Source organism: Plantibacter sp. Leaf314, assembly GCF_001423185.1.
Classification (GTDB): Bacteria; Actinomycetota; Actinomycetes; order Actinomycetales; family Microbacteriaceae; genus Plantibacter.
Window position 1 is genome coordinate 1,026,242 of the sequence record NZ_LMOB01000001.1, and the last position, 56,968, is coordinate 1,083,209.

Genomic DNA, 56,968 nt, shown 5'->3' on the forward strand with positions numbered 1-56,968 from the left:
CGGAACAGAGCGACGGACGCGGTCGATCGCGGTCGACGACGGCGACTATTCGACGAGCTCGGACAGCTCCAGCCAGCGCACCTCGAGGTCGGCGATCTCGCCGTACATGGCCTGGATCTTGGCGCCGAGCGCCGTGATCCCGGCGAAGTCGTTCTGGTCGTGGACCGCGACCTTCTCGTGAGCCTGCTCGATCTGGCCGTTGAGCTTGTGGAGCTTGCGGTCGATCGCCTTGATCTCCTGCTGCGCGTTCCGCAGCTCCGCACCGCTCAACTTCGGCGTCTTCTTCGTCGGACCGCCGCCCGAGGCCGTCGGGCGGTCGTGCTCCTGCGAGCGGCTGCCGGCGGTCCCGGCGTTGAGCTTCAGGTACTGGTCGATGCCACCGGGGAGGTGGCGGAAGTGGCCGTCCATGATCGCGTACTGCTGGTCCGTCACGCGCTCGAGGAAGTACCGGTCGTGCGAGACGACGAGCAGGGTGCCGGGCCACGAGTCGAGGAGGTCCTCCATGGCCGCGAGCATGTCCGTGTCGAGGTCGTTGGTGGGCTCGTCGAGGACGAGGACGTTCGGCTCGTCGAGCAGGATGAGCAGCAGTTGCAGACGTCGACGCTGGCCACCCGAGAGGTCCTTCACCGGGGTCGACAGCTGGGCGCTCGTGAAGCCAAGGCGTTCGAGCAGCTGCCCGGGGGTCATCTCCTTGCCACCGGCGACGTAGCTCGTGCGCTTGCGTCCGATGACGTCGCTCACGCGGTCCTGCTCGTACTCGGCGAGCTCGTCGAGCTGCTGCGTCAGCGTGGCGACCTGCACGGTCTTGCCGCGCTTGACACGCCCCTCGGTGGCCTCGACCTCGCCGGTGACGAGTCCGAGGAGCGTCGACTTGCCGGCGCCGTTGACGCCGAGGATGCCGGTGCGCTCACCCGGGGCGATGCGCCACTCGACGTCCTTGATGATCGTGCGGTCGCCGTAGGACACGGTGACGTCGAGGATGTCGACGACGTCCTTCCCGAGTCGGGCGGTCGCCATACCGGCGAGCTCGACCGCGTTCCGCACCGGGGGTTCGTCGGCGATGAGCGCGTTGGCCGCTTCGATGCGGAACTTGGGCTTGGCCGTCCGTGCAGGAGCGCCGCGGCGCAACCACGCCAGCTCCTTCTTCATGAGGTTCTGACGCTTCGCCTCGGACACGGCTGCCGAGCGGTCGCGCTCGACGCGCTGGAGCACGTACGCCGCGTACCCGCCCTCGAAGGGCTCGACGATGCGGTCGTGCACCTCCCAGGTGGCGGTGCAGATCGCGTCGAGGAACCACCGGTCGTGGGTCACGACGAGCAGGCCGCCCGAGTTCCTGGACCACCGACGGTTCAGGTGTTCGGCGAGCCAGGTGATGCCCTCGACGTCGAGGTGGTTGGTCGGCTCGTCGAGGAAGAGGATGTCGTGGTCGCCGACGAGGAGCGCCGCGAGCGCCACCCGACGACGCTGACCACCGCTGAGATCGGCGACGAGGGCGTCCCAGGCGATGTCGGAGGCGAGGCCGGAGATGACGTCGCGGACCTTCGGGTCGCCCGCCCACTCGTGCTCGTAGAACCCGCCGACGATCGTCTGGCCGACGGTCTTGTCGTGATCGAGGGTGTCGGACTGGTCGAGCACGCCGACCGTGACGCCGTTGCGCACGGTGACCCGACCGGAGTCGGGCTCCTTGCGGCCCGCGAGGAGACCGAGGAGCGTGGACTTGCCGTCGCCGTTGCGGCCGACGATGCCGATGCGGTCGCCCTCGTTCACCCCGATCGTGATGCCGTCGAAGACGACTTTGGTCGGGTACTCGAGGTGGAGCGCTTCAGCGCCGAGAAGGTGTGCCATATCCGGTCTACGATACCGGCTCCGGCGACGCGCGGCCTCCGTGCACCCTAGGCTGCACAGGTGGCTCTGTTCTCCCGTTCCCGCCGGCTCCCGCTCGACCAGCGCGACGCGCGGCTCACCCTCCTCGACAAGCGCATGCAGCGTTACGAACTCTCCGTCGACGACATCCCGCAGTCGGTCGTGTCACTCACCGACCCGCGCTCGCTCGAGTACCCCTACATCCGGCACATCGCCCGCGTGATCGACGCGGAGGGCCCGGCCGGTGAGCCGCTCATCACCGTGCATCTCGGGGCCGGGGCGCTGACGCTCCCCCGCTACGTGCAGGCGACCCGACCGGGCTCTCCGCAGCTCGTCGTCGAATTCGAGCCGGAGCTGTACGCCGCGATGCTCGAAGCGCTCCCGCTGCCGGAGGGTTCGCGCGTGGAGGTCCGGTTCGGCGACGCCCGAGCCGTGGCGGACGAGCCGGTCGACGACATCGCGGCCACCGCCGCGGACGGCACGGTGTGGCGGGACGCCAAGGTGACCGTCGTCGACCTCTGGGATGCGGCGGTGATCCACCGTCGGGTCGCGAGCCTCGAGTTCTACCGTCGGGTCGCAGCGCGGTCCGCAGCCGACGGTGTGATCGCGGTCAACCTGCTCGACGGCAGCCCCTTCGACTACGCCAGGCGCCAGGCGGCGACCCTCCGGACCGTGTTCGCGCATGTGGCCGTCGTCCTCGACTTCGACCCGGTCGACGACGAGGGGCCGCTCGGCAACGTCGTCGTCTTCGCGAGCGACGCACCACTCGCTGCCGTGACGCACCCGCAGCTCTTCGGCGCGCCGGCCCCCGAGCAGCTGCACGGTGACGCACTGACGGCGTGGATCGACGGCGCGGCGGTCATGACCGACGCCGACGGCGAGGACTCCCCCGACCCCGACGACCCACGCTGGGACTGACGGCCGTCCTTTGCACCCCCATCCGATTGCGCTACGGTGGGCGTAGCGCAATCGACCGATCCACCCGGAATCGGCTCTCGCGCGGAGGAGGTTGGTCGGTGCCGGTCTCCCGACGCGTCTCCCGAGCGCAGCAGATGAGCGACCGCATCCTCGACGCAGCCCTCGACCTCATGCGCTCGCGCGGCTCGGTCGCCGTCAACATCGAGGCGGTCGCCGAGACCACCGGTGTCGCCAAGACGACGATCTACCGGCGGTACCGCAACCGCTCCGAACTGCTCACGGCGGCCGTCGCCCGCGCCATGGAGACCCCGGTCGAGATCCCCGAGGACCTGCCGACGTACGAGACGTTCACCTGGCTGCTCCACGAAGCGCGCGCGATGATCGAGGACGTGGTCGGCCGTGGCACGATCGCGTCGATCCTGCTCCAGGACGATCCCGAGTTCTCCACCCTGCTCCGGGACCTCACCCGCAACCGTGCTCGTGCCCTGTCGAACCTCGTCGACGAGCGGATCTCCACAGGAGATCTCAAGCCCGGTCTCGACGGCCGGCTCGTCGCGACCCTCCTGCTCGGCGCCGTCCTCGGTCAACTCGTCCGCGGCGCCGACATGGACGACGACTGGGCGGACCAGGTCCTCTCCGTGCTCTGGCCGGCACTCGCGGCATGAACCCTCGCAGCGCCAGACCGCACGCCGCGGTCGTCTACAACCCGACGCGCGTCCAGCTCGAGCGTCTCCGCCGCCTCGTCGACGACGCCGCGGACGACGCCGGCTGGGGCCCGACGACCTGGATCCCGACCCGCGAGCGGTCCGCCGCCGTCGAACAGGTCGCCGAGGCCCTCGACGGTGGCGCCGCACTCGTGATCGCAGCGGGCGGCGACGGGACCGTCCGCGAGGTCGCCGGAGCCATGCGTCACACGCGGACACCGTTCGCCGTGGTCCCGCTCGGCACGGCGAACCTCTTCGCGCGGAACGCGGGCATCCCCATCGACACGGCCGCAGCCGTCCGAGCGGCCTTCACCGGGGAGGAACGCCGCATCGACGTCGGGTCGATCGAGTACCGACGCGTCGACGGCGTCCAGCGGAGCACCCCGTTCCTCGTGATGACCGGCTTCGGGGTGGACGCCGACATGGTCGCCTACGCCGATCCCGTCCTCAAGCGCCGGTTCGGCTGGGTCGCCTACGTCGGCCCGATCGTCCGGGGACTCTTCCGTCGGGACCGGCCGCGCTTGTCCTGGAAGGTCGACGGCGGATCGATGCGCAGCGCGCGGACCCACACGATGTTCGTCGGGAACTGCGGGACCGTCTCGGCCGGACTCGACGTCCTGCCCGACGCATTGATCGACGACGGCGTCCTCGACGTCCTCATGGTGCGCTCGCTCGAGGGATGGGACGGGGTCCGGGTGACCCGCTGGCTGCATCGCGCGAACAACCCCGTCGCCCGGTTGACGAGGTCGAAGCTCGCGCGGCCACGCCCGCGGCCGAGCGCCGTCGAGACGGCCGGTTCCGCGGGCGGCGCGGTCCGCTACCTGCGGGCGGAACGGCTGGACGTCACGGTGTCACCACCCGCGGCGTTCCAGGCCGACGGCGACGGCATCGGCCTGGTGGCCGCGGCACGCGTGACCGTCGACGCCGGCGCACTGCTCGTGCGCCTGCCGGTGACGACCTCGCGTTCCACCCGCCTCGGGTCCTGAGCCGCCCTTCGACAGGCTCAGGGACCGGAGGCGGCTCAGGGACCGGAGGCGGCTCAGGGACCGGAGCGCGGTCCCGGACCGAGCTCAGTCGGCGAGGATCTTGCCGGGGTTGAAGTTCGATCCCGGGTCGGCGCTCTCGAAGAGGCCACGCATGATCGCGACGCCCTCGCTCGAGATGTCCTGTTCCATCCACGGAGCGTGCTCGACACCGACCGCGTGGTGGTGCGACAGGGTCCCGCCGTGGTCGACGAAGGCCTGCTGGATGGCCGACTTGACCTGCTCGTACTCACCGATGGGGTCGTCGCCCGTGATGAACGCGAAGGTGAAGTACAGGCAGGCACCCGAGTGGTACGAGTGCGAGAGGTGGCACATGATCCAGCCGTGCACGCCGAGCTTGTCGTAGGCGGCGTTGGCGGCGTCGTTCGCGGCGTCGTAGACCTCCTGCAACCGCGACCACGGTGCGGCCGTCTCCGAGACGTCTGCCGCCGCGCCACGGTCGAGCAGGAAGTCGCGGAGGTAGGGGGTGTCGAACTTCTTCTGGTCGTACAGGGCACCGGGGCCCTTGCCGACGCCCATGCCGCCGTGCTTCCGGACGATCGAGCCGACGAGGCCCTTCTCGTACCGGACGTGCGAGGCGCTGCCCTCGTAGCCGATGAAGGAGAGGCACAGCTGCTCCAGGTCCCAGCCGCGGGCCGTGAGGACCTTCATGAGGCCCTTGGTCACCTGCGCCGAGACGCCGGTGCTGGCCTTGCGGGTCGCGAGCGAGAAGCCGCTCTCCCGGGCGTTCGACACGCGCGTGACGGACGGGCTGGCGTCGCTCTCCGCGATCTCGTGCATCGCGGCGAGTCCGGCCTCCCAGGTGGGGAAGAAGTAGCCGAGGACCTCGCGGACCGCCGGCGTGCGGTGGACCTGCACCGTGACCTCGGTGATGATGCCGAGGCGGCCCTCGCTGCCGATGATCATCTCGCGGACGCTCGGTCCGGTGGAGGCGCTCGGAACCGGACGGATCGCGACGATCCCGTTCGGCCGGACCATGCGCAGGCCCTTGGTGATGTCGGCGATGTCGCCGTACTTGTCGGACTGCATGCCCGAGGAGCGCGTCGCCACCCAACCGCCGAGGGTCGAGTGCGTGAAGCTGTCGGGGAAGTGGCCCATCGTCCAGCCCTTGGCGCCGAGCTGTTCCTCGATCGACGGCCCCTGCGCACCCGCCTGGATGGTGGCGAGGCCGGAGCCCTCGTCGATCGACAGCACGCGGTCGAGGCGGCCGAGGTCGAGGGAGATGATGACCCGCTCCTCCGTCGGCTGCGGGTCGAGCGAGCCGGCGATGTTGGTTCCGCCGCCGAACGGGATGATGACGGCGTCCGCGGCGACGGCCGCCGCGACCACGGACGCGACCTCGGCCTCATCGGCCGGGTACACGACGAGGTCGGGCGTCCGCGGAAGGTCGTTCGCACGGATCCGGAGCAGGTCGCGGATGCTCTTGCCGTAGGTGTGGACGACACGTTCCTCGTCGTCGGCCGTGACGTGGCCCTGCCCGACGAGCAGCGAGAGCTCGGCGATGAACTCCTCGGTCGCGCGCGAGGCCGGGACGGTGAGCTCGTCGAAGCTGAGGTGCGACTGCGCCGGCTTCCTCAGGTCGAGGCCGACGGCCTGCTTCACGAACGGCGCGAAGTCCGGCTTGTTGCTGTGCTCGAAGGCGACACCCTCGACACCCCAGCCCCACCACTTCATGTGCTCCACAGACGTCATCCGGCTTCCTTTCGTGGTGTGTCGATCGACAGGTGTGCTTCCGGCTCGACCGAGGCACGCAGGGCCACGATCTCGGCGACGACGCGGTCCATGAGCTGGACGGGCGTCTCGTTCGGTTGCGGGTGGATCGGTCGCCCGAAGACGACGCTGACGGGCGGCCGTCCGGGGACGGGCCAGTTCCGGCCCTTGGGCATCGCGGCGTGGGTGCCGAGCACGGCGACCGGGAGGCAGGGGATGCCCTGACGGGTCGCGAGGGCCGCGGCGCCGGGCTTGAACCGGCCGAGCTCTCCCGTCCGGGACCTGCCGCCCTCGGGGAAGATGAGGATCGGGACGCCGCTCTCGAGCAGCTCCCTCGACACACCGGCCCGCTTGCGGTCGCCCGAACGGTCGACCGGGAAGGCGTTGAAGAACAGGGCCGCGAACAGTCGGCGGGCGGGGACGTCGAAGAAGTAGTCGGCCGCGACACCCGCGGCGAGGAAGCGCGAGAGTCGTCGTGGCATGGCACCGACGACGAGCGGCGCGTCGAGGTGGGACTGGTGGTTCGCGACGACGATGAACGGACCGTCCACCCCGGTGAGACGCTCGCGGCCTGTGACGCGGACGCGAGTCAACGACCAGACGAGCGGCTTCAGGAGGAGGCGCTGGGCGACAAAGCGCGCGTTCGCGTGCAGGGATGAGGTGAACCGCGGCTCTGCGGTCATCGGTGGGCTCCTGACTGGGCGGCGTTCGCGGCACGACGACTCGACGACATCCGGCCCGAGATCCACCGGATCGAGGATCGGGGCGCGAACTTGACGAGGGCCATGAGCGATTTGAATCGGAGGCTCGGGATCGACACGACGACGCCACGACCGGCGTCGCGGAGGGCGTCGTCGACGAGTCGGTCGACGTCGACCCAGAGACCGGACGGGATCGAACGGGTGCTGATGCCGGCGCGGTCGTGGAACTCGGTGCGGACCCAGCCCGGGCAGAGTGCCGTGACGTGCACGCCGGTGCCGGCGAGTTCGACCGCGAGCGCCTCGGTGTAGGTCGTGACGAATGCCTTGACCGCCGAGTACCCGCCCGTGGTGATGAACCCGGCGGTGCTCGACACGTTGAGGATGGTGCCGCCGCCGCGTTCCCGCATGGCTCGGGCTGCGGCGCCCGAGAGCACGGCGACACTGCGGCACATGACCTCGATCGCGTTGTCGAGCTCGCTCGTGTCGGGATCCGTCAGCCGCGCGTGCACCCCGAAGCCGGCGTTGTTGACGACGACGTCGATCGGCGCTGCGGCGTCCTCGATGCGGGCGGCGAGTCGTGCGACGTCGGCGCGGTCGGAGAGGTCGGCGGAGATCACCTCGACCGTGCGTCCGGTCGCGCTGAGCCGTTCGGCCGACGCCTCCAGACGCTGTGCATCGCGGGCCACGAGCACCAGGTCGAAGCCCCGCCCGGCGAGCGCCGTGGCGAACGCGGCACCGATGCCGGAGGTCCCACCGGTGACGAGAGCTGTAGCCATGTGGATCAGAATACGCTACGCGTTGCGTATCGTTGCAAGCTACAGTGATGAGGTCGGATCGTCACGGAACGGAGACGCCATGGTGAACCGGGAATCGCCGCGCCCAGCAGCACCCGCCGCCCTCGACGACGTCGAGCAGGAGAGCGCCATGCTGCGCCCCGCCCACGGGTTCAGCGTCCGCGACTACGCCACCTCGGCGGTCGGTAGTCGTCGCAAGGAGATCGAGGCGGAGGACTTCTCCTCCACGCCACTCTCCCCCGAGACGGTCGCGCTGCTCCGGGCCCTCTCCGACATCGAGCGCGCGACGATGCAGTACCTGCGCGGTGTGCTCGTGACGCCGACCCACAAGGACGCCAGGGTGACCGCGTTCCTCATCACCTGGGCGTACGAGAAGTACTGGATCACCGACACCATCGACACGGTGCTCAAGGCGAACGGCACACCGCGGGTCAAGGTCCGCGCGACCGGGCTCCGCCGCACCCTCAGGGGTGTGAGCGACCGGTTCACCCCGATCGGTCAGGCCCTCATCGCGAACGTCCTCGGTGAGGACATCATCGCGTGGCACATGACGATCGGGACGATCGACGACCTCATCACCGCTGCGGCCTACCGGGCCGTCCGCGAGCGCGCCGCCCACCCCGGCCTCGACCGCCTCATCGACGAGATCCTCGAGACCAAGGCACGCCACCTGGAGTTCTTCAGCGCCCAGGCCGGCGACCGGCTCGCCGCGTCGCCCCGCGCGCAGGGCATCACCCGCCGCCGCATCCGCTCCGCCGTCTGGCCGACCGGATCCGACGTGACGGGTGCCCGGCAGACCGCTCGGTTCGCCGCACTCGTGTTCCGCAGTACCGCCACCTGGAGCGACCCGGCGGTGATCGGGATCGACGCGGCCATCGACGCGCTCCCCGGTCAGTCGGGCCTCCATCTCGCCGCCAAGCTCGCCCACCGTGGACGCCACGGAAGCACCGAGGAGAACCGATGACCGACGCCACCACCCCCGACGAGGCTCCGCAGCCGGAGCCGACCGCGAGCACGGCACCGTCCGTCTCGCCCAGCGCCCTCGACGGCGCCCACGTCCTCGTCACGGGCGGCACCGGCTTCCTCGGGCAGGCCGTGCTCGAGCGCCTGCTGGCCGACCACCCCACCACCCGGGTCAGTCTGCTGATCCGCAAGAAGGGGTCCGTCCGCGGGAGCGATCGACTGCAGACCCTCCTCCGGAAGCCGGTGTTCAAGGCCTGGCGCGAGCGCGTCGGTGCCGAGGCGGCCTCGGCCATCGTCGCCGAGCGGGTGAACGTCATCGAGGGCGGACTCGACGAGATGGCGCTCCCGTCCGACCTCGACGTCGTGATCCACAGCGCGTCCACCGTCTCCTTCGACCCGCCGATCGACGAGGCCTTCGCCACGAACGTCGGGGGCGCGACCACCCTCTACGCGGCGCTCGCCAAGAGCGGCGCGACCCCGCACGTCGTCCACGTGTCCACGGCCTACGTCGGTGGGACCCGCAAGGGCATCCAGCCGGAGCGGAGCCTCGTGCACGACGTGGACTGGCGGGCCGAGGCCGAGGCGGCACGCTCCGCCCGGGTCCGCGCCGAGGAGTCCTCCCGCCGGCCCGAGGTCCTGCGGAAGCTCATGCAGACCGCTCGCCGGGATCACGGCAAGGCCGGCCCGCAGGCGGTCTCGACCGCCGCGGAGGCCGCACGGATCGCCTGGGTCGACGCCCGGCTCGTCGCCCACGGTCGTGCCAGGGCGGAGAGCCTCGGCTGGACGGACGTCTACACCTTCACGAAGGCAATGGCGGAACGCGTCGCCGAGGAGCGTTGGGCCGGCACCGGCAACCGACTGTCCTTCGTCCGCCCCTCCATCATCGAGAGCGCCCTCGCGCACCCGTTCCCCGGCTGGATCGACGGCTACAAGGTGGCGGATCCGCTGATCATCGCCTACGGCCGAGGCCAGTTGCCCGACTTCCCCGGCCTGCCGGACAGCGTCCTCGACATCATCCCCGTCGACTTCGTCGTGAACGCCATCCTCGCCGCGGCCGAGACCCCTCCGGAGCCCGCCGCCCCGCGCTACTTCCAGGTGAGCTCCGGCGCGAGCAACCCGCTGCCGTTCCACAAGATGTACGCGAACGTGCACAGCTACTTCACGGAGCACCCGATCCCCGCCGACGCCGGCGACATCAGCGTGCCGACCTGGAACTTCCCCGGCGGCCGCGCCATCGAGCGCTCCATCGACCGCCGGCAGAAGGCGACGAGCGCCGCGGCGCGGATCGTGTCGCACCTCCCGGCCAACGCACGGACCCGCGGCTGGCAGGACCGCATCCGCAAGGCGTCGAGCGACCTCGGGTCGCTCCGCGACTTCACGGGGCTCTACCGCTCGTACGTCCAGAGCGAGATCGTGTTCGACGACCGTCGCACCCGCGAGCTCCACGCCTCGCTCACCCCTGAGCAGCAGGCGGACCGCGGCTTCGACGTCACGACGATCGACTGGGACGACTACTTCCAGCGGATCCACTTCCCGGCCGTCACCACGCTGACCCGCGCGTTCGCGAACCGCAAGGCCGGCGCGGCGAAGCAGCAGAAGATCCTCCCCGTGCGGGACGACGTCCTCGCGGTGTTCGACCTCGAGGGCACGGTGCTCGCCTGGAACCTCATCGAGCAGTACCTGTGGTTGCGGCTCGCCGCGACCTCGCGCTCGCGGTGGCCCATCGAGATCGCCGCGCTCGGCGCGTCGATGCCCGGCTACATCGGTGCCGAGCTCCGCGATCGCGGCGAATTCATCCGCACCTTCATGCGTCGCTACGAGGGCGTCGACGTGGCGCAGCTCGAGCAGCTCGTCCGAGGCGGGTTCGGCAAGGCGGTCCGCTCGCGACTGCTCCCCCAGGCGCTCGAACAGATCGCCGCGCACCGCGCCGCCGGTCACCGGACGATCCTCGTGACGGGCACGATCGACCTCATGGCCGCTCCCCTCGCACCATTCTTCGACGAGGTCGTCGCCGGTGCGATGCACGCCGAGAACGGTCGCCTCACGGGGTACCTCGACAGCCCGCCGCTCGTCGACGAGGCCCGCGGCGCCTGGCTCACGCAGTATGCGGAGCAGCACGGGATGGACCTCGCCCACTCCTACGGGTACGGCGACTCCCACGCCGACGCCGCCTGGCTCCAGCTGGTCGGCAATCCCGTCGCCGTGAACCCCGACCACACCCTCTACCAGCTGGCGCAGGCCGGCCGGTGGACGGTGCGAGAATGGGCACGAACCACCGGGGGCGTCCGCTCCGAAGACGAACTGACCCGCGCACCGCGCCCCGCACAGCCGAGAGGAGAGCGGACGGCCGAGGACACGATCCCCGACCGCCCCAACGCACATGGCGTTTGACATCGACAAGTTCACCGAGACGAGCGTCTCGGTGAACTGGAGCGACCTCGACTTCGACGAGTTCAAGACGAATCCGCTCCCCGCTTCCACCCTCCGCAGCCTGCGGTACATGTGCGACATCGAGTACCACACGGTCTGCTACCTCCGCGACATGCTCATGACGCCGTCCCACGAGGACGACGAGGTCGGCGCGTTCATGACGATGTGGAACCGTGAGGAGTTCTGGCACGGTGAGGCACTCGCCGCCGTCCTGGCCGCCCACGACATCACCGTCGACTTCGACGAGCTCAAGGCGACGCGTCTGAAGCTCGGCTGGAAGGACCGCCTCGACCCGATCAAGCAGTCGATCCTCGGCAACCTCGTCGGCACCGACTTCATCGCCGTGCACATGAGCTGGGGTGCGGCCAACGAGTGGTCCGCCACGGCCGCGTACACCCGCCTCGCGCAGCTGGAGCGGCACCCCGTGCTCTCCGTGCTCCTCAAGCGCATCGCGAAGCAGGAGACCCGCCACGTGGCGTTCTACGCGAGCCAGGCCAGGGCCCGCCTCGAGTCGTCGAAGAGCGCCCGCCGCCTCACCCGCTTCCTGCTCCGCAAGGTGTGGGGCCCTGTGGGCTCCGGCGTCATGCCCGACTCCGAGGTCACCCACGTCATGGGGCACCTGTTCGGCGACGAGGACGGTCTGGCGGAGGTGCGCCGCATCGACGGTCACATCGCGAAGCTGCCCGGCATGGAGGGGCTCACGATCATCGAGAACTCCCTCCGCGTGCGAGGCGTCGCGGCCTGAGCCCGTACGACGGAACCCCGGTCGGATCACCGACCGGGGTTCCGTCGTCCGCGGAGGTATGCCTCAGCTCTGCGAGACGATGCGGGCGCCGTGGACCGGCCCGTGTGCCCGGATGGTCTTCAGCCCGGACGAGGCGAGCGTGACCTGCAGTTCCAGGGCGTCGTCGGTGTCCGCGGCGAGGAAGGCGATGGTGGGACCGGAGCCCGACACGAGGCTGCCGAGCGCACCCTGCGAATCACCGAACTCGAGGACCTCGCCGAGCACGGGCCGCAGTTGCAACGCGGCGGCCTGCAGGTCGTTGTAGAGGACGTCGCCGAGCAGGTGGGCATCGCCGGCCCGAAGCGCCTGGAGCACCGCCGCGTCGACGGTCGGCTGGCGACCGGACGGCGAGATGTCGAGGATGTGGCGGGCGCGGTGCGCGTCGAGCTCCTGGTAGACCAGCGGCGTCGACATCCCGAAGTCGGCGAGCGCGAGGACCCACTCGAACTGCCCCTTGGCGAGCGCGCTGCTCAGCTGGTCGCCGCGACCGGTGCCGACGGCCGTCCCGCCGAGCAACGCGAACGGCACGTCAGCGCCGAGACGCGCGGCCAGGGCCAGGAGCTCGTCCCGGCTGCGCTCGGTGCCCCAGAGGGCGTCGCAGGCGAGCAGGGTGGCTGCGGCGTCCGCCGAGCCACCGCCCATCCCCCCGGCGACCGGGACGTGCTTCTCGATCTCGAGGCGCACGCCGCCACGGAACCCCGTCCGCCTCGCGAGCGCCTTCGCGGCGCGGATGGCCAGGTTGCTCGTGTCGGTCGGCACCCCGGAGACGTCGACGGACCCCGAGAACGAGACGCTGAAGTCATCGGCCGGGTACGCGTGCACGTCCTCGTACAGGGAGATCGCCTGGTAGGCGGTCGCGACGTCGTGGTAGCCGTCGTCCATCACGTCGCCGACCTTCAAGAAGACATTGATCTTCCCCGGTGCGCGCACGTGCACGTGCTTGAGGATGGCCTCGGTGGTCATTGTTCCAAGTTAGTCGATCCGGGAACCGCCCCGGACCGCCCTACTTGTCCGAGGAGTCCGCCCAGATGTTGACGTCCGCGCCCTCGGCGAGCCGGTCGATCTCCTCGAGCTCCTCGGTCGTGAACGCCGGCCCGTCGAGCGCGGCGAGGTTCTCGTCGAGCTGCTCCGGCCGGGAGGCGCCGATGACCGCGGAGGTGATCGCCGGGTTGTTCAGCACCCAGGCGAGGGACATCTGCGCGAGCGTCTGGCCACGCTCGGTCGCGATGTCGTTGAGGGACCGCAACCGTGTCGCCATCTCCTCGCTGACCTGACGGTCCGGCAGTGACGGACGGTTCGTGGCGCGCTCCGCCGGGCCGTCCCCGAGGTACTTGTCGGTGAGGAGGCCCTGCGCGAGCGGCACGAAGGCGATCGCGCCCAGCCCGGTCTCGGTGAGCACCTCGGTGAGTCCGTCCTCCACCCAGCGGTTGAGGATCGAGTACGACGGCTGGTGGATCACGAGGGGGGTCCCCAGCTCACGGGCGACGGCGTGCGCGGCCGCGGTCCGTTCGGCCGAGTACGACGAGATGCCGACGTACAGCGCCTTCCCCGAGCGCACGATCGCGTCGAGCGCACCGACCGTCTCCTCGATGGGCGTCACCTCGTCGACCCGGTGGGAGTAGAAGATGTCGACGTAGTCGAGGCCCATACGCTCCAGGGACTCGTCGAGGCTCGCGGTCAAGTACTTCTTCGAACCGAAGTTGCCGTACGGGCCTGGCCAGAAGTCGTATCCGGCCTTCGAGGAGATGATGAGCTCGTTGCGGTACGGGCCGAAGTCCTCGCGCATCATGCGGCCGAAGTTCGTCTCCGCCGAGCCGTAGGGCGGCCCGTAGTTGTTCGCGAGGTCGAAGTGGGTGATGCCGTGGTCGAACGCGTGCCGGAGGAGGGCACGTTGTCCGTCGAACGGCCGGTTGTCGCCGAAGTTGTACCAGAGGCCGAGCGAGATCGGGGGCAGGAAGAGCCCGGAGGTACCCACCTGGCGGTAGTCGTTCCGCGCGTAGCGGTCGTCCGCCGCGGCGTACGGGCGGTGGATGTCGGGGACGTTCAGCGGGAAACGAGCATCAGCGGTCATGCACCAACGCTATCGCCCTGCGCGGACGATCGACAGGAAGTCGTGGACGGTGAGTTCCTCACCGCGCGCGGTCGGCTTGACCCCGGCGGCCTCCATGCGCTCCGTGGCCGCCTGCGAGCTGCCGAGGACGTTGCCGAGCGCCTGGCGGAGCATCTTCCGGCGCTGCTGGAAGGCGGCGTCGATGAGCGCGAAGGTCTCGACCCGCTCCTGCTCGGTGCCGATCACGTCGCTCCGTCGTTCGAAGCCCACCAGCACGGAGTCCACGTTCGGGATCGGCCAGAACACCTGGCGGCTGACCTGTCCGGCGATGCGCCACGCCCCGTACCAGGCGGCCTTCGCGCTCGGCGCGCCGTAGACCTTGCTCCCGGGGACCGCGGCCAGTCGGTACCCGACCTCCGCCTGCACCATGACCACGCCGGCGGTGAGCGAGGTGAAGTGTTCGAGGAAGTGCAGCAGGACCGGCACGGAGATGTTGTACGGCAGGTTGGCGACGAGCCGGTTCGGCGACGCTGGCAGTTCCTCGATGCGGAGGGCGTCCTCGTGGACGACCGACAGCCGGTCGATCATGCCCGGCGCCATCTCCCCCACCGTGATCGGGAGCTGCTTCGCGAGGCGACCGTCGATCTCGACGGCGACGACACTCGCGTCGGCTTCGAGGAGGCCCAGCGTGAGCGATCCGAGTCCCGGACCGATCTCGACCACCACGTCGCCCGGCGCGACATGGGCGACCGAGACGATCTTGCGGACGGTGTTCGCGTCGATGACGAAGTTCTGACCGAGCTTCTTCGTCGGCGTCACGTCGAGCAGGGTGGCGAGGTCTCGGATCTCGGCGGGGCCGAGCAGTGCGACGGAAGCGGTCATCCCCCCAGTATCCCCGATCGCCGGTGGCCCCGATCGCGGCGCGGCTCCAGGCCGCCCAACGGTCAGTCGGACCAGGGGCCGTAGACCCGCTCCGTGTTCGTGGCGAGCTGCGTCGCGAACCCCTCGAGGTCTGCACCGAGGTGCGCGGCCATGCCACGGACCGTGTGGGGCAGCAGATAGGGGGCGTTGGGCCGACCGCGGAACGGCGCCGGTGTGAGGTACGGCGCGTCGGTCTCGACCATGACGAGCTCGCGGGGCATGACCTCGAGCGCCTCGCGCAACGGGGCGGCGTTCTTGAACGTCACGGTGCCTGCGAACGAGGCGTACCAGCCGTGCTCGGCACAGAGCGCTGCGAGTTCGCGGCCCCCGGAGAAGCAGTGGAAGACGGTGCGCTCCGGAGCCCCGACGCGCAACAGGGTCTCGACGACCTCGTCGTGGGCGTCGCGGTCGTGGATCTGCAGGGCGATGCCGTGCCGCTTCGCGATCGCGATGTGCGCCTCGAAGGAGGCGAACTGCGCGGCTCGGCCATCGTCCTCGGTGCGGAAGAAGTCGAGGCCGGTCTCGCCGACGGCCCGGACGCGGGGCTGGGCCGCCAGGCGGTCGATCTCGGCCAGCGCGTCGTCGAGCGTTCCCGCGCGGTCGAGGTCCGGAGCGTCGTTCGGGTGGATCGCCACGGCCGCGAGGACGCGCGGGTCGCTTGCCGCGAGCGCCGCCGACCAGCGCGAGGTCTCGACGTCGGTGCCGACCTGCACGATCCCGCGGACACCGACGGCGAGCGCGCGGTCGAGGTGCTCGGTCGGCGTCAGCGGCGCTTCGCCGTCGGCGTGCTCGAGGTGCGTGTGGTTGTCGTACACGGCCACCGGCAGCGGCTCGGGGCTCTCCGGGTAGCTCAACTGCTTGCGCTCCCCCGCCTCCCGCTGCCGCAGATGCGGAGTGGCGGCTGGATCCGGTGCGACGGCCCCGCTCATTCCGCGACGGCCTCGATCCGCGGGAAGAGCGGCTCGAGCCCGGCCACCGTGGTGCCGGCGGGGACCTGAGCCCAGGTGCCGACCTCGCTGATGCGCTGCGCGCCGAGCTGACCCAGGGCGTCCTCGACCCCGAGTGCGGTCCAGAGCTTGGTGGTCGCCTTCGGGACGAAGGGGTGCAGCAGGACCGACAGGGCGCGGAGCCCTTCGACCGCCGTGGCGAGGACGGTGCCGAGGCGTTCGCGCTTGGCCTCGTCCTTCGCGAGCGCCCACGGCTCCTGCTCGGTGATGTAGCCGTTCAGCTCGTCGACGATCCGCCAGATGGCGGCGAGCGCGTCCTGGATGGCGAGTCGCTCGATGGCGGCGTCGGCGTCCGTAGCGGCGCGGGCGACCGTCTGCTGGATCGCGACGTCGGCAGGCTCGGCGGGGCCGCTCGGCGGCACGACACCCTCGAAGTAGCGGGTGACCATCGCCAGCACGCGCGAGGCCAGGTTGCCGAAGCCGTTCGCGAGTTCGGCCTGGTAGCGCGCCGAGAGGTCCTCCCAGCTGAAGGAGCCGTCCTGGCCGAAGGCGATGGCGCGCATGAAGTAGTAGCGGAACGCGTCGGAGCCGAAGGTGTCGGTGATCTCGCTCGGGGCGATCCCGGTGAGCTTCGACTTCGACATCTTCTCACCGCCGACGAGCAACCAACCGTGACCGAAGACACGCTTCGGCACCTCGAGTCCGGCGGCCATGAGCATGGCCGGCCAGATGACGGCGTGGAACCGCAGGATGTCCTTGCCGACGATCTGCGTGGCCGGCCAGCGCTCGGCGAACGCCTCCTCGTCGGAGCCGTAGCCGGCTGCGGTGATGTAGTTGAGCAGGGCGTCGAACCACACGTAGACGACGTGGCTCTCGTCCCACGGGACCTTGATGCCCCAGTCGAAGGTGGAGCGTGAGATGGAGAGGTCCTTCAGGCCCTGGCGGACGAACTGGATGACCTCGTTGCGTGCCGATTCCGGCTGCACGAACTCCGGTCGCTCCTCGTAGAGGGCGAGCAGTCGCTCGGCGAAGTCACTCATGCGGAAGAAGTAGTTGCTCTCCTGCAGCAGCTCGACGGGCTTGGAGTGGATCGCGCAGACGAGCTGGCCGACGTACTCGCCGGTGCCCTGGACGAGGTCGCTCTCCTGCTTGTACTCCTCGCACCCGACGCAGTAGTAGCCCTCGAACTCGCCCGTGTAGATGTACCCGGCGTCGTACAGACGCTGCAGGAAGAGCTGGACGTTCTGCTCGTGGCGCTCGTCGGTCGTGCGGATGAAGTCGTCGTTCGAGATGTCGATCGTGTCGAGCAGCGGGTACCAGGACTCGCTGACGAGGCGGTCCGCCCACTCCTTCGGCGTCACGCCGTTCGCGGTCGCCGTGCGCAGGATCTTCTGGCCGTGCTCATCCGTCCCGGTGAGGAACCAGGTGCGATCGCCGGCCTGACGGTGCCAGCGCGCGAGGACGTCGGCGGCCACCTCCGTGTACGCGTGCCCGATGTGCGGAGCATCGTTGACGTAGAAGATGGGCGTGGTGATGTAGAACGAGGTGCCGTCGGCCATGGGGTCAATCCTAGGACGAGCGGGCACCGCGCTCGTGCCTGTTACGACGTGGGGCGCCGCTCCGAGCCCGGTGCCGTCTTCGGCGGGCGTGCAGCCAGGGCCGCCTGGTAGAGGTCGCGCTTCGACAGGCCCGTGGCCTCGGCGACCTCGTTCGAGGCGTCCTTCAGGCGCATACCTGCGGCCACGAGAGCGAGCACCTGCTCGAGCGCGGTGTCGGGATCGGCCTCGACGGCCTCGGCACCGGCGATGACGACGCAGATCTCGCCCTTCACCCCGCCCGAGGCCCAGACGGCGAGCTCGGCGGCCGTTCCGCGCTTGACCTCTTCGAACAGCTTCGTGAGCTCCCGACAGACGGCGACCCGGCGGTCGCCGCCGAGGACCGCCGCGACGTCCTCGAGCGAGGAGGCCAGGCGGTTGGGCGATTCGAAGAACACCATCGTGCGTGGTTCCGTCGCGAGGGCGCGGAGGGCGCTCCGACGGTCGCCCGGCTTCCGCGGCAGGAAGCCCTCGAAGGTGAACCGGTCCGTCGCGAGCCCGGAGACGGCGAGCGCCGTGACGACCGCGGACGGTCCGGGGATCGCTGTGACCTGGACGTCCGCCGTGGCGGCCGCGTCCACGAGGTGGAACCCGGGATCGGACACGGTCGGCATGCCGGCGTCGCTCAGGACGAGCACGTCGGTCTCGCGGGCGAGCTCGACGATCTCGGCGGCACGCTCCCGCTCGTTGTGGTCGTGCATGGCGATGAGTCGGGGGCGCGACTCCACGCCGAGCGCCCGCAGGAGGTGGATCGCCGTCCGGGTGTCTTCGGCGACGATGACCTCCGCGGTGGCCAACGCCTCGCGGAGTCGGGGCGACGCGTCGCCGAGGTTGCCGATGGGGGTCGCGCCGAGGATGATCACCGGACCAGTCTCCCACCGGCCGGGTGGTTAGATGAGACGGTGTCGGTCGATCTCCTGGAACCCCCCGTGACGGGATCGCGCCTCGACCGTTGGTGGGAGCGGATGCTCCGCACCGAGCGCCGCCGGAAGCTGTGGATCTGGGGCGGCCCCGCAGCCGTCACCCTCCTCGCCTTCGTCCTCCGGTTCTGGAACCTCGGCCACCCGCACTCGCTCGTCTTCGACGAGACGTTCTATGTGAAGGACTCGTGGTCGTTGTGGCTGAACGGGTACGAGAGCACCTGGCCGGACGGGGCGGACGAGGGCTTCGCCAACGGCGACGCCGGTGACCCGAGCACGAACCCGTCGTACGTCGTCCACCCGCCCCTCGGCAAGTGGCTGATCGCCCTCGGCATCGCCGTCTTCGGCATCGACGACAGCACCGGGTGGCGGATCTCCACCGTCATCGCCGGCACCCTGGCGGTGCTCCTCGTGATCCTGATCGCGAAGCGCCTGTTCACCTCGTCGATCCTCGCGGTCCTCGCCGGGTTCCTGTTCGCGATCGACGGTCACGCGATCGTGATGGCGCGGGTCTCCCTGCTCGACAACTTCGTGATGCTGTTCGTGCTGGCGGGGTTCGGTGCGATCCTGCTCGACCGCTCCTGGCATGCGTCCCGACTCGCCGCCAAGCTCGCCTCGAGCCGTTCCGGTGGCGCGGAACCGGCCTGGGGTCCCGTGCTCTGGTGGCGCCCCTGGCTGCTCGCCGCCGGGATCGCGTTCGGTGCGGCGACGGCCGTCAAGTGGAACGGCCTGTACTTCCTCGCCGCGTTCGGCCTGTACGTCATCGTCGCCGACCTCCTGCTCCGCCGCCGCCTCGGGCTCAGCCTCTGGGCGAGCGCCGCGGTCCTCAAGCAGGGTCCCGTCTCCTTCCTGACGATGGTCCCGGTCGCCGCGGTGGTGTACCTCGCGAGCTGGTCGGGGTGGATCCTCACCTCGGGCGGCTACGACCGGCAATGGGCGAACGCCGTCGGCAACGGGTGGACCGGCACCTTCGCCTGGGTCCCCCACTGGTTCCAGAGCCTCGTCCACTACCACCAGAGCGCGTACGGCTTCCACGTCGGGTTGAGCACACCGCACCCGTACGCGGCGAACCCGCTCGGCTGGTTGCTCATGATCCGGCCGACCAGCATGTACTACCAGTCCCCCGCGATGGGGACCGACGGCTGCGCCTGGGACGCCTGCTCCTCGGCCATCACCTCGATCGGCAACCCGCTCATCTGGTGGGGAGCAGCCGTCGCTCTCGGCTACTGCGTCTACCGTCTGGTCCGCTACCGCGAATGGCAGGTGGGGCTCATCGTGCTCGGCGTCGCGGCGGGCTACCTCCCGTGGCTGCTGTACTTGAACCGCACGGTGTTCCAGTTCTACACGATCGTGTTCGAGCCGTACCTGATCCTCGCGCTCGTCTTCGCGGTCGGGAAGATCCTCGGGTCCCGTGATGATCCGGAGGAACGCCGGGTCGCCGGTGTCGGGGTGATCGGCGTGTTCCTGACGATCACCACGCTCCTGAGCATCTTCTGGTACCCGCTCTGGACCGCGATCACCGTCCCGTACTGGTTCTGGCACCTCCACGCCTGGTTGCCGTCGTGGGTCTGACGGGCGGTCGGTGGTGAAGGCCATCCCCGGCGTGCTCGTCGCCGGTGCCGCGGCACTGCTCGCCCTCGGGTTGCACACCCTCGTGCCGGTCGTGCCACTCCTCACCGCGAGCGTCCTGCTCGGGATGGTCACGGGCCAGTTGCCGGCCTTCCAGCGGCTCGCGAGCGGCGTGCTCAAGCCGGGACTCGGACTCAGCGCGAAGCGGCTCATGCGGATCGGGATCGTGCTGCTGGGGCTGAAGCTCAGCCTCGTCGACATCGCCGGACTCGGCTGGGTGACCCTGGCGACCACCGTGGCCATCGTCGTCATCACCTTCTTCACCACCCTGTGGCTCGGCAAGGCGATCGGCCTCACCGGCCCGGAACCGTTGCTCATCGCGACCGGCTTCTCCATCTGCGGTGCCTCGGCGATCGGTGCGATGAGCGGGGTCGTGAAGGCGAAGGACGAGGAACAGGCCACCCCGATCGCGCTCGTCACCCTCTGCGGCACGCTCGCGATCTTCGTCCTCCCCGCGCTCCGCGGACCGCTCGGCCTGACCGACGAGCAGTTCGGCCACTGGGTGGGTGCGAGCGTGCACGACGTCGGCCAGGTGGTCGCGACCGCGCAGATCGCGGGGACGAGCGCGCTCGCCGTCGCCGTGGTCGTCAAGCTCACGCGCGTCGTCCTGCTCGCGCCCATGGTCGCCGCCGCCGCGACGATCGAACGCCGCCGACTCCAGACCGTGTCGGCCGGAGCCGGCGGGGGCGCGGACGGGACCGCCACCGCTCGACCGCCGATCGTCCCGCTGTTCGTCGCCGGCTTCATCGCGGCCGTGCTCGTCCGCACGCTCCTGCCGGTGCCCGAGGTCGTCCTCGACGTCGCGGACGCCGCGCAGACCGCGCTGCTCGCGATGGCGCTGTTCGCGCTCGGCGCGGCGATCCGGGTGCGGACGCTCATCACCACCGGGTGGCGGGCGCTCGTCGTCGGCCTCGGGTCGTGGCTCCTCATCGCCGTCCTGGCGCTCGGAGCAGTGCACCTGTCCTGACGCCCTGCGGCTCGCCGAGCTGCTCGGGCTAGTGCTCCCCGCCCACGAGCTTGAGGCCGATGACGCAACCGATGAGCCCGAGGATGAGCAGCACCTTGACGACGGACAGTTCCTCACCGCCGAAGACCATGGCGTAGCCGACGGTAAGCGCGGCACCGATCCCGACCCACACGGCGTAGGCGGTGCCGACCTGGATGTCGCGCATGGCCCAGGCCAGGCCCGCCATGCTGAGGACGAGCGCCACGCCGAAGGTGACGGTGGGCCAGAGCTTGGTGAAGCCCTCGGACTTGCCGAGCGCGGTGGCCCAGACGGCCTCCAGGACACCCGATGCGATGAGCACGATCCATGACATGACGATCACTCCTCAGTGGTCAGTCTTGTCGCGTTCCGGGTACTGCGCCCTCGTCCGGCAACCCCATCGGGGCTGTGCCCGTCACGATACGCGTCCGGCCTGGGCAGGCGCTGGGCACGGTGATGGACGGTCGGGAGCAATGCGTCCTTCTGTTGCAGCAGGGCCGAGCCCCGCGTGGCGCTCGGGTAGCGTGAACGCATGGCAGATCGTGAGTATGGCTTCCGCACGCGTGCGATCCACGCGGGCAACATCCCCGACCAGGTGACCGGCGCCCGCGCGCTGCCCATCTACCAGTCGAGCGCCTTCGTCTTCGACGACACCGCCGACGCCGCCGCGCGCTTCGCCCTGCAGAAGTACGGCAACATCTACTCCCGTCTCGCGAACCCGACGGTCGCGAGCTTCGAGGAGCGCATCGCGAGCCTCGAAGGCGGTCTCGGTGCCGTCGCGACGGCCTCCGGTCTCGCCGCGCAGTACATCACCTTCGCCTCGCTCGCCGGGCAGGGCGACCACATCGTCGCCTCGGCCAACCTCTACGGCGGGTCGATCACGCAGCTCGACGTCACCCTGCGACGCTTCGGCATCGAGACCACGTTCGTGCAGTCCTCCGACGCGGCCGACTACGCCGCCGCGATCCAGGAGAACACCAAGCTCGTCTTCGCCGAGACGGTCGCGAACCCGTCCGGCGAGATCGCCGACATCGAGGGTCTGGCCGACGTCGCCCACGCCCACGGCATCCCGCTCATCATCGACTCCACGATCGCCACGCCCTACCTCAACCGTCCGATCGAGTGGGGTGCCGACATCGTCACGCACTCCGCGACCAAGTTCCTCGGCGGACACGGCACGACGCTCGGTGGCGTCGTCGTCGAGAGCGGCCGGTTCGACTGGGACTCCGACAAGTTCCCGCTCTTCGGGCAGCCGGTGCCGAGTTACGGCGGGCTGCAGTGGTCGGGGAACTTCGGCGAGTACGCCTTCCTCACCCGCCTCCGTGCGGAGCAGTTGCGCGACATCGGCCCGGCGCTCGCGCCGCACTCGGCCTTCCTGCTCGCGCAGGGCGTCGAGACGCTGCCGTTCCGCATCCAGGCGCATGTCGACAACGCGCGGATCGTGGCCGAATGGTTGGACGCCGACCCGCGCATCGCCGCCGTCAACTGGGCCGGACTCCCCGCCCACCCGCACCACGAGCGGGCGAACAAGTACCTACCGAAGGGGCCGGGCTCCGTCTTCAGCTTCGAGGTGAAGGGTGGTCGCCAGGTCGGTCAGAAACTCATCGAGTCCGTCGACCTCGCGAGCCACCTGGCGAACATCGGCGACGCGAAGACGCTCATCATCCACCCGGCGTCGACCACGCACGCCCAGCTCTCCGACCAGCAGCTCGTCGATGCAGGCGTGCTGCCCGGCATCGTCCGACTGAGCGTCGGCATCGAGGACCCGGACGACATCATCTACGACCTCGACCAGGCCCTCGCGGCCGCGGTGAAGGAGTAACGGCATGAGCACTTCGACAAGCTCAGTGACCGGGCAGGGCAAGACAGTGACCGGGCAGGACGAGACAGTGACCGGGCAGGACGCGACGGAGACCGTCCGACTCACCAACGGGCTCACCTGCTCGCTGCCGGCGAGCTCACCCCTCGCGAAGCTCCTGCGATCCCAGCGCACCTGGGTCGGACCGGACGCCAAGGCCCGCCTCAAGCTGCTCCGTGAAGCGAAGTCCGTCGCCATCGTCGGCGCCTCCCCCAACCCCGCGCGCTCCTCGTACTTCGTGGGCACCTACCTGCAGCAGTCGAGCGACTTCCGCATCTACTTCGTCAACCCGAACGCGACCGAGATCCTCGGGCAGCCCGCGTACCCCGACCTCGCGTCGCTCCCCGAGGTCCCCGACATCGTCGACGTGTTCCGGAAGGCGAGCGACATCCCGCAGGTCATCGACGAGGTCGTCGCCGTCGGCGCCCCCACCGTCTGGGTCCAGCTCGGCATCTGGAACCAGGAGGCAGCCGAGTACGGCGAGTCGAAGGGTCTGAACGTCGTGATGGACCGCTGCATCAAGGTGGAGCACGCCCGCTTCCACGGCGGCCTGCACCTGCTGGGCTTCGACACCGGGCAGATCACCGCCCGCAAGACCCTGCGGTAGCCGTCCCACCCGCTGGGTATGCTCGACAGGTGCCCGCGTCCACGCCTCGAGTGACCGTGCTCGGTCCCGTCCGCGTCGTGGGTCGTGCCGGCGGGCTGGTCGAACCGGGTGGGCGCCGCGCCAAAGCCCTCGTGGCCGCGCTCGCCCTCGCGGAGGGCCGGTCCGTGTCGACGACGGCCCTCATCGACGCGCTCTGGGACGACGCCCCGCCGGTCGGTGCGAAGGCGGCCCTGCAGACCCTCGTGTCCCGGGTGCGAGCCGTCGCCGAGCCAGGACTCATCGAGTCGTCGGCCGCCGGCTACCGGCTCACGGCCGGCGCGGACGACGTCGACCTCGGCGCCGCCTCCGCCCTCGCGGACGCCGCGTCGACGGCGGTGCGAGGCGGCGACCCGCACGCTGCCGCGCAGCTCTCGCAGGAGGCCTTGCAGCTCTGGACCGGTGACCCCGGCGCCGAGCTCGACCCACCGCTCGCCGAGGAGCTCTCCGGCCGTGGGGCGCGACTGCAGGACGAGCTGCGCCGGGTCAGGGCGCAGAGCCGGATCGACATGGGCGAGGGTGTCGCCGTGATCAGCGACCTGGAGTCGCTCGCCGCAGCGGCACCGCTCGACGATGCGACGCACCTGATGCTCTTCAACGCCTACGCGCAGTGCGGCCGACGCGCCGATGCGATGCGCTTGTTCTCTGACCACCGGCGCCACCTGCGGGACGAGCTCGGGACGGATCCGGCGAACGCCCTCGTCGCCGCCCACACCTCCCTGCTGCAGGAGGGCGCCGATCAGCCGGCGACCGCGGCCTCCGCCCACGGAGCACCGCCTCCACCTCAGGAACGCACCGACCGCCTCGTCCTGGGGCTCCGCACGCCGCCGAACGAGCTCATCGGACGGGAGACGGACCTCGAGGCGATCCGGGAGCTGGTCGCCGAGGTGCGGATGACGACGATCCTCGGCCCGGGTGGACTCGGCAAGACCCGCCTGGCCCAGGAGGTCGCCCGCCGCGCGTCGGCATCCACACCGGGTGTCGTCTTCGTGGAGCTCGCCAGCATCCGGGACGCGGAGGACCTCCCGCTCGCGGTGGCCACCGCCCTCGGCATCCGGGACGTCACCGGCTCCCGGCGCCTCGGCGAGGCCTTCGCCGCCCTGCCCGTGGACCTGCATGAGCGCATCGTCGCGCGGCTGTCCGAACGTCCCACGCTGCTCGTCATGGACAACTGCGAACACCTCGTGGACGCGGCGGCCCGGTGGATCGCCGACGTCCTCGACTGGACGACGGGCCTCCGCGTCCTCGCGACCAGCCGCAGCCCGCTGTCGATCACGGCCGAGCACGTCTACCAGCTCGAACCGCTCGGCGCCGCCCACACCGACGGTGACGACCCGGACGAGGTCGGCCCGGCGGTGCGCCTGTTCATCGAACGAGCTCGCGCCGCCCGCCCGGGCGTCCACATCCCGCTCGAGACCGCGGCACGACTGTGCGCCGCTCTGGACGGGCTCCCCCTCGCGATCGAGCTGGCGGCGGCACGGACCCGCTCCATGTCCGTGGAGGAGGTGGAACGACGGCTCGGGAACCGTTTCGCCCTGCTGACCACCGGCTCCCGCAGCGCACCCGAGCGTCACCAGACCCTCCACGCGGTCATCGAGTGGAGTTGGAACCTCCTCGGTGAGCGTGAGCGGACGGTCCTGCGTCGCACGTCGCGATTCCCGGACGGGTTCGGCATCGACGCGGCCGGCGCCGTCGCCCCGGAGGTCGACGATGTCGCCGACGCCCTCGACGCGCTCGTCGGACAATCGCTCCTGACCGTCCGGGACGACCCGGCGACCGGGTCGCTCCGATTCCGGATGCTCGAGACGGTGCGCGAGTTCGGGATGATCGCGATGCAGGACGCCGGCGAGGAGGCGGAGGTCGTGGACGCCATGCGGCGGTGGGCGATCGCCCTCGCCGACGCGATGCAGCCGCGCATGCACGGGGCCGAGCAACTCGACGCCTTCGCGATCCTCGCCCTCGAACAGGACACCCTCGTGAGCATCCTGCGACAGGCCCTCGCCGACGACCGGGCAGACGTCGTCGGCCCGCTGTTCGCCGCGCTCGCGGTGTTCTGGACCTTCCGGAGCGCCCATCAGGAGGTGCTCGCGTTCGGTGAGCCGGTCCTCGCCGTCCTCCGACGCCAGGACGCCGGCTCGGTGACCGGTGACGCCCCGGCGGTCGCGTTCGCGATCATCGCGGTGACCTTCCTCACCACCGACGTCCGGACGTCGGCCCGCGCGATCGGGGCGCTCCGCCGCGTCGAACGCGTGCATCGGACGGAGCACCCGCGGATGCACGCGCTCGTCGGGCTCATGCTCGCCGCCGGACGCGCCGATCGGTCGGTGGACCTCATGCAGTCGTTCCGGACCTCACCCGACCCTCGGGTCGCCAACGTCGGCAACCTCCTCGCGGCGCAGATGGCCGAGAACGAGGGCGACCCGGCATCAGCAGAGGTGGCCGCGCTCCGGGCGAACGAGCTCTCCGTGTCGATCGGCGACGTCTGGGGAGCTGCGATGAGCGCGCACATGCTGGCGCAGTTGCACAGCCAGAACGCCGAATCCGAGTCCGCCCTCCACTGGGCCGGGTTGGCGGCCACCGGCCTCGAAGCGATCGGCGCCGAGGCCGACCTCCGCCAGCTGGACTGGCTCATCGCGCTCGGCGACATCGGCCGGGGCGACTACGCGTCGGCGACCGCGGTCCTCGACCGCTTCCTCGCCGATGAGACGCCGTCGACGGGCTTCACACCGATCCCCGAACGCGAGTCGATCGTGTGGGCCGGCCTCGCCGAGATCGCCCGCGCCCAGGGCGACAGCCGACGCGGCACCGAGCTCTACGGCCGCGCGCTCGGGGCCTTCAGCGGCGGTGAGTCCCGCCGCTCGCCCTGGTTCGCGCTCGTCGCCTCCGCCGCCCTCGCTGCGGCCGTGCTCGACGGCACCACCTCCTCCGAGGTCCACGGGCGTCTGGCCCGCCTGATCCGGACCCGGACGGTCGCGCTCGGCCGCCTGCTGCCGGAACGGTTCGACCGCCCCGTCCTCGGCGCCACCGTCCTCGCCCTCGGCAGCTGGTACCTGCGTGCGGAGGAGGACGACGTCCGGGTGGTCGGCGCGGAGCTCGTCGCCCTCGCCGCCGGGCTCGCGTCCCGGCAGGACATCCCGTCACTCGTCCGCCGCCTGCACGAACCGGACGCGAACGTCCTCCTGAGCGACGTCGACGACACGGTCATCGCCGCACGGGTCGCCCGCCTGTCCGCGAACGAGAGCGCCGCCAGGGCCCTCGAGCTGCTGGGCAGCCGGGTCCTGGCGGCGCGCTGACCGTCCGTCGGAGCCGATCTCAGGCGCGGCGCATGTACGCCCGCACCGTCAGCGGTGCGAACACCGCGACGATGACCGCAGCACCGAGGAGCGCGAGCCAGGCGTCCGAGCCGAAGGTGCCGGTGTTCGCGAGGTCGCGGACGGCGGTGACGAGGTGCGAGACCGGGTTCACGGCGACGAAGCCCTGGAGGAACGCCGGCATCGTGTCCGGGTTCACGAACGCGTTCGAGAGGAACGTGAGCGGGAACAGCACCAGGAAGGAGATGCCCTGCACGCTGCTGGCGCTCCGGGCGATGACCCCGAAGAACGCGAAGATCCAACTGATGGCCCAGGCGCAGACGATCACGAGCAGACCGGCGACCACCACGAAGCCGAGGCCACCCTCCGGCCGGTAGCCCATGACGAACCCCATGGCGAAGGTGAGCGTGGTCGCGATCGTGTACCGCACGGTGTCGGCCAGGAGTGCACCCGCCAACGGCGCGATCCGGGCGATGGGCATCGACTTGAAGCGGTCGAACACGCCCTTGTCCATGTCCTCGCGCAGCTGGATCCCGGTCACGACCGAGGTCGTGATGACGGTCTGCACGAGGATGCCGGGGATGATGATCGGGAGGTAGCTCGCCACGTCGCCGGCGATCGCGCCGCCGAAGATGTAGGTGAACATCAGGGTGAAGATGATCGGCTGGATCGTCACGTCGATCAGCTGCTCCGGCGTCCGTTTGATCTTGAGCAGTCCGCGGTACGCCATGGTGAAGGAGTTGCGGACCGTCTGCGACAGGCTGACGTGGTTCCGGAGGGACCGGTCCGTGCCGGGGGTGATGGTGATCGTGCTCATGCGTGGACCTGCTCTGCGGTGTCGAAGGAATCGGTGTCGGACGTGGCGCCGGCGTCGTCGGTCTCGACGCCGTGTCCGGTGAGGGTGAGGAAGACCTCGTCGAGCGTCGGCTTCTGGACACTCATCTCCGCGAGCCGGATCCCGGCTTCACGGAGGGTGATGAAGAGGTCGGTGACGGCGTCGGGGTCGCGCATGGGCGCCGTGATGCGGGTCGCCTCGGGCGAGACGACCGTCTCCACCCGGAGCACCTCCGTGATGACGCGTCGGGCGTCCTCGAGGTCGGCCGGATCCGCCAGTCGCAGTTGCAGCGACGACTCCCCCACGGAGGCCTTCAGTTCGTCGGACGTCCCCTCGGCGACGACGAGGCCCCGGTCGATGACCGCGATGCGATCGGCCAACTGGTCGGCTTCGTCGAGGTACTGGGTCGTGAGCAGCACCGTCGACCCGGTCGCCACGAGGCGTCGGATGGTGTCCCACATCTGCGCCCTCGTCCGCGGGTCGAGGCCGGTGGTCGGCTCGTCGAGGAAGATGAGCGGCGGTTGCGCGATGAGGCTCGCGGCGAGGTCGAGCCGACGCCGCATGCCGCCGGAGAACTTCTTCAGCGGACGAGCCGCCGCCTCGCTCAGTCCGAACTCCTCGAGGAGCTCGGCGCTCTTGCGCTTCGCCTCGGCACGACCGAAGCCGAGGAGCCGCGAGAAGATGACGAGGTTCTCGGTCGCGGAGAGGTTCTCGTCCACCGAGGCGAACTGCGCGGTCACACCGATGAGCTGGCGGACCACCTGCGATTCGCGCTGGATGTCGTGGCCGAAGATGGTCGCGCTGCCCGCGTCGGGACGGAGGAGCGTCGCGAGCATGCTGATGGTGGTGGTCTTCCCGGCGCCGTTCGGGCCGAGGACGCCGTAGACGGTGCCGGTCCTGACGGAGAGGTCGACGCCGTCGACCGCTCGGTTGTCGCCGAAGGTCTTCACGAGGCCGTGGGCCTCGATCGCCCAGTCGGAGCGGATGCTCATGCGGATGCCTTTCGATTCGTGGCGGACCGCCGGTGGGCGACCCGGACACGAGTGTGCTCGTCGGCACTCACCGATCACTCACGTCGCGCTGACGGCCGCTGACCGGGGCCGACAGCCGCCGTCAGCGACCGACCGCAACCGATCGCGCCTAGAGTGGAGGGAGCCAGTCGTACCGAAGGAGGTCGTCCAGTGACGGCATACGTGTCCGCATTCGACCTCTTCTCCATCGGCATCGGCCCCTCCAGTTCGCACACCGTCGGCCCCATGCGCGCAGCGCTGGCGTTCGTCCTCGGTCTCGAGCGCGACGGTCTGCTCGGACGGGTCGACCGCGTCACGTGCTCGCTCTTCGGCTCGCTCGGCTCGACCGGTATCGGCCACGGCACCCCGGACGCGGTCGTCGCCGGACTCCGCGGACTCACCCCGGAGGGATGCGACCCGGCCGAGGTCCGTCACGCCTGGAGCGAGCACCCGGACGGCGGAACCCTCCTCCTCGCCGGGGTCAGGCCCGTCGACTTCTCCCGAGACGACGTCTCGTTCGTCCCGAGGACGCGCCTCCCCGGTCACCCGAACGCGCTGACCCTGTCCGCCTGGGACCGCTCGAGCGAGGTACCGGTCCGCTCGGAGACGTACTACTCGGTGGGCGGCGGCTTCATCAGGCGCGACGGCGACGACCCGGCGTCCGCGCTGCCACAGCACCCCGTCCCGATGCCGTTCCGGACGGCCGAGTCGCTCATCGACATCTGCGACGACAGCGGACTGCCCATCGACGCGATCGCCAGGCGGAACGAGGAGGCCATGCGCACCCCGGAAGCGGTCGACGCCGGCCTCGACGCCATCTGGGCGGCCATGCACGAGTGCGTCACGGCCGGACTCGCGGACACGGGCACGCTGCCCGGCGGCCTCGGCGTCAAGCGTCGCGCCCGCGCCGTCCGCGAGCGACTCGACGTGGCCGAGGCGGAGAGCGGCCGCGAGCTGCCGACCGAGTGGCTCCACGCGTTCGCCCTCGCCGTCAACGAACAGAACGCCTCAGGCGGACGGGTGGTGACGGCCCCGACGAACGGGGCGGCCGGCATCATCCCGGCGGTCGGCAGCTACTACCTGCGATTCGTCCCCGGGGCGTCGCTCGACGGCATCCGCCGATACCTGCTCACCGCGACCGCGATCGGGTCGCTGTTCAAGGCGAACGCCTCCATCTCCGGTGCGGAGGGCGGGTGTCAGGCGGAGGTCGGCTCCGCGTGCGCGATGGCGGCCGGCGCCCTGTGCGCCGTGCTCGGCGGCACCCCACGGCAGGTCGAGAACGCGGCGGAGATCGCGATGGAGCATCACCTCGGCCTGACCTGCGACCCGGTCGGCGGACTCGTCCAGGTGCCGTGCATCGAGCGGAACGCGATCGCCTCCTCGACGGCGGTCAGTGCGGCCAGGCTGTCGTTGCACGGTGATGGGACGCACCTCGTCTCCCTCGACACCGTGATCGAGACGATGCGTCAGACCGGCGTCGACATGTCGACGAAGTACAAGGAGACCAGCGAGGGCGGCCTCGCGGTCAACGTCATCGAGTGCTGAGTCGCGCCGCCATCTCGGGCGGGGTCGGGCGCCTCAGCGTCGTTCGGCGGGTGACCCGATCACCGTGGGTCGAGTGCTGCCACGTCCGTCACGGGTAGGCGGCACACGAAGTCGTGGCAGAGATAGGCGGTCGGCAGACCGTCCCGGCTCGTCCGCTCGGCGAAGAGGCCGAAGCCGGCAGCAGCCCAGGCGGCGGCCTCCTGGTCCGTGAACACCGTCACCACCGCGTCGCGTCGCGTCCTGACGGCGTCACGCATCGCCCGAGCGGCGGTGACCCGGTCCTCGCTCTCGTCGGTGCGGACGTGATCCGGCGCGACGACGACGAGTTGCGAGGCCGCTTCCCCGAGCGATGCGGCCAGTCCGAGGCTCGCGCCGAACGCGGTCGGTGCCCGCAGCGCCGCCGACGCGGCGAACCGCACGGCGCCCTCGGCGGCCGCCCGGAAGCGCCCGTCCGCCGAGAGCTGGTACAGCAGCAGCGACGCCTGGCCGAGCGCGGAGATCCCCGACGGGTAGGCGCCCTCCGACGGGTCGCCGTCAACGCGGGTGCCGTGAGCGGCCAGCACCGGGTCTCCACCACCCGGCAGGACGAACCCGGCCACAGCGGTCGGCGCACCGGCCCCTGACGCCTCGGCCCCGGAACCCTCGGGGAGGCATCGTTCGACGAGGTCCCTGGCGAGCTCCGCGTAGCGCACCTGACCCGTCGCGAGGCCGAGACGCACCAATCCGGTGGCGAGCATCCCGTAGTCCTCCAGGGCCGCCGCCGCCCCCGAGCGCTGCTCGTCGAGCGAGGCGCGCGCGAGGGTGCCGTCCGGCAGCAGGTGGTTCTCGACGACCGCGTCGGCGGCCCACCGGGCGGCCTCGAGCCACTCGGGGCGGTCGAGGACCGTCGACGCCTCGGCCAACGCGCCGATGGCGAGTCCGTTCCACCCCGACAGCACCTTGCGGTCGACCGCGGGCGGAACGAGCGTTGCTCGGCCGTGCACGTCGCGCCGGTAGTAGCCGCCCTCCGACCGGACGCCGTCGACGACGCTCTCCGAGTCCTGGGCGGACCCGAAGCCGCCGCTCGGCTGCTGGAGGGTGTCGATGAGGAAGCCGGCGATCCCGGTGGCGACGGTGGCGGCCCACGGGCTTGGACGCTCCGCCCAGGCCCGCACGTACGCGGTGAGCAGCAGCGCGTTGTCCGTCAACATGCGTTCGTAGTGCGGCTCGGTCCAGTCGCGGTTGACCGCGTACCGGAAGAACCCGCCTTCCACGGGGTCGCGGAGCGCCGACGCCCCCATCGTCCGGAGCGTGCGCTGCGCGAGGTCGACACCGCGGCGAGCAGCCTCCCCCTCACGTGGCGTGAGCAGGACGTCGAACACCGGCGCCATCGGGAACTTCGGGGCGGTGCCGAATCCGCCCAGGTCGCGGTCCTCGAGGCCCTCGATGATCGCGACCGCGGCGTCGAGGTCTTCGGGCCCCGGCACGGACGCGTCTTCAGGGGCGGTCATCGCCTCGGCGATCGCGCGGGCGAGGCCGTCGGCGCTGGCGACGACGTCCTCTCGACGCTCCGTCCACGCCACCCGGACCGCCTCGAGCACCTGCGGGAAGGACGGGTGGCCCCGGAGCGGCACCGGCGGAGAATAGGTGCCGGCGTGGAACACATGCCCGCGAGGCGTCACGAAGACGTTCAACGGCCAGCCGAGCTCCCGGGTGAACGCCCCGGCCGCGGCGAGGTAGCTCGCGTCGACGTCGGGATGCTCCTCGCGATCGACCTTGACGGCCACGAAGTCACGGCGGAGCAGCTCCGCGATCCGCTCGTCCGCGAAGGACTCCCGCGCCATGACATGGCACCAGTGACAGGTCGAGTACCCGATCGACACGAGCAGGGGGACGTCACGACGGGCGGCCTCCTCGAAGGCCTCGGGCCCCCAGGGGTACCAGTCGACCGGCTGCTCGGCGTGGGAGCGGAGGTACGGGCTCATCGCCCCGGCGAGCCGGTTCGTCATGTCGGGTCCGTCGCCCGATCCCTATCGACCGAGCGGCAGCTGCTCGCCCGCCGTGATGCGGGACCGGAGCCGGTTGTTCGGGGCGGGCAGCGGGCACACGTAGTGGTCGCTGAACGCACACGGCGGCAGGTAGGCGCGGTTGAAGTCCACGAGGACGTGTCCGTCTGCGGTGGGCGCCGGCATGCTGATGAACCGGAACCGGTAGGTCTCGTCGCCGCTCGTGCCGTCGGAGAACACCGCCCAGAGCCCGTTCGGGCCGCCGGTGACGGTCAAGGACACGGCTTCGTCGCCGAGCGTGAACTCGACCCGGCCCACCGGCGTCTCCGTCGTGACGTGGCCGTCGATGGATTCGGTCTCCACCGTCACCCCGGGCGAGGGGACGAATCGGGCGGGCCTGATCCACGAGACGTCCGGGGCGAAGGCGCTGATCCCGGAGAGCGCGGTGCGCGTCGGAGCCTCGGGATCGAGGACTCGGAGGGCGTAGGCGCCGTCGCGCTCCATGCCGCGCAGGAGGGCGTCGCCGAAGTGCAGTTCCTCACCGTGGACGAGCTCGACGCGGTCGGTCATGATCTGCGCACCGCTCGGTGTCGTGAGGCCCGTGCCGGTGAGCCGTTCGCCCACGATGCCGGTGTCGTCGGCACGCCAGGTGCCCGGAGCGCCTTCCAGAGGCGTCGCCTCCTCGGTCAGCCAGTGCGTGAAGCGCAGCGCGGCGATCCCGTGCGGCGCGCGCACCGAACGCTCGCGGGCGGTGTGCCAGGCGGTCCAGGACGCGATGAACTCGACGGGGGTCTCGGAACTCATACCCCGACGGTACCAACTCCAGGCGTCGCACAGCCCCCCTGGACATCCCGCCTCGCCCGGATGCGCTCACCGCGAACAGCACGATGGCGCCGCCCGGCGGACCGGGCGACGCCATCGAGGTGGTGCGGACTAGTTGAAGAGCTTCTTGTCCTTGAGCCAGTCGGCAGCGAGGGTCTTCGGTGCCGCCTTCTCGTCGCCCTGGTTGCGGGCGTTGAGCTCGATGAGGTCTTCGGTGGTGAGCTCCGCCGACACGGCGTTGAGCACCTCCTTGACCTTGTCGCTGGCCTTGTCCGAGTTGATCAGCGGGAGGACGTTCTGCGGGAGGATCAGGTTCTCCGGGTCCTCCAGCGTGACGAAGTCGTTCGCGGCGATCGACGGGGTGGTCGTGTAGATGTCGGCCATCTGGACCGTGCCGTCGAGCAGGGCCGCGGTGGTCTGCGCGCCGCCGCCGTCGCTGATCGGCACGAAGGTGAGCTTGTCGGCCGGGACACCGTAGACCTCGGTCAGGCCCTTCGGTCCGTACGGACGCTCGGCGAGCTCAGGAGCCCCACCGATGGCCAGCGGGACGGTGAGGGACGCGAGGTCGGCGAGGCTCGTGACGTTGTTCGCCTCACTGAACTCCTTGGTGACGTTGTAGGAGTCCTTGTCCTCGGCCTTCGACTGGTCGAGCACCTCGTAGCCCTTGGGAGTCGCCTCCTGGAGCGCCGAGTAGACCTCGTCGCTCGACTTGGCCGTCGCCGAGTCGTCGAAGAACTGCAGCAGGTTGCCGCTGTAGTCGGGGACGAGGTCGATGGACCCGTCTTCGAGGGCGGCGATGTAGACGTCGCGGGCGCCGATGTTGAGCGACTCGGCGGTCTTGATGTCGTTCGCCTCGAGCGCCTGGATGTAGATCTGCGCGATGATCTCGGACTCGGGGAACCCGGCGGAACCGACGGTGATGGTGTCCGAAGCGGCGGTCTCACCGGCGGTCGGATCGCCCGCGGAGCAGGCGCTGAGGGCGAGTGCTGCTGCGGCGGTCGCCGCGATGCCGACGGCGAGGCGTCGACCCTGTCGAATGGTGAACATGAGGTTTCCTATCTGTGATGGACGAGAACGGTGGTGCCGTTGTGCGGGATGGTGCCTCGGGCGATGCTGGCGCCCGAGAGGGTTCGGAGTGCTACTCGATCCGGTGCGCTGCGGTCTGCATCTTCGTCTCCGCCGCTGCGAGCTCGGGGTCCGGTGACGTCGATCGGTCGCCGGCACCGCGCGAGCGGGTCTCGTCGACGCGGGCGTGGGTCGCCTGGACGCCGCGCGGGACGACCGCTCGCTGGAGGAGCGAGAAGAGGCCCTCCAGCAGCAGGGCGAGAACGATGATGATGATCGATCCGGCGAGCATCTGCGCGTAGTCGCGCACCGGCAGGCCGTCGAGGATGTACCGGCCGAGCCCGGGGCCGTTGGTCAGGAAGGCCACGACCGTCGCGGTCGCTATCGTCTGCAGGACCGCCGAACGGACGCCACCGATCATGAGCGGCAGCGCCAGCGGGATCTCCACCTTGCCGAGGATCTGCCACTCGTTCATGCCGACGGCGCGAGCGGCGTCGACGGTCTGTCGGTCGATCGCCTCGACACCGCCGTACGCGCCGGCGAGGACCGGCGGGACGGCGAGCACGACGAGTGCCGTGATCGCGGGGACGAGGCTCGTGCTCGAGAAGCCCCAGCCGAGCGTGATGAGTGCGAGGAGCGAGAGCAGGCCGAGCGTCGGGAGCGCGCGGAGCGACCCGGTGATGACGACCGCCAGCTCACGCCCCTTGCCCGTGTGCCCGATGAGGAGCCCGAGCGGGATCGCGATGAGGCAGGCGATCAGGACGGTGAGGCCGGTCACGCCGAGGTGCTGGAGCACCCGGACGGGGATGCCGCCAGGACCCTCCCAGTGTTCCGGGTCGAAGATCCACGCGAACGCGGCGAGGAAGTTGATCATGCGACTCCTCCCCCGGTGGTCGCCAACTCGCGGGCCTCGGTGGCGGCGCGACGGCGACGGATCGCCCCCTTCGAGCTCATACGCGTCCAGGGCATGAGCAGGCGCCCCAGGAGGACGAGCAGGACATCGAACACGATCGCGATGACGACCGTCCCGACGATACCCGTGAGGATCTCGATCGGGAACTGGCGGTTGTAGCCGTCGGTGAACAGGTAGCCGAGGTTCGTGACCCCGATGAGGGCGCCCACGCTCAACAGGCTGATGGTGCTGGCAGAGACCACCCGGATGCCCGCGAGCATGAGCGGGCCGGCGAGCGGGAACTCGACCCGCCAGAAGCGTTGGCCGGTCGAGAACCCGACGGCCTGCGCCGACTGCCGCACGCCGGCGTCGACGGCGTCGAGCGCGTCGGCGATCGTCCGCACGAGGAGCGCCACGGCGTAGATGGTCAGGGCGATGACGACGTTCGCCGGGTCGAGGATCTTCGTCCCGATCAGGGAGGGCATGAGGACGAACAGCGGCAGCGACGGGATCGCGTAGAGGATGCCGCTCACCGTGAGCAGGACCCCGCGCGACCACCGGTACCGGTGGGCGAGCCAGCCGAGCGGCAGGGAGATGAGGAACCCGAGGATGATCGGCGGAAGACTCAACTGCACATGGGTGAGCGTGAGCTCCCAGATCATGCTCCAGTTCGCGATGACCCAGTTCATCTGGACGCGCCGCCCTCGGCCGATTCCCTGCCCTGTGGCCCACCGGGATCGCGGCGGTCTCCGAGGACACCCGCTGGGCGCCCGGACTCGTCGACGACGACGTCCCGTCCGCCCACCCGCTCGACGTGCAGGGTGCGCTGGCCGCGATCGGCACCGATGAACTGGGCGACGAAGTCGTTCGCCGGCTCCGCGACGATCTCCGCCGGTGAACCCACCTGGGCGATGTGGCCGCCCTTCTGCAGGATGACGACCTGGTCGCCGAGGAGGAACGCCTCGTCGATGTCGTGGGTGACGAACACGATCGTCTTGGCGATGTCGCGCTGCAGGCGGAGCAGCTCCCGCTGGAGTTCAGCCCGGACGAGCGGGTCGACGGCGCCGAACGGCTCGTCCATCAGGAGGATGTTGGGGTCGATCGCCAGACCTCGCGCGACCCCAACACGCTGCTGCTGCCCGCCGGACAACTGGCTCGGGTAGCGGTCGGCGAGCGAGCGGTCGAGTCCGACGGTGTCGAGCAGGGTGAGGGCGTCCGCCCGGGCCTGCTTCTTATTGATGCCGGTGAGCATGGGCACCGTGGCCACATTGTCGATCACGGTGCGGTGCGGGAGCAGGCCGGAGTTCTGCATGACGTACCCGATGCGGCGACGCAGCCGGACAGGGTCGACCGCCGAGACGACCTCGTCGTCGATGACGATGCGGCCCTCACTCGGATCGACCATGCGGTTGATCATGCGCAAGAGGGTGGTCTTGCCGCAGCCGGAGGATCCGACGAAGACCGTGGTCGACCGCGACGGGATCGTGAGGGAGAAGTCGTCGACCGCGAGGGTGCCGTCGTCGAAGCGCTTGGAGACGTGTTCGAAGGAGATCATGCTGGACCGATGCCTCTTCTCTGCACGGCTGTTCGTGACAGGTCGTCTTCCAAGGGTCGTCGCCGCCGCGGTCGGTGGCTCGCTGAACGTCTCTCGGTCGGTGGTCCGAACCTACCGGAGGGTACCGACATCGCCCACCCCCTCGACACGTGTCGAAATACATGGCATGCGACGGCGCGCACCGGCACCGTCCGGCCGACGGGTCCCTCAGGAGCGGTCGACGCCGAGCGCGGCGAGCGCCGCCGCGACGAGCTGCTGACCATGCTGCTCCTGCTCGATAGCCGACCGGAGGCCGGCGTGGGCGACCGAGAACCCGACGGACCACTCGTCGTGCTCCGCCGGACCGAGCGCGTCCGCTGCGACGACCGCCTCGACCGCCAGGACGTCCGCGAGGAGGGCGGTCGAGCGTTCCAGCAGTCGGAGGGAGGTCCCGGCGAACGAAGCAGGATCGTCCGCGGCCTCGTCCGGCACGCCGGTCGCGACGACCGGGGTCGCGAGCACGCGGAGCTCGGCGACGAGGTCCGCCGCCGACTGCCGGAGCCGATGCGGGACGAGCCGGTGCCCGGTTTCGCGGTGGTCGACCTCACCGCCGTCGATGCGTGCGAGCCGTCGCTCGGCGGCAGCGGCGGTGTGCGCGACGGCCGCGCGGAGCCCGTCGAAGGCACGGGCGAGCCGCGCGCCATGCAGCAGACCGCCGGTCCGGAGGACACCCGACGCCTGATCGACGAGCGGATCATCCGAGGCCGTTGCGAGCGTCGCTTCGACGAGCAGGACGGCCGCCGTGACCTCGTCGGCGAGTGCACCGTTGATCTGCGGGGTCGCCCGGAGCCGCAGTCCGTCCGGATCCCGTTCACCGCGCGCACCGTCCGCGCGCACCGGCGTCGCCAACAGCTCGGCGATGCGCTCGGCGCTCGCCCGGGTGCCCGCCGACGGGCTGCCGGCGAGGACGGTCGCGTCGAACGCCGGTCCTCGCTCGCCGAGTCCTGACGGCGCACCGGCCCGCGACGAGAGAGCGCTCGTGGTGTCGGCCAGCCGACTGAGCGCACCGAGCCGGTGGAGCGCGAGTGCGCCGACGCCGAGGGAGTAGGCGTTGTGGTGCACGAACGCGAGCGCCTCGTGCACCGCGAGGCCGAGCGGTGCGAGCCCGACCCGCGACAGGGCGACCCGTGCGGAGAGCCGCTCGCCCGCGAGGACCGCCTCCCCCTGTCCGATCACGAGCGTCGCGACGGGCGCGAGGTGGGTCTGGTCGCCGTCACCGACGGATCCGATGGACGGGATCACCGGGGTCACGCCACGGTTGAGGAGCTCCGCGACGAACACGGCGGTCTCGAGGCGGATCCCGGATGCGCCACGCGTCCATCCGGCGAGCCGGGCGGCGACCACCGCCCGAGCCCGGTCCACGGACAGCGGGAGACCGATGCCGCCACGGCGATCATGGACGACGCGCTCCTCCACCGCCGACGCGTCGAGCGTCGCGGTGCGCGGAGCCACTCGCCCCACGCCCGGGCCTCGAGACGGTGCGCCCGGCGCGTCGACTCCGACCGCCGCCGTCTGCCGGTCGACGATGGCCCGCCCCGCACCGATGCGGTCGAGCGCCGCCGTGTCGAGGACAACGATCGCGTCGTCGCGGGACACGGCCACGAGGTCGTCGACCGAGATCGGACCGGTGCCGAACACCACAGGCGCTCCCATCAGCGCGCACCGGTCGGCCGGTCGGCGGCGTTCATCTGGTCTGCGCTGCTGGACACGGGTCGCTCCATCCGCTCGTCGAGGGGCCGTGGACCGGCCGGGATGGACGTCAGCGTACGAGCGCCTGGCGACCGGCGCACGGCGTGTGTCGACGTATGACGGGACGCGGGGACGGCCGGAGCGACGGGGTGCCGGCGGACCTCAGCGGTAGCGGCGGCCCTCGTCGCGGCGGTAGAGGGCGAGGACCACGACGGTGAGGACGAGCGTCCACGCGAGGACCCCGACCCACGACCACCACGGCAACTCGCCGCCCTGGACCGCCCAGACGACGAGCTCCCGGGTCTGGCGGCTCGGGAGGAACATCGACAACCGGTCGAGCCACGGGGCGAAGAGGAACGGTGGGATGAACAGTCCGCCGGCGAAGGCCAACGAGAACATGGCCACCTGCACCACGGCGATCGCGGCCTTGCTCGGGAGGGCGTACCCGATCGCGGTGCCCAGGAGCATGAACGGCATGGCACCCACGACGAGCGCCACGACGCCGCCGAGGAGTCCCAGCGGGGTCGCGGTGGCCGCGGTCAGGAGCGCACCGAGCACGACGACCGGCACGACGGCCGCGAACCCGAGGAGGCCGACCGAGCAGAGGTGCGAGAGGACCCGGGCGACACCCGTCACCGGGAGCGTGCGCAGGTACGGATCCCACGCCTGCTCCCTCGCCTGGGCGATGGTCAGCCCGAAGCCGAACAGGGCGTTCGCGAGCACCGCGAAGACGATGAGGGAGATGACCGCCTGGGTCGCGATGCGGGGGTCGCCGGCGACCTGCGCCTGCGGGACGACGAAGAACAACAGCGAGAGCGCCGGGAATACGAGCGAGCCGATCACCGCGATCGGGACGCGCACCGTTTCGAGCAGGGAGTACCGGGCGTGCAGGGTGGTGAGCTGCAGCGTGGTGGCCATCAGGCGGCGCTCCGTCCGACGGTCGCCCGGGCGTCCGCGGTGAGGGTCAGGAACGCCTCCTCGAGGGTCGCGCCGCGGACGGCGAGATCGGTGAACGGGACCTGGGACCGGACGAGATCGCGCACGAACGCGTCGGCGTCGCGGACGTCGAGTTCGACCGTGTCCCCATCCCGGCTCGCCTGGACGACCCCGGCGAGCCGCTCCACCGACGCGGGGTCGGTGCTCCGGAGTCGCACCCGGTGGATGCCGACCAGCCCGAGCACCTCGCGCAGCGGCGCATCGGTGATGACCCGTCCGCCACCCAGCACCACGACACGCTCGGCGAGCGCTTCGATCTCCTCGAGGTAGTGGCTGGTGAGGACGATCGTCGCACCGAGCTCGCGTTGCCGGCGGATCGCGTCCCAGAGGGTGCGGCGTGCGTCGACGTCGAGGCCCGTCGTCGGCTCGTCGAGGAGCACGAGACGCGGTTTTCCGACGAATGCGAGCGCGACCGCGAGGCGCCGCTGTTGGCCGCCCGAGAGCGAGCCCGTCTGGCGTCGGATGAGCTCGCCGAAACCGAACTGCTCGGCCAGGACGTCCGTCGGCACGCGGTCGGCGAAGTGCCGTCCGACGAAGTCGACGACCTCGCCCACCCGCAGCGTCGGCGGGAGTGCCGTCTCCTGCGGGGTCGATCCGAGCCGGGTGCGGTTGACCGCCTGGGCGGGGTCGCCACCGAAGAGGGTCACGGTGCCGCTCGTCGGACGTCGCGTGCCCTGCAGCAGGGAGAGCACGGTGGACTTGCCGGCGCCGTTGGGGCCGAGGAGCCCGACGAGCGAACCCGGCTCGATCCTGAGGTCGACGTCGTCCAGCGCGGTCACGTCGCCGTAGCGTCGCGTCACGCCCTCGAGGGTGGCCAGTGGTGTGGTCGTCATGATGTCCCCGTTCCCGTCGCGCCGCCGAGCATCGCTCGGAGCCCGGTCATGTAGTCCTCGAACGCGCGGCGCCCGAGCGTGGTGAGTTCCAGGTAGGTGACCGGAGTGCGTCCCCGGTGGGTCTTGGTGACGAGCACGTAGGCGCCGTCCTCGAGTTTCCGCAGGTGGGTGGACAGGTTTCCGGCGGTCATGTCGAGCATCTCCTGCAGACGGGGGAACGACATGCTGCTGTCGGCATCGATCGCCGCGAGCGTCGACATGATGCGCAGGCGGGCTTGTGCGTGGATGAGGGGGTCGAGTTCGTCCATCGGTCACACCGCCGATCGGTGGGCACGCCGACGGCGGGTCGCCTCGAGGAAGGTCGCGTACACGAGGAAGCCGCCTCCGCCGGCGATCGCCATGATGAGCGCGTTGCCCGGCGAGCCGAAGAACGGCGCGGCCATGCCCACGACGATGATCCAGATGCCCATGCCGTACATGAGGCGGTCGCGCCAGACCGCTCCACCTGCGAGGTACAGCAGACCGACCACGAGGCTGTAGATGGCCGGGTAGAAGATGGCGGCGAGTGCGGGTGCCATCCCCGCAGCGAACAGGGCGCCGCCGAACACGGCCGCGGCCGTGCACCCGATCGCCCAGGCGATGCCGTACATGGTCCCCTGCACCTGCTGGGCTCCCTGGATACCCCGCGACACGCGGGAGCCGATGATCGACGACGAGACGATGCCGCCCACCATCAGGATCCCGAAGAGCCACCCGGCGACCGTCGGCGGCGTGGTGAACCAGGGGTTCTCGTCGCTCGCGGACCAGAGCGCGAGGAACCCGACGGTCCACGCGACACCCCAGATGTACACGATCGCGATGGTGGGCCTCGTGAAGATGTCGTCGACGCGGCTCGCCTGTCGCTCCTGCAGCGCGAGCATGGCGGCCGGGTCGAGCGCGTCCGAACCATCGGTGGGTTCCATCGGTGAAGTCATACCTACTTTGTAACGCAAACCACTCTGCGATGCAACCCTGTTTGCAGCACGAGCACCTCTCGGCAAGCTCAGGGACCGCAAGAGTTCAGAACGGTGCGGGGTCCGGGGCTGTCCGGTGGTGTTTTCCGTCGGGTGTGGTCCAGTCGAGGACGCCGTCCGGTTGGTGGTCGAGGTTCCAGCCGGGGAGGTGCTTCATCCGGTGGTGATGTCGGCACAGGCAGGCGAGATTCCCGACATCCGTCGTTCCGCCGTCCTGCCAGGCGACGGAATGGTCGAGGTCGCAGGCCCTGGCGCGGCGGCCGCAGCCGGGTGCGCGACAGGTGCCGTCTCGGAGGCGCACTGCCCGTTGCAGATCGGCGGGGACTCGGTACTGGCCGCGGCCGACGGAGAGGACGGCGCCGGTTTCGGGCTGGACGAGGATCCGGGTCATGCTGGGTGCGTTGACCGCGATGCGGACGGCGGTCTCGGGATCGATCGGACCGTACCCATCGAGCGTGGCGGGGGCGTCGGAGACACCGGCCATGCCGAGCGCCGGGACCGTGATCTGCACGGTCGGCTTGATGTGTTCCTGCACCTCGATCGGGTGCGGAAGCACCGGGTTCGATGCGACGTCATCCGGGGTGACACCGGTGAGGGCGAGGGCCGCGAGCGCGTCGGCCTGCAACTGCCCACTGGTGCGCTGATCGCCCGCGCGACGCGCTTCGGACGCTGCGCTCTCGAGGCGCTCGACGATGCCCTGCGCGATGGGTGCCGTGGTGAACAGGTGCACCCAGGCCATGCCGTCTGAGGCCGGCTCGAACTCGATGCGGCGGTCCGCCTCGGAACGCAGTGCACGCGCGGTGATGGACTCGGGGTGGAGTCGCTCGCGGAGGTCCTTTGCGCGCTTTTTGAGCCGCGCGGCGGTCAATCGCTCAGCCATCGGGAGCACCTCGGCGAGAAAGGACGCGCGACCGGCCGTCGGAACCTCGCGCAGTTGATCCGTGATCGTGCGCGCGTGTCGGCCCGATATGCGACCCGCTTCCAGCGCCGCCAACACGGACGGTGCCTCGTTCACGAGGCGCTCGGCGTCGTCCGTCGCGTGCAGGACTGTCCGCTCGGCGGAGCGGGTCGCCATCGCGAGCATCGCGCACGTCGAGCGGCGCGACAGTGCCCGGCGCTCTGCGGGCGGATAGATGGCGGGAACCACCGTGTCTGCGAGGGCGTCGGCGTAGGCCGCCGACCGGGCCAGCAGCCGGGCCTCCTCGGCGTCCAGAGCCGCGCGCCGGCGGTGGATGTCCGCGAACGTGTCCGAGAACTCCACGAGCTGCGCGGCGTACTCGTCGCCAGCTCGAACTACGGACGTGGTGCTCTCGGTCGTGGATCGAGTCCACCACGGACCACTGACATTCCAGATGCCGAGTTCGCGCTGGTGTGGACGCGTCCCGTGAGCACGTCGACAAGCTCAGTGACCGGGTCTGGTCGGAGGGATTCGACCGGGTCGCCGAGCCGCTCGGCCACCGGGAACGGGCCGCACCGTCGCCCAGCCCGATACGATGGAGGGCTGATGTCCGACCTCCGAATCTCCTACCCGCCCGAGCTGCCGGTGAGCGCCGCCCGTGCGGACATCGCGCGCGCCATCTCCGAGAACCAGGTGGTCATCGTGGCGGGGGCCACCGGCTCGGGCAAGACCACGCAGCTGCCGAAGATCTGCCTCGAACTCGGTCGGGAGTCGATCGGGCACACGCAGCCGCGTCGTCTCGCCGCCCGCACCATCGCGGAGCGCATCTCCGAGGAACTCGGCCAGGAGCTCGGTGGCATCGTCGGGTACCAGGTGCGCTTCACCGATCAGGCGTCGAAGGCGACGAAGATCAAGCTGATGACCGACGGCATCCTCCTCAACGAGATCCACCGCGACCGGCTGCTCCGCAAGTACGACACGATCATCATCGACGAGGCGCACGAACGCAGCCTCAACATCGACTTCCTGCTCGGCTACCTCAAGCAGCTGCTCCCCCAGCGCCCCGATCTCAAGGTCATCATCACCTCGGCCACGATCGACCCGGAGAGCTTCTCGCAGCACTTCGACGGCGCCCCCATCGTCGAGGTCTCGGGCCGGACCTACCCCGTCGAGATCCGCTACCGCCCGCTCGTGGCCGACGAGCCCTCCGACGACGACGAGGACGCCCCGGAATCGGAATCGGCGGACCGCGACTACCTCGAGGGCATCAACGCGGCCCTCGACGAGCTCGCCCGCGAATCGATGGGCGACGTGCTCGTCTTCCTGTCCGGTGAGACCGAGATCCGTGACGCCGCGGACGCGATCCGCGGCCGGAACCTGCCGGGCACGGAGGTGCTGCCGCTCTACGGCCGCCTGTCCTCGGCCGACCAGCACCGCGTCTTCCAACCATCCTCCGTGCCGGGCCTCCGCCGCCGCATCATCCTCGCGACCAACGTCGCCGAGACGAGCCTCACCGTCCCCGGCATCAAGTACGTGATCGACGCCGGCACGGCCCGCATCTCCCGCTACAGCGTCCGTTCGAAGGTGCAGCGACTCCCGATCGAGGCGATCTCGCAGGCATCGGCGAACCAGCGCTCCGGGCGCTCCGGCCGCACGAGCGACGGCATCGCGATCCGCCTGTACTCCGAGGAGGACTTCGCGAAGCGACCGGAGTTCACCGAGCCCGAGATCCTCCGCACCAACCTCGCAGCAGTCATCCTCCAGATGATCTCCCTCGGCCTGGGCGACATCGCTGCATTCCCGTTCCTGCAGCCGCCGGACGCCCGGGGCATCAAGGACGGCGTCGACCTCCTGGCGGAACTCGGCGCGATCGAGACCCGGACCTTCGCCGACGGCTCAGCTCGCGGCGGCGGCCCCCGCCTCACCCGGGTGGGACGCGACCTCAGCCGCCTCCCCATCGACCCGCGGTTCGCCCGGATGGTCGTCGAGTCGAAACGCCACGGCGTCTCCCGCGAGGTGCTGGCGATCGTCGCCGCCCTCACCATCCAGGATCCCCGCGAGCGCCCACTCGAACACCGCCAGAAGGCCGACGAGTTGCATCGCCGGTTCGTCGACCCGACGAGCGACTTCCTCGCGCTGCTCAACCTCTGGAACTATCTCGAGGAGCAGCAGGACCAACTCTCGTCGAGCGCCTTCCGCCGGCTCTGCAAGAACGAGTTCCTGAACTACCTGCGCGTCCGCGAATGGCATGACGTCTACCGTCAGCTCCGGCAGCTCGCGAAACCGCTCGGCCTCACCATCGGCGAGGCGTCCGTCAACCCCGACGGGATCCACAAGTCGCTGCTCGCCGGCCTGCTCTCCCACATCGGGTTGAAGGACCAGACCGTCGCGCCCGTCGTGAAGGGTCGTGGGGCGCCGCCGGCGACGAAGACCGCCAAGAAGGGCGACTACATCGGCGCCCGCCAGACGCGGTTCGTCCTGTTCCCGGGCTCCGCGCTCGCCAAGAAGCAGCCGAACGCCGTCATGAGCGCCGAGCTGGTCGAGACGAGTCGGCTCTTCGCCCGCACCAACGCCTCGATCGACCCGGCCTGGGCCGAGCAGATCGCCGGCGACCTCTGCAAGCGCTCCTACAGCGAACCGCACTGGGAGAAGAGCCAGGGTTCCGCCGTCGCCTTCGAGAAGGTCACGCTGTTCGGCGTGCCCATCGTGCCTCGACGTCGGGTGCAGTTCGGGCGCATCGACCAGGAGCAGGCGCGCGAGCTCTTCCTGCGCCACGCGCTCGTCGACGGCGAGTGGACGCACGACATCGGCCGCGACAAGCTGTTCGACTTCCACCGGGCGAACCGCCGACTGCGCAAGGAGCTCAGCGAGCTCGAGGAACGGACCCGCCGGCGCGACATCCTGTTCGACGACGAGGCCGTGTTCGACTTCTACGACGCCCGGGTGCCGGCGGACGTCTCGACCACGCGCGGCTTCGAGTCGTGGTGGCGCAAGACCCGCACGGAGCAACCCGAACTGCTGACCATGCGTCAGGAGGACCTCCTCCCCGAGGACGCCCCAGCCGTGGACGAGGACCGCTTCCCCGCCGAATGGGTGCAGGCCGACCAGCGACTGAAGCTCAGCTACCGCTTCGAGCCGGGTAGCGACGACGACGGCGTCACCGTCATCGTGCCCCTCGCCCTCCTCGACCGGCTCTCGCCCGCCGGGTTCGACTGGCAGGTCCCCGGACTCCGGCGCGACCTCATCACGGCGATGATCAAGGCCCTCCCGAAGGCGCTGCGCCGCAACATCGTCCCGGCGGCCGACTGGGCGACGAAGCTCATCGCCGAGCTCCCGGCCGACGTCCCCGCGGTCTCGGCAGACCGGCCCTCCGCCGAGGACTCCTTCGCCACGCGGCTCGCGAACGCCATCAAGCGACTGTCGTACATGGACATCTCCGCTTCGGACTTCGAGATGGAACGTGTCCCGGAGCACCTGCTCGTGACCTTCCGGGTCATCGACGAACGCGGGCGCGCACTCGCCCGCGGCAAGGACCTCGTCGAACTGCAGCACCGGTTGAAGCAGCGCACGCGCGCGAGCGTCGCGAAGGTCGCCGCCGCCCGGGTCCCGAACGCGATCGAGCGCTCCGGGTTCACCCGATGGGACTTCGACGACCTGCCGCGATTCATCGACATCAGGCAGGAGGACGGCGTCATCCGGGGCTACCCCGCGATCGTCGACGACGGCACGAGCGTCTCCATCCGGATCATGAGCACGGAGGCCGACCAGGCACGCGCCATGCCGTCCGGTGTCCGCCGGCTGCTGCTGCTCGCGATCCCCTCACCGACCGCCTACGTGCAGCAGCACCTCAAGCCGAACGAGAAGCTCGCCCTCGCGACGAGTCCGTACCGTTCGACCCCAGCGCTTTTCGAGGACTGTCTCGCCGCCTGTATCGACGACGTCCTGTACCGGGTTGTGCCGGACGGCCAGGTGTTCTCGAAACTGCAGTACGAGACGCTCCGCGACCGCGTGTCGGCGTCGGTGATGGACCGGATGTTCCAGACCGTCGCGATCGTCGCCCGCATCCTGCAGGCAGCGCGCGACACCGAGAAGGCGATGAAGGCGGCGACGAGTATGACCCTGCTGGCCGCCCTCACCGACATGCGCGGGCAGCTCGACGGTCTGGTGTTCCCGGGCTTCGTCTCACGGACGGGGTCCGCTCGACTCGAGCACCTGCCGCGCTATCTCGCCGGCATCCGCTATCGCGCCGAGCGCCTGACGGACAATCCGAACCGCGACCGCGTCTGGATGACCGAGGCCCAGACGGCGCTCGCCCGGTTCGAGGCGGCCGGCGGCACGATCCCCCTGCCCGCCGAGGCGCCTGAGCACCTCGTGAAGGCGCGGTGGATGCTCGAGGAGCTGCGGGTCAGCCTGTTCGCCCAGCAGTTGGGCACGGCCGAGTCGGTGTCGCTGCAGCGCCTGCAGAAGGTGCTCGCGGGCTAGCGTGCCCGCGGCACGCGCTCAGGCCTCGGGGCCCGTCGCCACCGGGCGTTCGGGGTGGTTGGCCCACTCGCTCCACGAGCCCGGGTAGAGGACCGGTTCGAAGCCGGCGAGCGTGAGGGCGACGGCGTTGTGCGCTGCCGTCACGCCGCTCCCGCAGTACGTGGCCACCGCCGCACCCTCCGGCACGCCTGCCGCGAGGAACTGCTCGCGGAGCGTTTCGGGCGACAGGAACCGTCCGTCCTCGTCGACGTTCGCCGTCGTCGGCGTGTTGATCGCGCCGGGGATGTGGCCGGCGCGCGGGTCCACCGGTTCGACCTCCCCGCGGTACCGCTCGCCGGCGCGGGCGTCGAGCAGCACGCCGCCGTCGCGCGTCCACGTGGCAGCGGCATCGATGTCGATGCTCGGGAGGGCATCCGGCGTCAGCGTCACCGTGCCCGGCTCCGGCACGACCTCGCCGCGTTCGACGGGCAGTCCGGCGTCCGTCCAGGCGCGGAACGCCCCGTCGAGGATCCGGACGTCGGCGACACCGGCGTTCCGCAGCACCCACCAGGCCCGCGCGGCCGACAGGCTCTTCAGGTCGTCGTAGACCACGACGACTTCGCCGTCGTCGATCCCCCACGACCGTGCGGCGGCCTGGAGCGCTTCGAGAGCGGGCAGCGGGTGACGGCCATCGACCGGCTGCTGTCCGGTGGGCACGTGGTCCGCCAGCTCGTGGTCGAGGTCCACGTAGACCGCGCCGGGGAGGTGTCCCTCGAGGTAGGCGGGCCGTCCGTCCGGGGCGTCGAGTCGCCACCGCACGTCGAGGACGCGCACCGGCGTCTCCGAGGCGATGAGGGCTGCGAGGTCGTCCGGTGCGATGAGGATGGGCATACCCTCCAGCGTACGCAGCCGGAGTGGCGGCGTCCGCTGCGGACCCGTCCGTCCGCCGTCACACCGGGTAACAGAGTTGCAGTGGCTCCCGGATGAGCGAAACGTAGCCTGTGCAGCGTCCGCGGAATCGGACGCCGCACCAGCCGTCCACAGCCGTTCGAAGGATCCCCCGTGAGCTCAGTCCACCCGGCAGCCGCCTCCGTGACCGCCTTGCCGTCCCCCGTCGACGGCGGTGAGGTCGCCCCCGGTTTCGCGTCCCTCTCCCCCGACGACTTCAAGGCCGCCTTCAGACAGCACCCGGCCGGGGTGTCCGTCATCACGGCGGACGACGGTTCCGGACCCGTGGGCCTCACGGCCACCTCGGTCTTCTCGGTGAGCGCGGAGCCACCCCTCCTCGTGTTCTCGGTCTCGTCGCTGTCGTCGAGCGCACCGACCATCACCGCCTCCGACACGGTCGTCGTCCACCTGCTGGGCTCCGAACAGCTCCACATCGCGAAGCTGTGCGCCACGAGCGGGATCGACCGGTTCGCCGACACCTCCATCTGGGACCGCCTCCCGACGGGTGAGCCGTACTTCACGGGCAACGGGGTGTGGATCCGCGGGCGCATCGTGAACCGCATGGAGGCGGGGACGTCCACGGTCATCGCAGTGCACGCCCTCGAGTCGAGTGTGTCGCAGACGCAGACGCCGGCGGAGACGCAGACGCCGGCGGACCCGGTCCGGACCGAGTCGGCCGCGGCGGCTCCAGCCCCGGCCACGCCGGCGTTCAGCCCCAGCTTCGACGGAGCGCCACTCGTCTACCACAACCGCACCTGGCACCGTCTCGACGCGAACTCGCAGATCAACGGCTGAGGTTCGGCGGCTGAGCATCTGTGCAGGCCGAACCGGCATCGTCCCCGTGATCTGCGGATAGCGTGGTGACATCACCATCGTCGAGAGGACCCCGCATGGCTGGATCGAAAGCCCGTACCGCCGCCCGTCTGCTGCTCGGAGGCGCCCTCGTCTTCGCCGGCATCAGCCACCTGACCTTCGCCCGCAAGGACTTCCAGGCGCAGGTTCCGGAATGGGTGCCGATCGACGAGGACACCACGGTGCTGGCATCAGGCGTCGTCGAGATCGCCCTGGGTGCAGCCCTGGCCTCGGGCGTCAAGCGGAACCTGGTCGGCAACGTGGCCGCGGCGTTCTTCACCGCGATCTTCCCCGGCAACCTGTCGCAGTGGATCAACCGCCGCGACGCGTTCGGCCTCGACACCGACAGCCGCCGGTTCACCCGCCTCTTCTTCCAGCCGGTACTCATCGCCTGGGCGCTCTGGTCCACCCGCCGCTGAGCTCGTGAACGGCGCATCCGACGCCGCCGGGCATCGGATGTCCCGATCCACCGGCGAGTCGACGATTCCTCCCGTCACGGCAGGTATGGTCGACAACACCGCACACCCAGGGAGAACGATGCTCACGACCGAAGCGACCATGGACGAGCTGCTCGTCGCCGAACCCGTCGACGCTCCGAGCGCCGGACGGAACGGCGTCGTCAGCCTGGTGTCGCTCGCCGTCATCATCACGATCGTCGTGACGGCCGTCGCCGTTCTCTTCTTCCCGGTCGTCCAGGGCGTGACGGCGTTCTTCTACTTCTTCCTCGCCGCGGCCGGCGGCATGGGCGGCGCGCTCGGCGGCTGACGCCGAACGATCGACCCCGGAAACGACCGAGGGCCGGATGGAATCATGGATTCCATCCGGCCCTCGTGCATGCAGCGCAGGAGCGCGGTGACTAGAAGTCCCAGTCCTCGTCTTCCGTGACCACGGCCTTGCCGATCACGTAGGAGGAGCCGGAGCCCGAGAAGAAGTCGTGGTTCTCGTCGGCGTTCGGCGAGAGCGCCGACAGGATCGCCGGGTTCACGTCGGTGACCGTCTTCGGGAACATGGCCTCGTAGCCGAGGTTCATGAGCGCCTTGTTGGCGTTGTAGTGCAGGAACTTCTTGACGTCCTCGGTCAGGCCGACCTCGTCGTAGAGGTCCTGCGTGTACTGCACCTCGTTGTCGTAGAGCTCGTAGAGCAACGAGAAGGTGTAGTCCTTGACGTCGTCGCGCTCGGCCTGCGTCAGCTTCTCGAGGCCCTTCTGGAACTTGTAACCGATGTAGTACCCGTGCACGGCCTCGTCGCGGATGATGAGGCGGATCATGTCGGCGGTGTTGGTGAGCTTCGCGCGGCTGGACCAGTGCATGGGCAGGTAGAAGCCGGAGTAGAACAGGAAGGACTCGAGGAGCGTCGAGGCTGCCTTCCGCTTCAGCGGGTCGTCACCGTGGTAGCGGTCGAGGACGATGGACGCCTTCTTCTGCAGGTTCGGGTTCTCGACCGACCAGCGGAACGCCTCGTCGATCTCCTTCGTGCTGCTGAGCGTGGAGAAGATCGAGGAGTAGCTCTTGGCGTGCACCGACTCCATGAACGCGATGTTCGTGTAGACGGCCTCCTCGTGCGGGGTGATCGCGTCGGGGATGAGCGCGACGGCACCGACGGTGCCCTGGATCGTGTCGAGCAGGGTGAGGCCCGTGAACACCCGCATGGTGAGCTGCTGCTCCTGCGGCGTCAGGGTGTTCCACGACTGGACGTCGTTCGACAGCGGGATCTTCTCGGGCAGCCAGAAGTTGTTGACGAGGCGGTTCCAGACCTCGACGTCCTTCTCGTCCTCGATCTTGTTCCAGTTGATCGCCTGGACGCGGTCGACCAGCTTGAGCTTCTCTGACATGAATTGGTGTCCTCTATGGGGAAGTGGGGTCGGCCCGTCGACGAGCTCAGGGACCGGGGTGACGCGGGTGGCCCGCCGACAGGCTCAGGGACCATCCGGTTCCTGAGCCTGTCGAAGGGGTTAGAGCATGCAGCTGACGCAGCCGTCGACTTCCGTGCCCTCGAGCGCGAGCTGGCGGAGACGGATGTAGTAGATGGTCTTGATGCCCTTCTTCCACGCGTAGATCTGCGCCTTGTTGATGTCGCGCGTGGTGGCGGTGTCCTTGAAGAACAGCGTCAGCGAGAGTCCCTGGTCGACGTGCTGCGTCGCCGCGGCGTAGGTGTCGATGATCTTCTCGGCGCCGATCTCGTAGGCGTCCTCGTAGTACTCCAGGTTGTCGTTCGTCATGAACGGCGCCGGGTAGTACACGCGACCGAGCTTGCCTTCCTTGCGGATCTCGATCTTCGACGCGATCGGGTGGATCGACGACGTGGAGTTGTTGATGTACGAGATCGAACCGGTCGGCGGCACGGCCTGGAGGTTCTGGTTGTAGATGCCGTACTCCTGGATGGACGCCTTGAGGGCGACCCAGTCGGCCTGCGTCGGGATCTGCACGCCGGCCTGCTCGAACAGCTCGCGGGCACGGGCCGTCTCCGGCTCCCAGACCTGGTCGGTGTACTTGTCGAAGAACTCACCGGACGCGTACTTCGAGTCGGCGAAGCCGTCGAAGGTCTCGCCGCGCTCCTTCGCGATGAGGTTCGAGGCGCGCAGCGCGTGGAACACCACCGTGTAGAAGTACATGTTCGTGAAGTCGATGCCCTCGGCGCTGCCGTAGTGCACCCGCTCACGGGCGAGGTAGCCGTGCAGGTTCATCTGGCCGAGGCCGATGGCGTGCGACTTGTCGTTGCCGTCCTCGATCGAGCGCACCGAGGTGATGTGGCTCTGGTCGGACACCGAGGTGAGGCCGCGGATGGCGGTCTCGACGGTGCGACCGAAGTCGGGCGAGTCCATCGTCAGCGCGATGTTCAGCGATCCGAGGTTGCAGGAGATGTCCTTGCCGATCTCCTTGTAGGAGAGGTCCTCGTTGTACGTCGTCGGCGTGTTGACCTGCAGGATCTCCGAGCAGAGGTTCGACATGTTGATGCGGCCCTTGATGGGGTTCGCCTCGTTGACGGTGTCCTCGAACACGATGTACGGGTAGCCGGACTCGAACTGGATCTCCGCGATGGTCTGGAAGAACTCGCGGGCGTTGATCTTCGTCTTCTTGATGCGCGAGTCGTCGACCATCTCGTGGTACTTCTCGCTCACCGAGATGTCGCCGAAGGGCACACCGTAGACGCGCTCGACGTCGTACGGGGAGAACAGGTACATGTCCTCACCCTTCTTCGCGAGCTCGAAGGTGATGTCGGGGACGACGACGCCGAGGGACAGCGTCTTGATCCGGATCTTCTCGTCGGCGTTCTCACGCTTGGTGTCGAGGAAGCGCAGGATGTCGGGGTGGTGCGCGTTCAGGTACACGGCACCGGCGCCCTGGCGGGCACCGAGCTGGTTCGCGTAGCTGAAGGAGTCTTCGAGGAGCTTCATCACGGGGATGATGCCGCTCGACTGGTTCTCGATCTGCTTGATCGGAGCACCGGACTCGCGGATGTTGGACAGCGACAGTGCGACGCCGCCGCCGCGCTTCGAGAGCTGCAGCGCGGAGTTGATGCCGCGGGCGATCGACTCCATATTGTCCTCGATGCGGAGGAGGAAGCAGGAGACGAGCTCGCCGCGCTGCGCCTTGCCCGAGTTGAGGAAGGTCGGCGTCGCCGGCTGGAAGCGTCCGGCGATGATCTCCTCGACGAGCGCGATCGCGAGCTGCTGGTCACCGTCGGCGAGGCCGAGGGCGGTCATGACGACGCGGTCCTCGAAGCGCTCGAGGTAGCGCTTGCCGTCGAACGTCTTCAGCGTGTACGAGGTGTAGTACTTGAACGCACCGAGGAAGGTCTGGAAGCGGAACTTCTTCGAGTAGGCCAGGTCGTTGAGGTCCTGGATGAAGTCGAACGGGTACTTGTCGAGCACGGCCTGCTCGTAGTACTCCTTCTCGACCAGGTAGTCGAGCCGCTCCTTCAGGGAGTGGAAGAACACCGTGTTCTGGTTGACGTGCTGGAGGAAGTACTCCCGCGCGGCCTCACGGTCCTTGTCGAACTGGATCTCGCCGTTCGGGCCGTAGAGGTTGAGCATCGCGTTGAGCGAGTGGTAGTCCATCTGGCTCGTCGACGGTGCGTCGATCACTGAAACTGGCGCTGCTGCCAAAATGATTCCAATCCATTGTGGACGGTGGTGACATCGTCCTGGGTTCCGAAGAGTTCGAAGCGGTACAGGTGCGGGACCTTGCATTTGCTGGCGATCACGTCGCCGGCGAGACCGTAGGCCTCACCGAAGTTCGTATTGCCGGCGGCGATGACCCCGCGGATCAGGGAGCGGTTGGCCTCGACGTTGAGGAACCGGATCACCTGTTTGGGCACCGCTCCGTCGCCGTTTCCCCCGCCATAGGTGGGGGTCACGAGGACGTAGGGCGCCGTGGCGTGCACGGCTTCGTCTTTCGCATACAGCGGGATCTGCAGTGAGGGCAGATCGAGCTTCTGCATGAAGCGGTGCGTGTTGCCGGAGATGCTGGAGAAGTAGATCAGCCGTGGTTCCACGGTGGGCCTCCTCGTCGGATTCCGGACGGGCGGATGGTGCGGTGCTGCTGGGGCCGGCTCATGGTGACGCCTGCGACCGGGGGCTCAAGCCAGACGTGCAGCGAGCTCTTCGATCTTGTCGGGACGGAAGCCCGACCAGTGGTCTTCCTCGGTGATGACGACGGGCGCCTGGAGGTAGCCGAGCGCCTTGACCTGCTCGAGCGCGTTCTCGTCGACCGACAGGTCGAGGATGTTGTACTCGATGCCCTTGTTGTCGAGCGCGCGGTACGTCGCCGTGCACTGCACGCAACTGGGCTTCGTGTAGACCGTGATTGCCATAGCTCTTCGTGCCTTCCCCTCTAAATCCTGGTGATTCCCGCGGCGTCTGGCGCCGGGGTTCCAATACTACATATAGATGAAGACCTTCGGGCCAACCACAAGGGCTAGTAGTTACAGCCCTGTAGTTTTCCACCGGGTTCTCCACCGTTTCGGGCGAGTTATCCACCGGTTCTCCACTGGGTACAACGCTCGGCGGCGACGCGAAAATCCCGGATTCCCGCCCTTTTCTCCCCCGTGTGAGGGATATCTATCCACAGGTGGAATTCTCCTCGGGACCACCGACACCGACCGCCGTCTTGGGCGTGTCGTGGGCGTGTCGCGGACGTCCGGACGGGTCCATAGACTGGTCTCCTTGTGAGCAGCTACCGTGACCTTCTTCGTACCCCCGGCGTCGCCCGGATCATCGCAGCGCAGCTCACGGCTCGCTTCCCGTTCGGGATGCTCTCCCTCGCGTTCCTCCTCCACATCGAGCAGGTCACCGGGTCCTACGGCGCAGCCGGACTCGTCCTCGCCGCCACGAGCATCGGCCAGGCGATCGCCGGCCCGCTGACGAGTCGGTGGATGGGCGTGTGGGGTATCCGCAAGGTGCTCCTCCTGACGCTGGTGGTCTGCGCCGTCTCGGTCACGACCATCGCCCTCGTGCCCATGAGCGTCCCGGCGTACATGGCGGTCGGGTTGGTCGCCGGCCTCAGCACCCCGCCGGTGCAGCCCGCCGTGCGCACCATCTACCCGAAGCTCGTGACCTCCCAGCAGCTGACGCCGCTCTTCTCACTCGACGCCTCGGCCCAGGAGATCATCTGGGTCCTCGGGCCCGTCGTGACGACCTTCGTCTCCACGCAGGTCGGCACCGTCTGGGGCATCGTCCTGGCCGCCGCGATCATGATCGTCGGCTGCCTGTGGTTCATCTTCTCCCCCGAGGTCGGTCGGGTCCGCATCCCGAGGAGCCGTCGCAAGCTCGGTCAGGTGCTCAAGCGTCCGCCGGTCCTCCTCGCCACGGTGGTGGGCTTCCTGCTGATCGGCGCCTGCTCGGCCGTCGAGGCGGGCGTCGTCGCGACGTTCGGCCACGACGGCCTCGAAGCGGGCATCGTCCTCGCGATCTTCTCGGTCGGGTCCCTCGCGGGCGGTCTCGCCCTCGGGCACACCCCCATCGGCCCCTACGCCCTGGCCCGCCGCATCTTCATCGTCTTCGCCGGACTCGCCGTCGCGAGCCTCTTCCTCAACGCCTGGTGGTTGTCGGTCACGCTCTTCGTCGCCGGGATCGGCATCGCCCCGGCCCTCGCCGTGCTGTTCGCCATCGTCTCGGCGAGCGTCAAGTTCAGCGACACGGCGGAGGCCTACGGCTGGGTCGGCACCGGTCAGCTCATCGGAGCGGCCATGGGATCAGCGGCCGCCGGGTTCCTCATCGACGGTTCAGGAGCCGTCGGCGCATTCTGGGTCGCCGGGATCTTCGCGCTCTTCGGCTTCGTGATCCCCTGGGTCGGTCACCGCTGGCACCCGGACCTCCGCGGACGCGATGCGAGCCCCATCCCCGACACCGAGCCGATCAACACGCACCCGTCCTGATCGTCGAGCGTGTCGGCCCGCCGGTCCGTCAGTCGGCGGAACGCAGGGGCGCGAGCGCTCCATCGAGGGCGGACACCTCGTCGAGCAGCATCGGCAGCACCGCCGACTGACGGTCGTTCGGCGAGAACACCCCGTCGGCGATCTGGCGGGCGACGTACGGGATCTCGACGTTGGCACCCGTGCTCACAAGACCGAGGGCCTGGAGCACGGGCCGCAGCGCGACCACGCCCCTCGTCCCACCGGACAACCCGCCGTAGCTGACGATCCCGACGGGCTTCCTCGCCCACTCGTGCATCAGGTAGTCGAGTGCGTTCTTCAGCGCCGGTGCGAAACTGTAGTTGTACTCGGGCGTCACGAACACGAAGGCGTCGGCCCGGTCGACCCGCTCGCTCCACGCGATCGTGTGCTGCTTCGTATACGCGCGCTTCCGAGGATGCGCCGGTTCGTCCATGAAGGGCAGCGCCAGCTCGCGGAGGTCGACCGCGTCGACGGTGAACCGCTCGTCGACGCGGGCCACGCCCACGACCCAGTCGGCGACGGCACCCCCGACCCGCTCGGAACGGACACTCCCGGTGACGATCATGAGGTGCGGCATGGGCTCCCTTTCGACGGCGACGGTGCCCTGTCGAGGATACTGGTGACATGGCAGCCACCACCCCGACCGTCGTCCTCAACGACGGGCGTTCCATCCCCCAGCTCGGCTTCGGCGTCTACAAGGTCGCGGACGCCGCCAGCACGGACGTCGTCCGGACCGCGCTCGAGGTCGGGTACCGACACATCGACACCGCATCCCTCTACGGGAACGAGCGGGGTACCGGCGTGGCGATCCGCGAGTCCGGACTCCCCCGCGACGAGCTGTTCGTCACAACCAAGGTCTGGAACACCGACCAGGGCTACGACGAGACGCTCCGCGCGTTCGACACGAGTCTCGACCTCCTCGGCCTCGATCACGTCGACCTCTACCTGATCCACTGGCCCGCGCCGAAGCAGGACCGCTACCGCGAGACCTGGCGCGCACTCGAACGGCTCAAGGCCGAGGGTCGGGCCCGTTCCATCGGCGTCTCGAACTTCCACCGCAGCCATCTGGAACGCCTCCTCGAATCCGCCGAGATCACGCCGGCCGTCAACCAGATCGAACTGCACCCCTTCCTCCCCCAGCGCGAACTGCGTGCCGTCAACGCCGCTCACGGCATCGCGACGGAGGCCTGGTCGCCGCTCGCGCGCGGCCGGTTCTTCACCCCCGCCACTGACGGTTCCGACGCCACGAGCGACCTCGGGGCGATCGCCCGCAAACACGACCGCACGGTCGCGCAGGTCGTGCTGCGCTGGCACCTGCAGCTCGGCAACATCGTGATCCCCAAATCCGCCACACCGGCGCGGATCGCCGAGAACTTCGCGGTGTTCGACTTCACCCTCGACGCCGACGACCTCGCCGCCATCTCGGCGCTGGAGAACGGCGAGCGCACCGGCACCGACCCGGACCGGCTCGACTGAGCTCGAGACCGTAGGCTGAACGCATGACCGAGCCCGTCGTCGACACCGCGTCCAGCCTCGCCGCCCGCACGATCACCCCGGTGGAGCTTCCGCGCCACCGTTGGGGTCGTCATGACGCTCCGGCCCGCGCGCTCGTCGTCCACGGCCTCGGGAGCAACGGACCGAGCACGTGGCGGATCTGCGCCGCCCTGGCAGACCGCGGGTGGCTCGTCGAGGCGGTCGACCTGCGCGGACACGGCCTGGCCCCGCGATCGTTGGACTACCGCGTCGAGGCGTACGCCGCCGACCTGCTGGCGACGCGACCGGCGCCGTCGGCGATCGACACCCGGGGCACCTGGGATCTCGTCGTCGGGCATTCGCTCGGTGGCGCGGCCACGGCGGTCGCGGCGGCGGCGGATCCCCGCTGGACCGCGGCACTCGTACTGCTGGATCCGGCCATCGCCCTCGACGACCACGACGCAGAGACCATCCGGGCCAGCCAGGAGGCGGCGTTCGCCGACAACACGGCCGCATCCGTCCGCGCGAAGAACCCCGAGTGGCACCCGCTCGACGTCGAGCTCAAGGTCCAGGCGGTGTCGCAGGCGAGCCGGTGGGCGATCGAGCAGACGAGCGAGCAGAACCACCCGTGGGATGTGCGGCCGGCGGCCGCCTCCCTCCGGAACCCGACCTTCGTGATCGCCTCCGACCCAGAGGTGTACAGCCTCGTCCGCGGCCCGCTGGCCGCACAGATCCTCGCCAATCGTCAGGTGAGTCTCACCGTCATCCAGGGCGCCGGGCACAACGTGCACCGGGACCGCCCCGCCGAGACCACGAAGGCGATCGGCGACTGGGCCGAGTTGCAGCTCGAGCAGCGATCTCGTCACGAGGTCTGATCGCCGCACCGCCCGCAGAC

The 56,968-nt window shown here is 69.8% G+C and carries 50 protein-coding genes and 1 riboswitch; of the genes, 19 read left to right on the forward strand and 31 right to left on the reverse strand.

Annotation, left to right across the window (positions count from 1 at the left end):
• Positions 1 to 45: 45 nt before the first annotated feature.
• Positions 46 to 1,845 carry an ABC-F family ATP-binding cassette domain-containing protein gene (locus ASF68_RS04790; RefSeq protein ID WP_056007501.1) on the reverse strand — a complete coding sequence of 600 codons (1,800 nt, stop codon included), beginning with the start codon at positions 1,843 to 1,845 and terminating at the stop codon, positions 46 to 48.
• Between the two features lie 60 nt (positions 1,846 to 1,905).
• Here ASF68_RS04790 and ASF68_RS04795 point away from each other — a divergent pair, with 60 nt between their 5' ends.
• From ASF68_RS04795 to ASF68_RS04805, 3 genes are all read left to right on the forward strand, one after another.
• Complete coding sequence (locus ASF68_RS04795; protein ID WP_056007504.1) at positions 1,906 to 2,781, forward strand: spermidine synthase; 876 nt, start codon at positions 1,906 to 1,908, stop codon at positions 2,779 to 2,781.
• A 98-nt stretch (positions 2,782 to 2,879) separates the two neighbouring features.
• Positions 2,880 to 3,446, forward strand: a complete 567-nt coding sequence (locus ASF68_RS04800) for a TetR/AcrR family transcriptional regulator (protein ID WP_056007508.1) — start codon at positions 2,880 to 2,882, stop codon at positions 3,444 to 3,446.
• Positions 3,443 to 4,471 carry a diacylglycerol kinase family protein gene (locus tag ASF68_RS04805; protein ID WP_056007511.1) on the forward strand — a complete coding sequence of 343 codons (1,029 nt, stop codon included), beginning with the start codon at positions 3,443 to 3,445 and terminating at the stop codon, positions 4,469 to 4,471. The genes ASF68_RS04800 and ASF68_RS04805 overlap by 4 nt, the downstream gene beginning before the upstream one ends.
• An 84-nt stretch (positions 4,472 to 4,555) precedes the next feature.
• On the opposite strand, the gene ASF68_RS04810 is transcribed toward ASF68_RS04805, so the two are convergent.
• Genes ASF68_RS04810 through ASF68_RS04820 form a run of 3 tightly spaced genes read right to left on the reverse strand, consistent with a single transcriptional unit; the run spans position 4,556 to position 7,715 of the window.
• Positions 4,556 to 6,220, reverse strand: a complete 1,665-nt coding sequence (locus tag ASF68_RS04810; protein WP_056007513.1) for an FAD-binding oxidoreductase — start codon at positions 6,218 to 6,220, stop codon at positions 4,556 to 4,558.
• Entirely contained in the window at positions 6,217 to 6,921 is a 705-nt protein-coding gene (locus tag ASF68_RS04815) for a 1-acyl-sn-glycerol-3-phosphate acyltransferase (protein WP_056007516.1), read from the reverse strand. The genes ASF68_RS04810 and ASF68_RS04815 overlap by 4 nt, the downstream gene beginning before the upstream one ends.
• Complete coding sequence (locus ASF68_RS04820) at positions 6,918 to 7,715, reverse strand: SDR family oxidoreductase (RefSeq protein ID WP_056007519.1); 798 nt, start codon at positions 7,713 to 7,715, stop codon at positions 6,918 to 6,920. Before ASF68_RS04820 ends, ASF68_RS04815 begins: the two co-directional genes overlap by 4 nt.
• Before the next feature lie 79 nt (positions 7,716 to 7,794).
• On the opposite strand from ASF68_RS04820, the gene ASF68_RS04825 reads away from it, so the two are divergent.
• Genes ASF68_RS04825 through ASF68_RS04835 form a run of 3 tightly spaced genes read left to right on the forward strand, consistent with a single transcriptional unit; the run spans position 7,795 to position 11,871 of the window.
• Entirely contained in the window at positions 7,795 to 8,697 is a 903-nt protein-coding gene (locus ASF68_RS04825) for a hypothetical protein (protein WP_056007521.1), read from the forward strand.
• Complete coding sequence (locus ASF68_RS04830; protein WP_056007524.1) at positions 8,694 to 11,087, forward strand: SDR family oxidoreductase; 2,394 nt, start codon at positions 8,694 to 8,696, stop codon at positions 11,085 to 11,087. The genes ASF68_RS04825 and ASF68_RS04830 overlap by 4 nt, the downstream gene beginning before the upstream one ends.
• On the forward strand, positions 11,077 to 11,871 hold the full coding sequence (locus tag ASF68_RS04835; RefSeq protein WP_056007527.1) for a hypothetical protein: 795 nt from the start codon (positions 11,077 to 11,079) through the stop codon (positions 11,869 to 11,871). Before ASF68_RS04830 ends, ASF68_RS04835 begins: the two co-directional genes overlap by 11 nt.
• A 63-nt stretch (positions 11,872 to 11,934) precedes the next feature.
• Here the strand turns inward: ASF68_RS04835 and ASF68_RS04840 are convergent, their stop codons facing one another.
• The 6 genes from ASF68_RS04840 to rsmI form a co-directional block, all read right to left on the reverse strand.
• The gene (locus ASF68_RS04840; RefSeq protein ID WP_056007530.1) at positions 11,935 to 12,873 is read right to left on the reverse strand and encodes a 4-(cytidine 5'-diphospho)-2-C-methyl-D-erythritol kinase; all 939 of its coding nucleotides are present in this window, start codon (positions 12,871 to 12,873) and stop codon (positions 11,935 to 11,937) included.
• A 40-nt stretch (positions 12,874 to 12,913) separates the two neighbouring features.
• A complete protein-coding gene (gene mgrA / locus ASF68_RS04845) occupies positions 12,914 to 13,981 on the reverse strand; it encodes an L-glyceraldehyde 3-phosphate reductase (protein ID WP_056007533.1) in 1,068 nt (355 codons plus the stop codon).
• Positions 13,982 to 13,990: 9 nt separating this feature from the next.
• Complete coding sequence (rsmA, locus tag ASF68_RS04850; protein WP_056007536.1) at positions 13,991 to 14,842, reverse strand: 16S rRNA (adenine(1518)-N(6)/adenine(1519)-N(6))-dimethyltransferase RsmA; 852 nt, start codon at positions 14,840 to 14,842, stop codon at positions 13,991 to 13,993.
• A gap of 62 nt (positions 14,843 to 14,904) precedes the next feature.
• Positions 14,905 to 15,810, reverse strand: a complete 906-nt coding sequence (locus tag ASF68_RS04855) for a TatD family hydrolase (RefSeq protein ID WP_056007539.1) — start codon at positions 15,808 to 15,810, stop codon at positions 14,905 to 14,907.
• Complete coding sequence (metG, locus tag ASF68_RS04860; RefSeq protein ID WP_056007542.1) at positions 15,807 to 17,387, reverse strand: methionine--tRNA ligase; 1,581 nt, start codon at positions 17,385 to 17,387, stop codon at positions 15,807 to 15,809. The genes ASF68_RS04855 and metG overlap by 4 nt, the downstream gene beginning before the upstream one ends.
• Positions 17,388 to 17,428: 41 nt before the next feature.
• The gene (gene rsmI, locus ASF68_RS04865) at positions 17,429 to 18,286 is read right to left on the reverse strand and encodes a 16S rRNA (cytidine(1402)-2'-O)-methyltransferase (RefSeq protein ID WP_056007544.1); all 858 of its coding nucleotides are present in this window, start codon (positions 18,284 to 18,286) and stop codon (positions 17,429 to 17,431) included.
• Positions 18,287 to 18,352: 66 nt separating this feature from the next.
• Between rsmI and ASF68_RS04870 the strand changes: the two genes are divergently transcribed.
• Together ASF68_RS04870 and ASF68_RS04875 are read left to right on the forward strand one after the other, a co-directional pair.
• On the forward strand, positions 18,353 to 19,915 hold the full coding sequence (locus ASF68_RS04870) for a dolichyl-phosphate-mannose--protein mannosyltransferase (protein ID WP_235526755.1): 1,563 nt from the start codon (positions 18,353 to 18,355) through the stop codon (positions 19,913 to 19,915).
• A gap of 10 nt (positions 19,916 to 19,925) precedes the next feature.
• Positions 19,926 to 20,939 (forward strand): YeiH family protein, encoded by a 1,014-nt coding sequence (locus ASF68_RS04875; protein ID WP_056007549.1) that lies wholly within the window; start codon positions 19,926 to 19,928, stop codon positions 20,937 to 20,939.
• 28 nt (positions 20,940 to 20,967) lie between these two features.
• On the opposite strand, the gene ASF68_RS04880 is transcribed toward ASF68_RS04875, so the two are convergent.
• Positions 20,968 to 21,291 (reverse strand): multidrug efflux SMR transporter, encoded by a 324-nt coding sequence (locus tag ASF68_RS04880; protein WP_056011390.1) that lies wholly within the window; start codon positions 21,289 to 21,291, stop codon positions 20,968 to 20,970.
• Positions 21,292 to 21,305: 14 nt separating this feature from the next.
• Positions 21,306 to 21,369, reverse strand: a riboswitch (guanidine-III (ykkC-III) riboswitch).
• A 120-nt stretch (positions 21,370 to 21,489) separates the two neighbouring features.
• Here ASF68_RS04880 and ASF68_RS04885 point away from each other — a divergent pair.
• The 3 genes from ASF68_RS04885 (at position 21,490) to ASF68_RS04895 (ending at position 26,751) form a co-directional block, all read left to right on the forward strand.
• The gene (locus tag ASF68_RS04885) at positions 21,490 to 22,779 is read left to right on the forward strand and encodes an O-acetylhomoserine aminocarboxypropyltransferase/cysteine synthase family protein (RefSeq protein WP_056007552.1); all 1,290 of its coding nucleotides are present in this window, start codon (positions 21,490 to 21,492) and stop codon (positions 22,777 to 22,779) included.
• A 124-nt stretch (positions 22,780 to 22,903) separates the two neighbouring features.
• Positions 22,904 to 23,422 (forward strand): CoA-binding protein, encoded by a 519-nt coding sequence (locus ASF68_RS04890; protein WP_056011393.1) that lies wholly within the window; start codon positions 22,904 to 22,906, stop codon positions 23,420 to 23,422.
• Between the two features lie 29 nt (positions 23,423 to 23,451).
• The gene (locus ASF68_RS04895; RefSeq protein WP_082498488.1) at positions 23,452 to 26,751 is read left to right on the forward strand and encodes a BTAD domain-containing putative transcriptional regulator; all 3,300 of its coding nucleotides are present in this window, start codon (positions 23,452 to 23,454) and stop codon (positions 26,749 to 26,751) included.
• 19 nt (positions 26,752 to 26,770) lie between these two features.
• Here the strand turns inward: ASF68_RS04895 and ASF68_RS04900 are convergent, their stop codons facing one another.
• Entirely contained in the window at positions 26,771 to 27,586 is an 816-nt protein-coding gene (locus tag ASF68_RS04900; protein ID WP_056007558.1) for an ABC transporter permease, read from the reverse strand.
• Entirely contained in the window at positions 27,583 to 28,596 is a 1,014-nt protein-coding gene (locus ASF68_RS04905) for an ATP-binding cassette domain-containing protein (RefSeq protein ID WP_056007561.1), read from the reverse strand. The genes ASF68_RS04900 and ASF68_RS04905 overlap by 4 nt, the downstream gene beginning before the upstream one ends.
• Before the next feature lie 189 nt (positions 28,597 to 28,785).
• Here ASF68_RS04905 and ASF68_RS04910 point away from each other — a divergent pair, with 189 nt between their 5' ends.
• Positions 28,786 to 30,159, forward strand: a complete 1,374-nt coding sequence (locus ASF68_RS04910; protein ID WP_056007564.1) for an L-serine ammonia-lyase — start codon at positions 28,786 to 28,788, stop codon at positions 30,157 to 30,159.
• 59 nt (positions 30,160 to 30,218) lie between these two features.
• On the opposite strand, the gene ASF68_RS04915 is transcribed toward ASF68_RS04910, so the two are convergent.
• The 12 genes from ASF68_RS04915 to ASF68_RS04970 all read right to left on the reverse strand — a co-directional run bounded on the left by ASF68_RS04915 (position 30,219) and on the right by ASF68_RS04970 (position 42,309).
• A complete protein-coding gene (locus tag ASF68_RS04915) occupies positions 30,219 to 32,147 on the reverse strand; it encodes a thioredoxin domain-containing protein (RefSeq protein WP_056007566.1) in 1,929 nt (642 codons plus the stop codon).
• Between the two features lie 21 nt (positions 32,148 to 32,168).
• Positions 32,169 to 32,948, reverse strand: coding sequence for a DUF1684 domain-containing protein (locus ASF68_RS04920; RefSeq protein ID WP_056007569.1), 780 nt, complete (start codon positions 32,946 to 32,948; stop codon positions 32,169 to 32,171).
• A gap of 129 nt (positions 32,949 to 33,077) precedes the next feature.
• The gene (locus ASF68_RS04925) at positions 33,078 to 34,013 is read right to left on the reverse strand and encodes an ABC transporter substrate-binding protein (protein ID WP_056007572.1); all 936 of its coding nucleotides are present in this window, start codon (positions 34,011 to 34,013) and stop codon (positions 33,078 to 33,080) included.
• 91 nt (positions 34,014 to 34,104) lie between these two features.
• The gene (locus ASF68_RS04930; RefSeq protein WP_056007575.1) at positions 34,105 to 34,905 is read right to left on the reverse strand and encodes an ABC transporter permease; all 801 of its coding nucleotides are present in this window, start codon (positions 34,903 to 34,905) and stop codon (positions 34,105 to 34,107) included.
• Positions 34,902 to 35,612, reverse strand: a complete 711-nt coding sequence (locus ASF68_RS04935; protein ID WP_056007578.1) for an ABC transporter permease — start codon at positions 35,610 to 35,612, stop codon at positions 34,902 to 34,904. The genes ASF68_RS04930 and ASF68_RS04935 overlap by 4 nt, the downstream gene beginning before the upstream one ends.
• A complete protein-coding gene (locus ASF68_RS04940) occupies positions 35,609 to 36,478 on the reverse strand; it encodes an ABC transporter ATP-binding protein (protein WP_056007581.1) in 870 nt (289 codons plus the stop codon). Before ASF68_RS04940 ends, ASF68_RS04935 begins: the two co-directional genes overlap by 4 nt.
• A 207-nt stretch (positions 36,479 to 36,685) precedes the next feature.
• On the reverse strand, positions 36,686 to 38,170 hold the full coding sequence (locus tag ASF68_RS04945; RefSeq protein WP_056007583.1) for an aromatic amino acid lyase: 1,485 nt from the start codon (positions 38,168 to 38,170) through the stop codon (positions 36,686 to 36,688).
• A 198-nt stretch (positions 38,171 to 38,368) separates the two neighbouring features.
• Positions 38,369 to 39,124 (reverse strand): ABC transporter permease, encoded by a 756-nt coding sequence (locus ASF68_RS04950; RefSeq protein ID WP_056007586.1) that lies wholly within the window; start codon positions 39,122 to 39,124, stop codon positions 38,369 to 38,371.
• The gene (locus tag ASF68_RS04955) at positions 39,124 to 40,035 is read right to left on the reverse strand and encodes an ABC transporter ATP-binding protein (RefSeq protein WP_056007589.1); all 912 of its coding nucleotides are present in this window, start codon (positions 40,033 to 40,035) and stop codon (positions 39,124 to 39,126) included. Before ASF68_RS04955 ends, ASF68_RS04950 begins: the two co-directional genes overlap by 1 nt.
• Complete coding sequence (locus ASF68_RS04960) at positions 40,032 to 40,343, reverse strand: transcriptional regulator (protein ID WP_056007592.1); 312 nt, start codon at positions 40,341 to 40,343, stop codon at positions 40,032 to 40,034. Before ASF68_RS04960 ends, ASF68_RS04955 begins: the two co-directional genes overlap by 4 nt.
• Positions 40,344 to 40,346: 3 nt before the next feature.
• Entirely contained in the window at positions 40,347 to 41,009 is a 663-nt protein-coding gene (locus ASF68_RS04965; RefSeq protein WP_157579815.1) for a hypothetical protein, read from the reverse strand.
• An 85-nt stretch (positions 41,010 to 41,094) separates the two neighbouring features.
• The gene (locus tag ASF68_RS04970; protein WP_056007597.1) at positions 41,095 to 42,309 is read right to left on the reverse strand and encodes an HNH endonuclease signature motif containing protein; all 1,215 of its coding nucleotides are present in this window, start codon (positions 42,307 to 42,309) and stop codon (positions 41,095 to 41,097) included.
• 243 nt (positions 42,310 to 42,552) lie between these two features.
• Between ASF68_RS04970 and hrpA the strand changes: the two genes are divergently transcribed.
• A complete protein-coding gene (gene hrpA / locus ASF68_RS04975; RefSeq protein WP_056007600.1) occupies positions 42,553 to 46,428 on the forward strand; it encodes an ATP-dependent RNA helicase HrpA in 3,876 nt (1,291 codons plus the stop codon).
• An 18-nt stretch (positions 46,429 to 46,446) separates the two neighbouring features.
• Here hrpA and ASF68_RS04980 read toward each other — a convergent pair whose 3' ends face one another.
• On the reverse strand, positions 46,447 to 47,298 hold the full coding sequence (locus tag ASF68_RS04980; protein ID WP_056007603.1) for a sulfurtransferase: 852 nt from the start codon (positions 47,296 to 47,298) through the stop codon (positions 46,447 to 46,449).
• A gap of 201 nt (positions 47,299 to 47,499) precedes the next feature.
• On the opposite strand from ASF68_RS04980, the gene ASF68_RS04985 reads away from it, so the two are divergent.
• The 3 genes from ASF68_RS04985 to ASF68_RS04995 all read left to right on the forward strand — a co-directional run bounded on the left by ASF68_RS04985 (position 47,500) and on the right by ASF68_RS04995 (position 48,972).
• On the forward strand, positions 47,500 to 48,150 hold the full coding sequence (locus ASF68_RS04985; protein ID WP_056011396.1) for a flavin reductase family protein: 651 nt from the start codon (positions 47,500 to 47,502) through the stop codon (positions 48,148 to 48,150).
• A 95-nt stretch (positions 48,151 to 48,245) separates the two neighbouring features.
• Positions 48,246 to 48,626 carry a DoxX family membrane protein gene (locus ASF68_RS04990; RefSeq protein WP_056007606.1) on the forward strand — a complete coding sequence of 127 codons (381 nt, stop codon included), beginning with the start codon at positions 48,246 to 48,248 and terminating at the stop codon, positions 48,624 to 48,626.
• A gap of 118 nt (positions 48,627 to 48,744) precedes the next feature.
• Positions 48,745 to 48,972, forward strand: coding sequence for a hypothetical protein (locus ASF68_RS04995; RefSeq protein WP_157579816.1), 228 nt, complete (start codon positions 48,745 to 48,747; stop codon positions 48,970 to 48,972).
• A 91-nt stretch (positions 48,973 to 49,063) separates the two neighbouring features.
• Here ASF68_RS04995 and nrdF read toward each other — a convergent pair whose 3' ends face one another.
• The 4 genes from nrdF to nrdH all read right to left on the reverse strand — a co-directional run bounded on the left by nrdF (position 49,064) and on the right by nrdH (position 53,019).
• Positions 49,064 to 50,038 carry a class 1b ribonucleoside-diphosphate reductase subunit beta gene (gene nrdF / locus ASF68_RS05000; RefSeq protein ID WP_056007612.1) on the reverse strand — a complete coding sequence of 325 codons (975 nt, stop codon included), beginning with the start codon at positions 50,036 to 50,038 and terminating at the stop codon, positions 49,064 to 49,066.
• A 120-nt stretch (positions 50,039 to 50,158) separates the two neighbouring features.
• Positions 50,159 to 52,264 (reverse strand): class 1b ribonucleoside-diphosphate reductase subunit alpha, encoded by a 2,106-nt coding sequence (gene nrdE, locus ASF68_RS05005; protein WP_056011398.1) that lies wholly within the window; start codon positions 52,262 to 52,264, stop codon positions 50,159 to 50,161.
• Between the two features lie 23 nt (positions 52,265 to 52,287).
• The gene (gene nrdI / locus ASF68_RS05010) at positions 52,288 to 52,701 is read right to left on the reverse strand and encodes a class Ib ribonucleoside-diphosphate reductase assembly flavoprotein NrdI (RefSeq protein ID WP_082455879.1); all 414 of its coding nucleotides are present in this window, start codon (positions 52,699 to 52,701) and stop codon (positions 52,288 to 52,290) included.
• 84 nt (positions 52,702 to 52,785) lie between these two features.
• Positions 52,786 to 53,019, reverse strand: coding sequence for a glutaredoxin-like protein NrdH (gene nrdH / locus ASF68_RS05015; protein ID WP_056007615.1), 234 nt, complete (start codon positions 53,017 to 53,019; stop codon positions 52,786 to 52,788).
• Positions 53,020 to 53,373: 354 nt separating this feature from the next.
• On the opposite strand from nrdH, the gene ASF68_RS05020 reads away from it, so the two are divergent.
• On the forward strand, positions 53,374 to 54,582 hold the full coding sequence (locus ASF68_RS05020; protein ID WP_056007618.1) for an MFS transporter: 1,209 nt from the start codon (positions 53,374 to 53,376) through the stop codon (positions 54,580 to 54,582).
• A 28-nt stretch (positions 54,583 to 54,610) separates the two neighbouring features.
• Here the strand turns inward: ASF68_RS05020 and ASF68_RS05025 are convergent, their stop codons facing one another.
• A complete protein-coding gene (locus ASF68_RS05025) occupies positions 54,611 to 55,177 on the reverse strand; it encodes an NADPH-dependent FMN reductase (RefSeq protein ID WP_056007621.1) in 567 nt (188 codons plus the stop codon).
• 47 nt (positions 55,178 to 55,224) lie between these two features.
• On the opposite strand from ASF68_RS05025, the gene ASF68_RS05030 reads away from it, so the two are divergent.
• Complete coding sequence (locus ASF68_RS05030) at positions 55,225 to 56,076, forward strand: aldo/keto reductase (protein WP_056007624.1); 852 nt, start codon at positions 55,225 to 55,227, stop codon at positions 56,074 to 56,076.
• 23 nt (positions 56,077 to 56,099) lie between these two features.
• Complete coding sequence (locus ASF68_RS05035) at positions 56,100 to 56,948, forward strand: alpha/beta fold hydrolase (RefSeq protein ID WP_056007626.1); 849 nt, start codon at positions 56,100 to 56,102, stop codon at positions 56,946 to 56,948.
• The last annotated feature ends 20 nt before the right edge of the window (positions 56,949 to 56,968 follow it).

Coding starts and splice junctions, on each gene's coding strand:
- ASF68_RS04790 (WP_056007501.1), bottom strand. CDS start 1,845: ATGGCACACCTTCTCGGCGCTGAAGCGCTCCACCTCGAGTACCCGACC.
- ASF68_RS04805 (WP_056007511.1), top strand. CDS start 3,443: ATGAACCCTCGCAGCGCCAGACCGCACGCCGCGGTCGTCTACAACCCG.
- ASF68_RS04810 (WP_056007513.1), bottom strand. CDS start 6,220: ATGACGTCTGTGGAGCACATGAAGTGGTGGGGCTGGGGTGTCGAGGGT.
- ASF68_RS04815 (WP_056007516.1), bottom strand. CDS start 6,921: ATGACCGCAGAGCCGCGGTTCACCTCATCCCTGCACGCGAACGCGCGC.
- ASF68_RS04820 (WP_056007519.1), bottom strand. CDS start 7,715: ATGGCTACAGCTCTCGTCACCGGTGGGACCTCCGGCATCGGTGCCGCG.
- ASF68_RS04825 (WP_056007521.1), top strand. CDS start 7,795: ATGGTGAACCGGGAATCGCCGCGCCCAGCAGCACCCGCCGCCCTCGAC.
- ASF68_RS04830 (WP_056007524.1), top strand. CDS start 8,694: ATGACCGACGCCACCACCCCCGACGAGGCTCCGCAGCCGGAGCCGACC.
- ASF68_RS04835 (WP_056007527.1), top strand. CDS start 11,077: ATGGCGTTTGACATCGACAAGTTCACCGAGACGAGCGTCTCGGTGAAC.
- ASF68_RS04840 (WP_056007530.1), bottom strand. CDS start 12,873: ATGACCACCGAGGCCATCCTCAAGCACGTGCACGTGCGCGCACCGGGG.
- mgrA (WP_056007533.1), bottom strand. CDS start 13,981: ATGACCGCTGATGCTCGTTTCCCGCTGAACGTCCCCGACATCCACCGC.
- rsmA (WP_056007536.1), bottom strand. CDS start 14,842: ATGACCGCTTCCGTCGCACTGCTCGGCCCCGCCGAGATCCGAGACCTC.
- ASF68_RS04855 (WP_056007539.1), bottom strand. CDS start 15,810: ATGAGCGGGGCCGTCGCACCGGATCCAGCCGCCACTCCGCATCTGCGG.
- metG (WP_056007542.1), bottom strand. CDS start 17,387: ATGGCCGACGGCACCTCGTTCTACATCACCACGCCCATCTTCTACGTC.
- ASF68_RS04880 (WP_056011390.1), bottom strand. CDS start 21,291: ATGTCATGGATCGTGCTCATCGCATCGGGTGTCCTGGAGGCCGTCTGG.
- ASF68_RS04885 (WP_056007552.1), top strand. CDS start 21,490: ATGGCAGATCGTGAGTATGGCTTCCGCACGCGTGCGATCCACGCGGGC.
- ASF68_RS04900 (WP_056007558.1), bottom strand. CDS start 27,586: ATGAGCACGATCACCATCACCCCCGGCACGGACCGGTCCCTCCGGAAC.
- ASF68_RS04905 (WP_056007561.1), bottom strand. CDS start 28,596: ATGAGCATCCGCTCCGACTGGGCGATCGAGGCCCACGGCCTCGTGAAG.
- ASF68_RS04915 (WP_056007566.1), bottom strand. CDS start 32,147: ATGACGAACCGGCTCGCCGGGGCGATGAGCCCGTACCTCCGCTCCCAC.
- ASF68_RS04920 (WP_056007569.1), bottom strand. CDS start 32,948: ATGAGTTCCGAGACCCCCGTCGAGTTCATCGCGTCCTGGACCGCCTGG.
- ASF68_RS04925 (WP_056007572.1), bottom strand. CDS start 34,013: ATGTTCACCATTCGACAGGGTCGACGCCTCGCCGTCGGCATCGCGGCG.
- ASF68_RS04930 (WP_056007575.1), bottom strand. CDS start 34,905: ATGATCAACTTCCTCGCCGCGTTCGCGTGGATCTTCGACCCGGAACAC.
- ASF68_RS04935 (WP_056007578.1), bottom strand. CDS start 35,612: ATGAACTGGGTCATCGCGAACTGGAGCATGATCTGGGAGCTCACGCTC.
- ASF68_RS04940 (WP_056007581.1), bottom strand. CDS start 36,478: ATGATCTCCTTCGAACACGTCTCCAAGCGCTTCGACGACGGCACCCTC.
- ASF68_RS04945 (WP_056007583.1), bottom strand. CDS start 38,170: ATGGGAGCGCCTGTGGTGTTCGGCACCGGTCCGATCTCGGTCGACGAC.
- ASF68_RS04950 (WP_056007586.1), bottom strand. CDS start 39,124: ATGGCCACCACGCTGCAGCTCACCACCCTGCACGCCCGGTACTCCCTG.
- ASF68_RS04955 (WP_056007589.1), bottom strand. CDS start 40,035: ATGACGACCACACCACTGGCCACCCTCGAGGGCGTGACGCGACGCTAC.
- ASF68_RS04960 (WP_056007592.1), bottom strand. CDS start 40,343: ATGGACGAACTCGACCCCCTCATCCACGCACAAGCCCGCCTGCGCATC.
- ASF68_RS04965 (WP_157579815.1), bottom strand. CDS start 41,009: ATGACTTCACCGATGGAACCCACCGATGGTTCGGACGCGCTCGACCCG.
- hrpA (WP_056007600.1), top strand. CDS start 42,553: ATGTCCGACCTCCGAATCTCCTACCCGCCCGAGCTGCCGGTGAGCGCC.
- ASF68_RS04980 (WP_056007603.1), bottom strand. CDS start 47,298: ATGCCCATCCTCATCGCACCGGACGACCTCGCAGCCCTCATCGCCTCG.
- ASF68_RS04990 (WP_056007606.1), top strand. CDS start 48,246: ATGGCTGGATCGAAAGCCCGTACCGCCGCCCGTCTGCTGCTCGGAGGC.
- ASF68_RS04995 (WP_157579816.1), top strand. CDS start 48,745: ATGCTCACGACCGAAGCGACCATGGACGAGCTGCTCGTCGCCGAACCC.
- nrdF (WP_056007612.1), bottom strand. CDS start 50,038: ATGTCAGAGAAGCTCAAGCTGGTCGACCGCGTCCAGGCGATCAACTGG.
- nrdE (WP_056011398.1), bottom strand. CDS start 52,264: ATGGACTACCACTCGCTCAACGCGATGCTCAACCTCTACGGCCCGAAC.
- nrdH (WP_056007615.1), bottom strand. CDS start 53,019: ATGGCAATCACGGTCTACACGAAGCCCAGTTGCGTGCAGTGCACGGCG.
- ASF68_RS05025 (WP_056007621.1), bottom strand. CDS start 55,177: ATGCCGCACCTCATGATCGTCACCGGGAGTGTCCGTTCCGAGCGGGTC.
- ASF68_RS05030 (WP_056007624.1), top strand. CDS start 55,225: ATGGCAGCCACCACCCCGACCGTCGTCCTCAACGACGGGCGTTCCATC.
- ASF68_RS05035 (WP_056007626.1), top strand. CDS start 56,100: ATGACCGAGCCCGTCGTCGACACCGCGTCCAGCCTCGCCGCCCGCACG.